40 protein-coding genes and 7 pseudogenes (1 of these 47 running past the window's edge) are annotated in these 57,671 nt (G+C 59.5%); 18 read left to right on the forward strand and 29 right to left on the reverse strand.

Annotated features, from left to right (window positions below):
- The 3 genes from XH96_RS39510 to XH96_RS33115 all read left to right on the forward strand — a co-directional run.
- A protein-coding gene (locus XH96_RS39510) for a DUF4011 domain-containing protein (RefSeq protein ID WP_246789854.1) crosses the window boundary here: on the forward strand, positions 1-1,360 show its 3' portion. The gene continues 920 nt to the left of window position 1, outside the view; the window shows 1,360 of its 2,280 coding nt (coding positions 921-2,280); its start codon lies beyond the left edge, outside the window; the stop codon is at positions 1,358-1,360.
- 1,708 nt (positions 1,361-3,068) lie between these two features.
- Positions 3,069-4,913, forward strand: coding sequence for a DUF3320 domain-containing protein (locus XH96_RS39515; RefSeq protein WP_246790217.1), 1,845 nt, complete (start codon positions 3,069-3,071; stop codon positions 4,911-4,913).
- 531 nt (positions 4,914-5,444) lie between these two features.
- Entirely contained in the window at positions 5,445-6,611 is a 1,167-nt protein-coding gene (locus tag XH96_RS33115; protein ID WP_194389632.1) for a GSU2403 family nucleotidyltransferase fold protein, read from the forward strand.
- 239 nt (positions 6,612-6,850) lie between these two features.
- On the opposite strand, the pseudogene XH96_RS33120 reads toward XH96_RS33115, so the two are convergent.
- Positions 6,851-7,767 (reverse strand): annotated as a pseudogene (locus XH96_RS33120) (IS66 family transposase); the annotation flags it as partial.
- Between the two features lie 289 nt (positions 7,768-8,056).
- Between XH96_RS33120 and XH96_RS33125 the strand changes: the two are divergent.
- Entirely contained in the window at positions 8,057-9,163 is a 1,107-nt protein-coding gene (locus XH96_RS33125; RefSeq protein WP_194389633.1) for an IS110 family transposase, read from the forward strand.
- A gap of 255 nt (positions 9,164-9,418) precedes the next feature.
- Here the strand turns inward: XH96_RS33125 and tnpB are convergent.
- The 4 genes and pseudogenes from tnpB to XH96_RS33145 all read right to left on the reverse strand — a co-directional run bounded on the left by tnpB (position 9,419) and on the right by XH96_RS33145 (position 14,045).
- Positions 9,419-9,675, reverse strand: a pseudogene (gene tnpB, locus XH96_RS39970) (IS66 family insertion sequence element accessory protein TnpB).
- Entirely contained in the window at positions 9,672-10,001 is a 330-nt protein-coding gene (locus tag XH96_RS39975) for a transposase (protein ID WP_371739905.1), read from the reverse strand. Before XH96_RS39975 ends, tnpB begins: the two are co-directional and overlap by 4 nt.
- A 505-nt stretch (positions 10,002-10,506) precedes the next feature.
- Positions 10,507-11,952: an IS1182 family transposase gene (locus XH96_RS33140; RefSeq protein WP_194389634.1), complete on the reverse strand. Its 1,446-nt coding sequence runs from the start codon at positions 11,950-11,952 to the stop codon at positions 10,507-10,509.
- Between the two features lie 305 nt (positions 11,953-12,257).
- Positions 12,258-14,045 carry a caspase family protein gene (locus XH96_RS33145; protein ID WP_194389635.1) on the reverse strand — a complete coding sequence of 596 codons (1,788 nt, stop codon included), beginning with the start codon at positions 14,043-14,045 and terminating at the stop codon, positions 12,258-12,260.
- 326 nt (positions 14,046-14,371) lie between these two features.
- Here XH96_RS33145 and XH96_RS33150 point away from each other — a divergent pair, with 326 nt between their 5' ends.
- Both XH96_RS33150 and XH96_RS33155 read left to right on the forward strand, forming a co-directional pair.
- Complete coding sequence (locus tag XH96_RS33150; RefSeq protein WP_194389636.1) at positions 14,372-14,719, forward strand: hypothetical protein; 348 nt, start codon at positions 14,372-14,374, stop codon at positions 14,717-14,719.
- A 242-nt stretch (positions 14,720-14,961) separates the two neighbouring features.
- Positions 14,962-15,183 (forward strand): hypothetical protein, encoded by a 222-nt coding sequence (locus XH96_RS33155; protein ID WP_194389637.1) that lies wholly within the window; start codon positions 14,962-14,964, stop codon positions 15,181-15,183.
- Positions 15,184-15,409: 226 nt separating this feature from the next.
- Here XH96_RS33155 and XH96_RS33160 read toward each other — a convergent pair whose 3' ends face one another.
- Positions 15,410-15,769 carry a hypothetical protein gene (locus XH96_RS33160; protein WP_194389638.1) on the reverse strand — a complete coding sequence of 120 codons (360 nt, stop codon included), beginning with the start codon at positions 15,767-15,769 and terminating at the stop codon, positions 15,410-15,412.
- 240 nt (positions 15,770-16,009) lie between these two features.
- Between XH96_RS33160 and mauJ the strand changes: the two genes are divergently transcribed.
- Both mauJ and XH96_RS33170 read left to right on the forward strand, forming a co-directional pair.
- Positions 16,010-17,362 (forward strand): methylamine utilization protein MauJ, encoded by a 1,353-nt coding sequence (gene mauJ / locus XH96_RS33165; RefSeq protein WP_194389639.1) that lies wholly within the window; start codon positions 16,010-16,012, stop codon positions 17,360-17,362.
- A gap of 9 nt (positions 17,363-17,371) precedes the next feature.
- Entirely contained in the window at positions 17,372-17,569 is a 198-nt protein-coding gene (locus tag XH96_RS33170) for a hypothetical protein (protein WP_194389640.1), read from the forward strand.
- Positions 17,570-17,995: 426 nt separating this feature from the next.
- On the opposite strand, the gene XH96_RS39525 is transcribed toward XH96_RS33170, so the two are convergent.
- Positions 17,996-18,124: a hypothetical protein gene (locus tag XH96_RS39525; protein WP_246789856.1), complete on the reverse strand. Its 129-nt coding sequence runs from the start codon at positions 18,122-18,124 to the stop codon at positions 17,996-17,998.
- A 276-nt stretch (positions 18,125-18,400) separates the two neighbouring features.
- Here XH96_RS39525 and XH96_RS33175 point away from each other — a divergent pair, with 276 nt between their 5' ends.
- Entirely contained in the window at positions 18,401-18,610 is a 210-nt protein-coding gene (locus XH96_RS33175; RefSeq protein WP_194389641.1) for a hypothetical protein, read from the forward strand.
- Here the strand turns inward: XH96_RS33175 and XH96_RS33180 are convergent.
- From XH96_RS33180 to XH96_RS33195, 4 genes are all read right to left on the reverse strand, one after another.
- Entirely contained in the window at positions 18,607-19,887 is a 1,281-nt protein-coding gene (locus tag XH96_RS33180) for a type II toxin-antitoxin system HipA family toxin (RefSeq protein WP_194389642.1), read from the reverse strand. The genes XH96_RS33175 and XH96_RS33180 overlap by 4 nt on opposite strands.
- Positions 19,887-20,174, reverse strand: a complete 288-nt coding sequence (locus XH96_RS33185; RefSeq protein ID WP_194389643.1) for a type II toxin-antitoxin system Y4mF family antitoxin — start codon at positions 20,172-20,174, stop codon at positions 19,887-19,889. Before XH96_RS33185 ends, XH96_RS33180 begins: the two co-directional genes overlap by 1 nt.
- A 298-nt stretch (positions 20,175-20,472) precedes the next feature.
- Positions 20,473-22,134, reverse strand: coding sequence for a nodulation protein NodU (gene nodU / locus XH96_RS33190; protein ID WP_194389644.1), 1,662 nt, complete (start codon positions 22,132-22,134; stop codon positions 20,473-20,475).
- A 706-nt stretch (positions 22,135-22,840) separates the two neighbouring features.
- Complete coding sequence (locus XH96_RS33195; RefSeq protein ID WP_194389645.1) at positions 22,841-22,993, reverse strand: hypothetical protein; 153 nt, start codon at positions 22,991-22,993, stop codon at positions 22,841-22,843.
- A 465-nt stretch (positions 22,994-23,458) separates the two neighbouring features.
- Between XH96_RS33195 and XH96_RS33200 the strand changes: the two genes are divergently transcribed.
- The 3 genes from XH96_RS33200 to XH96_RS33210 are packed head-to-tail and all read left to right on the forward strand — an operon-like array spanning position 23,459 to position 26,622.
- Positions 23,459-25,039 carry a hypothetical protein gene (locus tag XH96_RS33200; RefSeq protein ID WP_246789857.1) on the forward strand — a complete coding sequence of 527 codons (1,581 nt, stop codon included), beginning with the start codon at positions 23,459-23,461 and terminating at the stop codon, positions 25,037-25,039.
- Positions 25,036-25,716, forward strand: a complete 681-nt coding sequence (locus XH96_RS33205; protein ID WP_194389646.1) for an HAD family hydrolase — start codon at positions 25,036-25,038, stop codon at positions 25,714-25,716. Before XH96_RS33200 ends, XH96_RS33205 begins: the two co-directional genes overlap by 4 nt.
- Before the next feature lie 3 nt (positions 25,717-25,719).
- Positions 25,720-26,622: an NAD(P)-dependent oxidoreductase gene (locus tag XH96_RS33210; RefSeq protein WP_194389647.1), complete on the forward strand. Its 903-nt coding sequence runs from the start codon at positions 25,720-25,722 to the stop codon at positions 26,620-26,622.
- A gap of 702 nt (positions 26,623-27,324) precedes the next feature.
- Here XH96_RS33210 and XH96_RS33215 read toward each other — a convergent pair.
- The 4 genes and pseudogenes from XH96_RS33215 to XH96_RS33230 form a co-directional block, all read right to left on the reverse strand.
- Positions 27,325-28,781 (reverse strand): annotated as a pseudogene (locus tag XH96_RS33215) (NAD-dependent succinate-semialdehyde dehydrogenase).
- A 3-nt stretch (positions 28,782-28,784) separates the two neighbouring features.
- Positions 28,785-29,714: a dihydrodipicolinate synthase family protein gene (locus tag XH96_RS33220; protein ID WP_092219732.1), complete on the reverse strand. Its 930-nt coding sequence runs from the start codon at positions 29,712-29,714 to the stop codon at positions 28,785-28,787.
- A 176-nt stretch (positions 29,715-29,890) separates the two neighbouring features.
- Positions 29,891-31,042, reverse strand: a complete 1,152-nt coding sequence (locus tag XH96_RS33225) for a glycoside hydrolase family 88 protein (protein ID WP_194389648.1) — start codon at positions 31,040-31,042, stop codon at positions 29,891-29,893.
- Between the two features lie 249 nt (positions 31,043-31,291).
- The gene (locus XH96_RS33230) at positions 31,292-32,542 is read right to left on the reverse strand and encodes a CaiB/BaiF CoA-transferase family protein (protein WP_246789858.1); all 1,251 of its coding nucleotides are present in this window, start codon (positions 32,540-32,542) and stop codon (positions 31,292-31,294) included.
- Positions 32,543-32,755: 213 nt separating this feature from the next.
- Here XH96_RS33230 and XH96_RS33235 point away from each other — a divergent pair, with 213 nt between their 5' ends.
- Positions 32,756-33,847 carry a LacI family DNA-binding transcriptional regulator gene (locus tag XH96_RS33235; protein WP_194389649.1) on the forward strand — a complete coding sequence of 364 codons (1,092 nt, stop codon included), beginning with the start codon at positions 32,756-32,758 and terminating at the stop codon, positions 33,845-33,847.
- 154 nt (positions 33,848-34,001) lie between these two features.
- On the opposite strand, the gene XH96_RS33240 is transcribed toward XH96_RS33235, so the two are convergent.
- Both XH96_RS33240 and XH96_RS33245 read right to left on the reverse strand, forming a co-directional pair.
- A complete protein-coding gene (locus XH96_RS33240; protein ID WP_246789859.1) occupies positions 34,002-36,638 on the reverse strand; it encodes a CehA/McbA family metallohydrolase in 2,637 nt (878 codons plus the stop codon).
- 192 nt (positions 36,639-36,830) lie between these two features.
- Positions 36,831-38,156 carry an MFS transporter gene (locus XH96_RS33245; protein WP_194389650.1) on the reverse strand — a complete coding sequence of 442 codons (1,326 nt, stop codon included), beginning with the start codon at positions 38,154-38,156 and terminating at the stop codon, positions 36,831-36,833.
- 710 nt (positions 38,157-38,866) lie between these two features.
- Here XH96_RS33245 and XH96_RS33250 point away from each other — a divergent pair.
- A complete protein-coding gene (locus XH96_RS33250; protein WP_092219746.1) occupies positions 38,867-39,649 on the forward strand; it encodes an enoyl-CoA hydratase-related protein in 783 nt (260 codons plus the stop codon).
- Positions 39,650-39,707: 58 nt separating this feature from the next.
- On the opposite strand, the pseudogene XH96_RS33255 reads toward XH96_RS33250, so the two are convergent.
- The 10 genes and pseudogenes from XH96_RS33255 to XH96_RS33300 all read right to left on the reverse strand — a co-directional run bounded on the left by XH96_RS33255 (position 39,708) and on the right by XH96_RS33300 (position 51,541).
- Positions 39,708-40,925 (reverse strand): annotated as a pseudogene (locus XH96_RS33255) (substrate-binding protein).
- Between the two features lie 152 nt (positions 40,926-41,077).
- A complete protein-coding gene (locus XH96_RS33260) occupies positions 41,078-42,334 on the reverse strand; it encodes an amidohydrolase family protein (RefSeq protein ID WP_194389651.1) in 1,257 nt (418 codons plus the stop codon).
- A 77-nt stretch (positions 42,335-42,411) separates the two neighbouring features.
- Positions 42,412-43,107 (reverse strand): ABC transporter ATP-binding protein, encoded by a 696-nt coding sequence (locus tag XH96_RS33265; RefSeq protein WP_194389652.1) that lies wholly within the window; start codon positions 43,105-43,107, stop codon positions 42,412-42,414.
- The gene (locus tag XH96_RS33270; RefSeq protein WP_092219752.1) at positions 43,100-43,834 is read right to left on the reverse strand and encodes an ABC transporter ATP-binding protein; all 735 of its coding nucleotides are present in this window, start codon (positions 43,832-43,834) and stop codon (positions 43,100-43,102) included. The genes XH96_RS33265 and XH96_RS33270 overlap by 8 nt, the downstream gene beginning before the upstream one ends.
- On the reverse strand, positions 43,821-44,831 hold the full coding sequence (locus tag XH96_RS33275; RefSeq protein ID WP_194394362.1) for a branched-chain amino acid ABC transporter permease: 1,011 nt from the start codon (positions 44,829-44,831) through the stop codon (positions 43,821-43,823). Before XH96_RS33275 ends, XH96_RS33270 begins: the two co-directional genes overlap by 14 nt.
- Positions 44,832-44,896: 65 nt before the next feature.
- The gene (locus XH96_RS33280) at positions 44,897-46,117 is read right to left on the reverse strand and encodes a substrate-binding protein (RefSeq protein ID WP_194389653.1); all 1,221 of its coding nucleotides are present in this window, start codon (positions 46,115-46,117) and stop codon (positions 44,897-44,899) included.
- Positions 46,114-46,977, reverse strand: coding sequence for a branched-chain amino acid ABC transporter permease (locus tag XH96_RS33285; RefSeq protein ID WP_194389655.1), 864 nt, complete (start codon positions 46,975-46,977; stop codon positions 46,114-46,116). The genes XH96_RS33280 and XH96_RS33285 overlap by 4 nt, the downstream gene beginning before the upstream one ends.
- 692 nt (positions 46,978-47,669) lie before the next feature.
- Complete coding sequence (locus XH96_RS33290) at positions 47,670-49,442, reverse strand: FAD-dependent oxidoreductase (RefSeq protein WP_194389656.1); 1,773 nt, start codon at positions 49,440-49,442, stop codon at positions 47,670-47,672.
- Positions 49,435-50,298, reverse strand: coding sequence for a phosphoenolpyruvate hydrolase family protein (locus XH96_RS33295; protein WP_092219763.1), 864 nt, complete (start codon positions 50,296-50,298; stop codon positions 49,435-49,437). The genes XH96_RS33290 and XH96_RS33295 overlap by 8 nt, the downstream gene beginning before the upstream one ends.
- Positions 50,291-51,541 carry a Tm-1-like ATP-binding domain-containing protein gene (locus tag XH96_RS33300; protein WP_246789860.1) on the reverse strand — a complete coding sequence of 417 codons (1,251 nt, stop codon included), beginning with the start codon at positions 51,539-51,541 and terminating at the stop codon, positions 50,291-50,293. The genes XH96_RS33295 and XH96_RS33300 overlap by 8 nt, the downstream gene beginning before the upstream one ends.
- A 107-nt stretch (positions 51,542-51,648) precedes the next feature.
- On the opposite strand from XH96_RS33300, the pseudogene XH96_RS33305 reads away from it, so the two are divergent.
- From XH96_RS33305 to XH96_RS33315, 3 pseudogenes are all read left to right on the forward strand, one after another.
- A pseudogene (locus tag XH96_RS33305) lies at positions 51,649-52,146 on the forward strand (IS5/IS1182 family transposase); the annotation flags it as partial.
- A gap of 37 nt (positions 52,147-52,183) precedes the next feature.
- A pseudogene (locus tag XH96_RS33310) lies at positions 52,184-53,211 on the forward strand (IS110 family transposase).
- Positions 53,212-53,499: 288 nt separating this feature from the next.
- Positions 53,500-53,984: pseudogene (locus tag XH96_RS33315) on the forward strand (transposase); the annotation flags it as partial.
- A 233-nt stretch (positions 53,985-54,217) separates the two neighbouring features.
- Here the strand turns inward: XH96_RS33315 and XH96_RS33320 are convergent.
- Positions 54,218-55,558 carry a type II toxin-antitoxin system HipA family toxin gene (locus XH96_RS33320; protein ID WP_092219807.1) on the reverse strand — a complete coding sequence of 447 codons (1,341 nt, stop codon included), beginning with the start codon at positions 55,556-55,558 and terminating at the stop codon, positions 54,218-54,220.
- On the reverse strand, positions 55,548-55,889 hold the full coding sequence (locus tag XH96_RS33325) for a helix-turn-helix transcriptional regulator (RefSeq protein ID WP_092219765.1): 342 nt from the start codon (positions 55,887-55,889) through the stop codon (positions 55,548-55,550). The genes XH96_RS33320 and XH96_RS33325 overlap by 11 nt, the downstream gene beginning before the upstream one ends.
- 467 nt (positions 55,890-56,356) lie before the next feature.
- On the opposite strand from XH96_RS33325, the gene XH96_RS33330 reads away from it, so the two are divergent.
- Complete coding sequence (locus XH96_RS33330) at positions 56,357-57,670, forward strand: DUF2130 domain-containing protein (RefSeq protein ID WP_092219808.1); 1,314 nt, start codon at positions 56,357-56,359, stop codon at positions 57,668-57,670.
- The last annotated feature ends 1 nt before the right edge of the window (position 57,671 follow it).

Consider the following 57,671-nt stretch of genomic DNA (forward strand, 5'->3'; position numbering starts at 1 on the left):
GACGACGATCCTCACCGGGTCAAATCCAGGGCGTTTCAAACAAGCTGTCGATGCCGGCGCCAAGTTGATCGCCGAGGAGGCAACGTCCGAGTTCGAGCTTGCCATCGACGTCAAGCGTGCACGAAGCGCTAAGATCCGGCCACTCGATCTATCGAGGTCCGGCGAGCCGACCATAACCCCTTCTGGCGCACCGTCTGTCCCGAATGAACTTGGCGAAATTCCAAAATTTGAAGAGAATCTCGACAAACCACGGGAAGACGTTTCAGAACGGAGCCTGGATCGGCTAGAGGTTTGGAAACGCAATCTTCTAGACCTCACGCTGAGGAACCGACTGCTGAACTTCAAGGACTCGAAATCTACCATCGGGATCGAGTGCCCTGATGCGGCGATATTGGAGGACAAGCTCTCAGGTGGAGACCGCTTCAAATTGCTCGGAAGAGCCAGCGTGCTCGATGGCAGCGATGGCCGCGATACTGCGCTGCTCGCGCAGCGACTGCAGGACGACGCCCGCAAAGATTTCATCTCTGACGCCATGGTCCGCGGCGAACTCCACACCGCCGTTCCGGAGACCGAACTCGAAGGTCGGCTAACCGACCTCTACCGGGCCACCCGCCTCGCCTTCGAGGAGGGCGGGGCCAACATACTGTACCTCTGCCTCGGGTTCCTAAAGTGGACGCCCCACGATGGCGCCGGGCCCTACCGCGTTCCGTTGATCCTTGTCCCGGTCCAGCTTGAGCGCAAGAGCGTGCGCTCCGGCTTTCGCCTCGCGCTGCACGAGGATGAGGCTCGGTTCAATCCGACCCTGCTGCAGATGCTGAAGCAGGATTTTGACCTCTCGATTCCCGAACTCGAAGGAGAATTGCCGGAAGACGCAACTGGGGTCGATGTTGCAGGTATTTGGAAGACAATCAGGCGTCATATCAAGAGTATCAAAGGCTGGGAGGTTACCGAGCAGGTCGTGCTCGCGACGCTGTCCTTCACGAAGTACCTGATGTGGAAGGATCTCGTCGACCGCACCGAAATCCTGAAGCGAAATTCGGTGGTCCGGCATCTGATAGACACCCCCACCCACACCTGTGACGGCTCGGGCGCCGCCTTTGTCGCAGAGCACACCATCGACCAAGTCATCGATCCGGCCGAACTCTTCACGCCGCTCTCGGCCGACTCCTCCCAAGTTGCTCGCCGCGCAGCGTGGAGGCGATTTCGTGCTCTTCGGCCCGCCGGGCACGGGCAAGAGCCAGACTATCGCGAATATGATCACGAACTGCCTCGCTCATCAAAAGACGGTTCTTTTCGTGTCGCAAAAGACTGCTGCGCTCGAAGTCGTAAGACAGCGAATGCAGGCGATCGGTCTCGGTAATTACTGTCTCGAGGTTCATTCGACCAAAGCCCAGAAGTCTAATGTGCTGGAGCAGCTGGCCACCGCCTGGCGCGAGCGCAATCTCGTCACCGAGGAACATTGGTCGGCAGCGGCTAGCGAGCTGAAGCGGCGACGCGACCAACTGAACAAGCTTGTTTCCGCGCTACACCGGCGCCGCGCCAATGGAATGACAGCATACGAGGCCTTCGGACGGGTCGTCGCCGATCGCGATCGGTTTTCAGACGTCGGCCTGACATGGCCTATCGGTTCGGTACATACCCCCGAAGATCTCGTTCGCATGCGCGAGATTTGCTCAGATATTCGCACCGCCCTCGAAGCCGTGGGTGATCCTGTCAATCATCCACTCAAAGGCATCGAGCAGACCAAATGGAGTCCTGCGTGGGTACAGTCGCTTCAGCAGCTGGTCGACCGTCTCCATCTCGCCCTCCAGGAAGTTAGGACGGCTGCCGACGATCTGGTGTTGTCGATTGGGCTCGATGGCGCCGCTCGCAACGATGGTCTGTTGCCGCAACTGATCAAGCTCGTCTCGTTGCTGCTGCACGCCGATGCTGCGGACGGATCGCTTTTGCTCTCGACCGACGCACCAGAACGCGTGAACGCGTTGCACGACCTTGCCGACGCCGTAGGCCGGCTAAACGAAAAAAACTCGCAGCTTTCCGTCCAATACGAGCTCAGGGCGGCGCTGCTGGATCTGCCATCGCTCGGGCGTGATTGGACGGATGCATGCGCGTCGAATGTTCTCGTGCGAAGCGGCCGGAAAAAGAAGGTCAGATTGGCTCTGAAGCCATATTGCCCGGACGAGGTGCCTGAGGACATCGGTCGAGACATTGTTGTGCTGCAAGAGCTCGCTGGCTTGCTGCGCGAAATCGAGAATACGAAACCTCGCTTCAGGGGCATGGAGCGCCTTTGGCGCGGGCCGCAGAGCGAGGTGTCTCGTTTCCAAGGGCTGATCGACTGGGCCACAAGCGTACGCGATGCGGTCGATGCATATCCTATCGATGGCATGGAGCCGCATCAGCTGCTCCTGCATATCCAAGATATGCTGCTTCGCGACAACCCTCGCTTCCGGCCGAGCGGACAGGTCCGCCATGCATTCGAGGCTATGTACAGGGCATTTCCGAGTATGCACCGGACGGCCAAAGAGCTGGGTGCATGCATCGGCCTCGATGACCCGGAGGACATCGTCAAGCTCGAGTCTGGCTGGATCGAGGCCCTCCTCCAACGAACCGCGAATTGGAGATCAAACGTCATCAAGGCTCCGCAGTGGGCCACTTGGCGTTGGGCTGCTCGTTCGGCACGCGCAGCGGGACTTTCCCCTCTCGTCGATGCCGTCGAAAACGGAATCGTAGATGGGACGGCCCTCTCGAACGTCTTCGATTACTCTTATGCGCGCTGGATTGCCGAAGCTATCGTCAACGAGGACGAGGTTCTAAGTGGCTTTCTTGCGGAAAAGCACGAAGCCACGATTGAGGCGTTCATCGCCGCTGACAAGCGGGTTGAAGAACTCGCCAGAGACATCGTAAAGGCACGCATTGGGGCGGGGGTGCCAACTCAGACCAATTTCGGCAAGGATCCGGAATGGGGCACGCTCGCGCGCGAGATCAGTAAGAAAGCTCGGCACATGCCGCTTCGGCAGCTGTTTGGCCGCCTCCCGACGGTGCTAACCCAGCTCGCCCCATGCGTTATGATGAGCCCGCTTTCTATTGCGCAGTACCTACCCGCAGACGCCAAACCCTTCGATGTCGTCATTTTCGACGAGGCCTCTCAGATCCCGGTATGGGACGCAATCGGAGCGATTGCGCGCGGCACTCAAGTTGTGATCGTGGGCGACCCGGAGCAGCTGCCCCCTACGAACGTCGGACAGCGTGGCGTCGATGACGAAGATGACGACGGTTCGACCGTCCAGAGCCAACAGAGCATACTTGACAAATGCCTTGCCTCGAACATTCCGAGCATGCGGCTGTCTTGGCACTACCGCAGCCGCCACGAGAGTCTAATCGCTTTCTCCAACGTCAAATATTATCGGGGTGAGCTGACGACTTTCCCCTCGCCCGTGACGCGCGATACCGCGGTCCGCTATATTCACGTAGAGGGCGGCGTCTACGAGCGAGGCGGCGCCAAGATAAACCGCAAGGAGGCCGAAGCCGTGGTGGCCGAGGTCGTCCGGCGCATGAAAACGTCGTCCCATTCAATTGGCGTCGTCACATTTAATGGCGAACAGCAACGGCTGATCGAGAACTTGCTCGATCAAGCCCGCCGCTCTGACCCATCGCTGGAGCCGCACTTCGATCGCAACCAGTCCAGGGAACCGATCCTGGTCAAGAACATCGAGAACGTGCAGGGCGACGAACGGGACGTGATCGTATTCTCGGTGGCGGTCGGACCGGACAAGACTGGACGCGTCACAGCTCAGATCTCGTCGCTGAACAGCGAGGGCGGCCACCGCCGCCTCAACGTCGCGGTCACTCGTGCGCGGCGCGAGTTGTTGGTGTTCGCGACATTGCGGCCCGAGCAGATCGATCTCGGGCGGACCGGCGCCAAAGGTGTAGTCGACTTCAAACACTTCCTCGAATTCGCTGAGAACGGCGCACGGGCTATCGCCGAGGCCTTCTCGCCGACCGGGCGCGACGCGGAATCGCCGTTTGAGGACGCTGTGATGCGGGCCCTCCAAGAGAAGGGTTGGGAGGTTCATCCTCAGGTGGGCGTCTCCTTCTTCCGGATCGATCTCGGCGTCGTTCATCCGGATTTCCCTGGGCGATATCTTGCCGGCGTCGAATGCGACGGCGCCGCCTACCACCGATCGGCCACCGCCCGCGACCGCGACCGTCTGCGCGAAATGGTGCTTACAGATCTTGGTTGGCGAATTCGGCGGATCTGGAGCACGGAATGGTGGATGGATTCATCTACTGCGACGGAAAAGATCCACGCGAGGCTGGTCGCCGATCTCGAAGCCGACCGTGCTTCTCGGCGAGCTCCCGCGATAAGTGAAGAACCAACGCCTCCGCCGGAGAGAATCCCGTCCGTTAATGATACCGGCGAGCCGGCTGGCGCCGAAACGTCGGTCGCAGAGGCGGCCCCCGAGTCTGAGCAAACCGAAGTCTCGCCGGAATCGGTAAACGACGACGGAGCGCCTGTCAGGGAAACGAAGGTCTACGCTCGTGGACCGATGACCGAGGTGCGGGAGCCCGATCGAGGGACGGCCGCGTATGTCAAAGCCGATCCCGCAAATGTGGCGCCCCCTGATCGGGAGCGCTTCTACGACGCGAGCTACCGCGGGACACTCCGTAGTATGGTCGATCATGTTGTCCATACCGAAGCCCCGATCTATTTCGACGTGATTGTAGATCGCATAGCGCGTGCACACGGTTTCATGCGCTCGGGTGAGACGGTGCAAAAGATCGTCGCCTCATCCCTCGGACAAAATCGGTTTCCGATGTCCAAGGACGGCGAGCGGCAGATTGTTTGGCCTCAGGATGCCGCGGCGCAGGACAGGGCTCCTTACAGGGGCGCTGGGGGGACGCGATCACAGTGACATTCCGCTTCCCGAATTGGCGGGTCTCGCTGGGATGCTGCGGACCGCTGGCCTCGAGGAAGATGAGGATATCATCCGCGGCATGCAGGAGCACTTCGGCTTAGGGCGGCTGGCAGCTTCGACCCGCGATCGTTTCGAAGCTGCTGTGGCGGCAGCTAGCTAGCCCTACAGATTGGCTCAAGAGACTGTTCGTGCGCGAAAGGATCTTCCAGCAGCTGCTACCTCAAAGCGCGCGCCCGGCCCGCGGCTGGCGGGGCCTTCCAGAACCGCCGCGTCGGGCGGCTCCGCCCGGGTTCCCAGACGGCGGAGAGGACCTGGGTCCGGCCTCGTGCCCGAGCTCATTCGCAGGGAGGCGAATGAAGCGGAGCCAAGGTTCCAGAATAGTGGACCTGGACTAATTTCGCATAAACCATTGATTTTGCTATTGTTACCATTTTGTCGAAATGGACACAAGGGCTTGCTACCATTTCGGCATAATGGATACAAAAAAAGACCTTTGTTACCACTTCGCCAAAATGGTAACAAAGACCCATGAAGCAGTTTTCAAACATCGACCAAGTCATGTTTTCCGACCTGGTTCAAAAGGCGACTGACGCCGACTTCGATGAGAATTTCCCGGAGAACGGGACCTTTCTCAAACAGAAGCGGGCCAATCGCGAATACTACTATTACAAGGCCTATGAGACCTCCGGCGGCCAGGGACCGACGAAGACGGCCCTCAAATACGTCGGGCCGGCCGACGATCCGGAGATCGCCAAGCGCGCCCAAGCGTTTCAGCGCACGAAGATCGGATATCGCGCGCGTCGAGAGCTGGCTGCGAAGTTGAGGCGGGCGGGCTACCCGGCTCCGCCTCATATGGAAGGTCTCGTTGTCAGCGAACTCGCGCGAGCGGGACTTTTTCGACTTCGCGCCACGCTTGTCGGTTCGATGGCTTATCAAACATACAGCGGCATCCTCGGCGTCAGGCTTCCCGACGAACTCGTCACGACCGAGGATATGGATATCGCCAAGTTCTACGGCATCTCGATCTCGATCGATGAGAGCATGCCGGACATTGAAGACATCCTGAAAAAGGTCGATCCGACGTTCGCGCCCTCGTTCTCCCCCGACGAGACGAAGCTGTTCAGCGGTTTCGCCAACGCCACCGGGTTCAAAGTCGAATTCCTCACGCCGAACCGGGGCGACGAGGACTACTCCTCCAGGCTAACGAAGATGCCGTCGTTGGGGCCGTCGGTGGGCGCACAGGTATTACGGTTCTTGGACTACCTGATCCATGAGCCGATCCGCTCCGTCGTTCTGCACGATGCAGGCGTACCGGTCCTTGTACCGGCGCCGGAGCGCTACGCCATCCACAAGCTCATAGTCGCGACCAAGAGGAACGTCTTCTTTGCGGACAAGGCGAAGAAGGACATCAACCAAGCCGGTGCGCTCATTCAGGCGTTCGATACCGTTAAGCGCGGAAGTGACCTAGGCTTCGCATGGATGGAGGCATGGGAACGCGGAGCGAGATGGCGACGCCGCCTTGGCGTTGGCGCCCTACGTCTTTCCGATGACACTTTCGCCATGCTCTCAAAGGGTGTCGCTGAAGCGGCCAAACTCGACGGGAAGTCGGCAGACGAGTACGGCCTTACGGGTGGCAAGGACGGGCTTCTCGCGCGCCTCTCGATAGCGAAGGCGACAGCAGCGCCTGCGCCGTAACGGTACATTGGCTCGTCGACGGGACATGGCAGCCCTGCAAGGCTCCCCTCGCCTATAGGGCGACACCTTCTTCCCGATCGGCATGCCGATGCTGCTGCTGATTGTCGTCATCGCGGCATGACGTATCGCGCGATACCTGGGGAGGCATACAGTCGCGTGCGACAGCGCGCAACCGTAATCGAATCCTTGGAGCAGGCTCAATGGCGGGCCCGTTCCACGCCAAGGATTCGCTTGCCGCTGCCGGAGAAGCTTTGAAGATGCCGTGTGGGATGCTCCTGCCGCCGGTCGCGCGAGGCGTAATAGAGCGCGCCCGGCGGCGCCCCGCCCGCCAGACGGCCGATCGTCGCGAACGTAGGTCCAGATATGCCCCTTGACCGTCTGGCCCTTGGCCAGGATCGGCACCGTGGTGTCATCACCGTGCAGCCGCTCGGCGGCGAGGACATGGCGCTCAATCAGCCCATAGATCGGCTGCAGGGCCGCCGCGCAGGCGCCGACCTGGTCAGCCAGTGTCGACAGGCTCAGATCGATGCCCTCCCGGGCGTAGCGCTCGCTCTGCCGATTCAAGGGCTGATGCTGGCCGAACTTCTCGAACAGGATCATGGCCAACAGGTTCGGCCCGGCAAAGCCGCGCGGCGTCACGTGGAAGGGGGCCGGCGGCTGGGTGATCGTCTCACAGTCCCGGCATGAGAACTTCTCGCGCACCGTCTGGATCACTTTCCACTGCCGGGGAAATGACCTCCAGCGTCTCGGTGATATCTTCGCCCAGCTTTGATAGCTTCGATGAGCCGCAGCAAGGGCAGCTCTGCGGTGCGGCTACTACGACACGCTTGCGCGGCAAAAGGTCGGGGAACGGTTTGCGCGACGGAGGCTTGCGCTGGAAGGATTGCACCGTCTGCGCCCTGGCTGCCGCCCTCTCAGCCGCCAACTCGTCTTCGGTCGCGGTTGCTTCCAGCTCTTCGAGCTCGAGCTCCATCTGCTCCAAGAGCCGTGCCTTGCGCTCCGAGCGGCTGCCGTAAATCTGGCGACGCAGCTTCTCGATCTCGAGCTTGAGGTAACTGATCAGTGCCTCGGCCGCCTTCGCATTGGCAGCTTCCGCTTTAGCGTTCGCCGCAACCGCCTCCGCTTCCAGGCGCGCGGCGCGCTCCGCGAGGATCATCGCATGCGCAGCGGCAAGATCGGTCGGAAGCGATTCAGATGTGGTCACGATGATGATGGAATCACATCCATCACGATCCGCAAGCTCAAAGCCTCATCCGACCGATGTCGGTCGCCACGTCTCTTGTGGGTGCCGCCAGTCGATCCCGGACAAGAGATAACCGAGCTGCGCCGACGAGATCGTCACCACACCCTCGGCCGGGCTCGGCCAGATGACATGGCCTTTTCCTGCCCGTGATCGCATCTTGGGCGTCGCCCGGATTGGACCCGGCAAAGAAGGAGAAAATGCGATGCAATCGGTTTGTGCCTTCGTTGGTCTCGACGTACACAAGGAGACAATTTCTGTCGCGGTAGCGGACGTTGGGCGAGCGGGTGAGGTTCGGCATGTCGGCACGATCAAGAACGATCCGACGGCAATCGGCAAACTCGCTCGGAGTCTGGCGCGTCGACATGGTGTCGTCGAGTTCGTCTACGAGGCTGGATCATGCGGCTACAACGTTCAACGTCAACTCTCGACAATGGGGATGATCTGCAGAGTGTGCGCGCCCTCGTTGACGCCACGCAAGCCGGGCGAGCGGATCAAGAATGACCGGCGCGACGCCATCATTTTGGCTCGTCTGCATCGGGCCGGTGAGCTCACCTATGTCTGGGTGCCGGACGCGCTTCATGAGGCACTACGCGACCTGGTACGGGCGCGGCACGCAGCTGGTCAGGATGTCCGCCGAGATCGCATTCGCATTCAGGCGTTCATGCTCCGTTGCGACTTACGCTTCGAGGGTAAGGCTTGGAGTCGCCGACACCGGATATGGCTCTGCAACAGGACGTTCGCCCATCCGGCGCAACAGATTGCATTCCAGACCTATCTCAACGCACTTGAGCATGACGAGGCTCGCAAGGCTGGAGTAGAGGAGCAAATCCGCGAACTACTCGCGAGCTCCCCGTGGGCCAAACAGATGCAGGCTCTGCAAGCATTGAAGGGCGTCGGTCCGATCGTCGCCGCTACGATACTCGCCGAGGTCGGAGACTTCTCCCGCTTCGCTCATCCGCGGCAGCTCGTTGCCTACTTCGGCCTCGCCCCAGGCGAGCACAGCAGCGGCGGTACGGTAAGGCCGCGCGGCATCACCAAGGCGGGCAGTTCGATCGCGCGGGCCGTGCTGTGTGAAGCTGCCTGGAGCTATCGTACCACGCCGAAGGTCGGGCAATGGATGAAAGAGCGTTGCCCGCCAGTTTCACAAGATATCGCTGCTCTGGCCTGGAAAGCGCAGCTACGTCTGCACAAGACCTATCGGAAGCTTACCGCGCGCGGAAAACGCTCAGTCGTCGCTACCGCTGCAGTTGCGCGGGAACTGCTCGGCTTTATCTGGTCCATCGGCCAGCGCGTCCCGCTAGGCGCGTAATCGAAGACGTATCCTACGATCCGCATCAGCGAGGACGCCGAGCGCGGTAGAGGGAATCCTCGAGTTCATTTTGGACAGCGGAAACGCCGACGTCCGAGGCCGGAGCGAGGCAGCCCTCCGACGCACCGTCATCATGGGGTAGCCAATCCCCGCATAGGAGTCTGAGCGACCGTCGAGAACACTCGGCGTCCTCACCCATGCGGATCGTATGCATCAAATATCCACGTCCCAAAACGGGCGATCGGGAAGCTGTGTTCAAAACAGTTGACAAAGGCCATAGGAGATGAAGCGGCCGCGCTCAACGCGTTTTGTGAACAGGCAGGCGCCCTGACCGTCATGCCAGATCACCTTCAGCAGGTTGCCGCGGCGACCGCGAAGCAAAACAGGTGGCCGCCCAGCGGGTCGCGATGCAAGATCTCCTGAACCTGTAATGCCAGCGACGGAAAGCGCTTCCGCATGTCGGTATGGCCGGTCGCGAGCCATACCCGCACGCCGGCCGGCAACGGGATCATCGCGGCCGTCCATCAGTCAGCGCCGCCACGACTGCGGTCAGCGTCGCCGCGTCAACCGCACCGGTGATCCGCATCCGAGCCCCGGCCGCGAACTCAATCTCGATCGCACCGCAGCTTCCCGAGGGCGCCGTCAACGGTTGCCGGTCTGGCGCAATGGAGACTGCCGCAAAACCGACCTCGTCATCCTGCCGCTGCATCGGCTCGGGCCCGCAAGCGAGGACACCGGTCCGCGCCTGCCGCCGCCAGGCCGTAACCAGGTTGCGGTGAACGTCGTGTCGCCGAGCAACCTCGACAACACTGGCCCCAGGCGCCAGACTCTCCTCCACGATCCGAAGCGGTACTCTTCCACCGCCGTCGCCGCTCAGGACCGGACAGAACCGTAACCGTCGTCACGTTTGCTCATTTTCTTGCGAATTAATGCGCAAACCATCTCACGCTCGAACCCGATCCGGTAAGGCGGCCTCCACCGGAGGCGTACGCTCATCTTTGCCTCCTTTTGCTGATGCTTTAGCTTTGGCCGAGGTGCTTGGCGCATCAGCGCACTTGGAAAGGCTACCGCTGAGGGATGCCGGCAACTAGTATAAAAGTGGACTGGAGAGACTTGTCGTCAGCCGGCTCAGACCTGATTTGTGAGCGCAGGCGTCTCGTTGGCGTATTTGCTGTGTGCAGCTGGTCGGGTTTGGGTCTTGGTTGTGTGCAAACGGATAGGTCGGACGCGGCGTGGTCGCCAATCATTGCAGGCGGCCGGTGCTGACGCATCGGATCGTCCAATGACCGGCCAAAGTGGGTATCGCGACGGGGTATTGCGGTTTTGGGCGCGGTTTCCGGCCTTCAGGCGGCGCGGATGGCTGCAATCAGGCGCGGTTTGCCGACGATGTTCATCACCCGTGTGAGGTTATAGGCGAGAACATGCAGCGCCATCTCAGCGGCGACATTCCGTAGGCGCTTCATCAGGAAGTGGGTCGCACCCATACGGGCCTTGATCGTGCCGAAGGGATGCTCGACTGTCTCACGTCGCGTCCGCATGGCGTCAGGATTGGAATCGAGCCGTCTCTGGACCTCCTCGACCACATGCTCATGCTCCCAGCGCGTGATCCGGCGCTCCTTGGACGGCGTACATTGGCTCTTGATCGCGCAGCCTTGGCATGCCGCCGTCGACCAGTAACGGCGCAGCGTCATTCCATGCTCGATGTTGGTGAAGTGATAGGGCAGCAGCTGGCCCGATGGGCAGCGGTAGACATCCTCATCAGGCAGGTAGGCGAAGTCCTGTTTGCCGAACCGGCCCTCCGCCTTGGCGTTCGACGTCATGGGCTTGGGCAAGGTGACTGCAACGCCAGCCTCTTCGCAGGCCAATATCTCCTCTCCGTCGAAGTAGCCACGATCGGCGACCGCATCGAGTTTATCCACTGCGAGCACTTCTTTGGCCTGCTTCGACATCCGAGCAAGCTGCCCACGGTCGTTGCCGACGTTTATGACCTCGTGCGTCACAATCAGATGGTGTTCGGTGTCCACCGCGACCTGGACGTTGTAGCCGACGACACCCGATCCGCGTCCGCTGGTGGCCATCGAACGGGCATCCGGATCGGTCAGCGATATCTGTTGATCCGGCGTGTTGCGCATCTGCGCATCAAGCACTTCCAGGCGGCTCATCTCCTGCTTCAGCCGAGCGATCTTTTCCTTGATCCTCGTCGTCTTGATGCTGATCGCTTCCGATGGCTCCTGCCGATCGGCGCTATCGAGTTGACGCAGATATCGACCGACGCTTTCCTCGATCTGCGCCATCCGCCTCGCCATCTTGGCATGCGTGAAGTTGCGGTCGCGGTTGTTCACCGCCTTGAACTTGCTGCCGTCGATTGCGACGCTTGCGGTCTGCAACAGGCCCATTTGCCGGCATAGTGCAACGAACTTCGCGCAAACCTTCCGGATCGCCGCGCCGTTATCCTTCCGGAAATCGGCGATCGTCTTGTGATCGGGAGCCAGGCGCCCAATCAGCCACATTACCTCGACATTGCGGCACGCCTCACGTTCCAGGCGGCGACTGGATTGCAGCCGATTGAGATAACCGTAGATGTAAAGCTTCAGAAGGACTGCCGGACGATAGGAGGGCCGGCCCGTCTCCTTGGCGATCACACGCTCAAACCCCATTCCATGCAGGTCGAGCGCCTCGACGAACACATCGATCACGTGGACCGCGTTGTCCTCGCCTACCCAATCCTCCAGACATTCCGGCAAGAGCGTCAGCTGGGATCTGTCCGCGCCTTCAACGAAGCGTCCCATCCGTATCCCCCATCAGGAAACGGAAGAATCCTAGCCGACTCGTGACTTTTCACACAGCCAGGGTCAAAGCCTGCCCTCGGCGTCTCCACGATGGCTTTCCGCTCAGTCCTCGGAAGCGGACTGTGCGAGGCCAAGCAGGGCAGTCCGCTACGGGGCCAGAAGCGGTCATTTGATCACCTCGTTGGCGCGAGAAGTGCGCCGAGCGATCCACGCAGATACTGTAAAGTTGGGATCGAGCTCAAGCACACGTGTCGCCGCCTCACGCGCCTCGTCCGAGATGGCGAAATGTCCTAATTAAGACGCTGTCACCTTTTGGCATATCCGCATTTTCGCACTTGAAACCCCATCCAGCAGCCGGTTTGGACGCACGACTGGTATCGTTGCTGACAGGCATCGCTAGTACCGCCGGTTTTTAGGCATGCCTGCTTGCCCTGCGAGCAGGCGATTATGCCTTCAACACTTTGGGCCGAAGCGGGCCCAACTTCACGAACCTTGATGCATTCATTTCCATTGAGCCGATAGCCACTCGGGCATGTTGTCCTTAGACAGCTCTCGCCCTCGGCTTTGTAACCGGGATCGCAGACCAGCGGACAAGTCCGTCCAGACTTTCCCTTAACGGCATCGAGCGCTTCGATGGTAGCCGCTTTCGCTTCCAGCCTCAGACCCGAATGCGTGTTAAAGAGATTAAGCGCCTTTTGCGATCTTTCGCCCCAGTTGCCATCAACAGCACCAGGGTTGCAGCCAACTCGGCGCAGTTCAGCCTGCAATGCACGGGGAAGATCGACCGGCGGTTTCTCGAGTTGGTCGACAGGTGCCACGGCCGCGAGCTGCTGACCCTTCTCCTCCCCCGCCTTTTCGGCGGCCAGCTCAGCCTGCTTTGCGGTTGCGGCCTTTTGCGGCTCAATCTGCTTAGTTTTCTCCGCGGCCAACCGGGCTTTCTCTTGCTCGGCCAGGCGTGCCTTCTCGGCGGCTGCCGCCTTCTGCTGCGCGACCTGGTTCGCCTTCTCGGCTGCGATGCGCGCTTCCTCTGCTGCCTTCGCAGCGGCTACAGCCTTGGCCTGCTCCACCTGCCGAGCACCTTCCGCCGCAAGGCGAGCTTTCTCCTGCTCGGCGAGGCGGGCCTTCTCGGCGGCAGCTAACCGCGCATCCTCGGCGGCGATGCGAGCTAACTGTCCTTTTGCCAGGCTCGCATAAAAGCCATCGGGATACTGCGCGAGAAATGCAGTCCACACGTCTCTGGTGCCGATCTGAAGAGCCAGCTCGTAGTCGCGCCGGACGGCGGTCTGCGGGTCGGCCTGTGGCCCGGTCGCGGCAGGCTTAGCGGGCACGAGCGGTAGATCATCACCGCCCAGTGAACCGTACAGGTACGGCTCCTGCTTATTCCCGGTGGACTTCAAGACGTCGTCTCGGACGTAGCCGAAGGCTTTGCGCACATCGAGGCCCGGCTTGGCGACGTGGTTGACAAGCGCCCTTGTGAACGGGCTGTACTTGCCGTCGCCATCCGAGGCGGTCGAACCCGCTTTCGATGCGAACGCAATGAGCGTGTTCGGGCTGGTCGGCTCGACCTTCGCCAGGCCGCGCCCGACAGCGCGGGAAGCCAGAGTGCGCTTCATCGACCTTGTGAACGGATTGTCTCGGCACGCATCCAGGATCACGAGTCGCAGCTTCTTCGCTGGCTCGACGGCTACGAGGACGCGTTCCAACGACAAGGCCTCGTCGTAGACGTCTCTATCGCGATCCAGGACCGCATCGACGGGGATCAGGTAGTTGATGCCATCTATCTCGATACCATGACCGGCGTAGTACACCACCGCGACGTCAGCATCTCCAGCTTTGTCGACGAAGTCGCGAAGCGCCCGGCGCATGTCCTCGATTCTCAGATCGCGCCGAAGATCGATGCTGTCGAACCCGGCCGACTTGAAGGTCTCGGCCACCAGGGCGGCATCGTTGGCGGGGTTGGGAAGCCGGGCAACCTTGTCATAACCGGAGTTGCCGATGATCAGAGCGACGCGCTTGTCGGCGAACGCGGGACCTCCAGCGAAGCACCAGCCCGCCAGCATCATCCCATAGACGATCTTCCGAAGCGTACCCATGCCAGCCACATTGTTCGCATCAAAAGCTACGCTTATTCAAGCCAGTATAGAGGGTAGGCTCTGTGAGGTCCGTCACTTGTTAGCAGTCCGCGACTCAGTAGTTGGCGTCCGCTAATTGGTCAAACTGAGAAACGCTCTGGCAGAGCAGATGCTGTCCGCTGGCCGCCATGAGCCGACCTCAGTCCGCCCGCGGCTTCACTTCGCTTTCGGGCTAGGCTCGAACATAGGTGGCTAAGACAAGTATCGGACATTCAGCTCACACACAGTTCATTTTACGTCTTTAGGCTAACACTTGGGAGAAGGCCGTTGGGGGGAACTAGGTTCGCATGAAGCTTTCGCACTCACCTTCCGCCCAGGCGAGCGCAGATTGCAAAAGCATCGAGGTGAGTGATTGTGAAGGGATGCATTCGAAGCCAATAGGAGCGCTGGTCGACTCGCGCGAGCTTGTCGCAGATTGCAATGACATCAAGGTAGTCTCGTATATCCTTGTTCTTCGTGCGACCGATGATGAAGCCAACCTCGCCCTGATTGGTGGCTCGATCGGCGCAAAGTTATTCAATCTGCTTATTTTTCTTGCTTATCCCGTTTTGCTGCTTGGGGTCCTCGTAACGGCCATCCCCGTCATCGGCTGGTTTACGTTTTTCGTGGCATCGATATTCATACTTCAACGTTGAATATTTTACTGACCCTTGTCCTCCTCCCTTTGTTTCACCTGCTGGGGTGGAAACGAGCCCTAGCAGGCCTCGCTTTGCTCGCACTTGTTTTTGCTCTCCCAATGCTAGCTGACGATCCTGCGTGGTCTTTCATAGGCACCTGCTTCCTATATGCGGCGATAGCAATGCGCTGGGCCGTCGTCCTCGTAACGGCCCTCATATGTTCAATTGCGTTAGCTCGGTCGATCAACGGGAGAGAGTTGGTGTTCGGCGGTGTCAGCTATGAGGTGAATGTTCAAACCGCGCCGGATTCCGAGAACGTCAAGCTCGTGAGCCTAGGGAGCACACAAGAAAGGCGGTCGGCGCTGCGGCACTCAATCTATGAAAATCCCGAATGTGTACCGGCTATTGGAAAATGGATCCCCACCGCCTTCAGCGACATTCAGATTTTGCACAGCAACGGCCGACTAGACGGCGATGGTTAGTACCAACCGGTCTTGCTTGGGCGCCGACTCAAAACGCGCGGCCAGCCATAGCCCATAGATGCCAACCAGGGAGCCGTCCCCACACATGCCCTGGCGGTCATCTTCGATGGCCGTGATGTCTGCTTTCAGAAGCAAAACAGAGTCGTGCTGGAAGTATCAGTACAGGCCGGCCCTGAAGACAGCCGATCGACACCGTGGGACTAACCCGCCAATTGGCGGTGATCCGTCAGGCGGCTAGGCCCCCCTCTCTGGAGCCGGCACGTATCCCCAACCCGGGCCAGCCAAGCGCCACTGAGAGGCGCTCGAACAAAAGCGTGCAGATTGCCGCTCGGAGCTGTACGGCCTGCCGGTTGGGCTGCACTTGGCGCATAAGGCCTAGCAGGTCGACTTCGTCGAAAGCTTCAATCCATCGGAGCCCGAGTTCGGCCCAGGCCGGCTGCGCGGCGATCAGATCCGAGACGGCCCAGATGATTGGCGCCTTGAGGGCGCGCTCGTTGCCCGACGACTCGGTGATAGTACGGAGGACCAGGGTCAGGTGCCCCGCGCCGTACTCGTCAAAGATCGCCGCAAATGGTTGCGCCGGCACACGTCTGACGCTCGCCGGAACGGACGGTCGTCGGCACGATCTCAATGCCCATGTCCTGGCAGATGCTGTCCGCTGAAACTGGCATGGGCCATCAGTAGCCCCGATGGCAGAAAAACTCCAGAAGGGCCGGCAACTCTGAAACCGTCGCGCGCTGGCCGAGACAGAAAACAATGTGGGGATACAAACCACCCAAGCCCGGCGGAACTCGACGGGTTGCGATTGCCAAATTACGCTGAGCGAATGAGAACACCCTACATCCCCCATACGTTCGGCGACGAGGTGCATCGCAAGCTCCGAAGCCGTAGCGGATGGCTGACAGCTGGTGTCGCGTCCTCCATCTCGTGGCCATCACTCGACGTGTGTGTGCAATACGCGGGGGATGAATATTTTCTGCTGGGTACGGAGCGCGAAGGCAAGGAGTCCGCACCAGGCATCATTATAGCGTGCAACGAGTCCTCCGGCGGGGCCGATGAGGCGATAGCAAAGGTCTACAGGTTCACCTCGATCCTCAGCTGGTTCCAAGGCGGCTACGTTGACGTGTCGGGCTACATGTGGGGCAGCCACCCAGCGATCTACGGCGGTCGGACGGTCTACTCTTCTGTCGGAAGTGCCGGCGCCAAATCCTTCAACTGCAATCACATGCCCATTATTGAGGACGACAACGTTCGCAAAGCACTTGCGTTTTGGCGCGAAGGAAAACGCCTTGATGAGGTCCACGACGGTTACGCCTTCTTGAGCTTTTACAAAGTCATCGAACCGCAATTCAAAGATGGGCGGATCCGAGGCAAATGGATTGCTGCCAACATCGACAAGCTAACTGATAGGGCCGCAAAGCGCGTCGCAGAATTGCGTGCTGACGGCGTCGACGTGGCCAACCACCTGTACGGAAGCGGCCGTTGTGCCGTGGCTCACGCCTCGCTCGAAGGCGAGATCGTTGATCCTGACATTCCTGCGGACCGAACGCGCTTGTCAAAAGACCTCGTCATCATCGAAGAACTCGCTCGCATTTATATTCGCGACGAGCTCGGCGTCCCTGACGCTCGCTCTCTGCATCGAACGCGCGATCGGCTGACGCCATGGGATCCGCTCTTGCCGGCGGCAAGCCTTGATTTTCTTAGAAGCGGACAGAGTGCCGACGTTTCTCGGCTCGATAGTCAATCAGTTTCGGTCGGGCTGTGGCCCGATGGGCCGATACCTGGTTTAGAGCGAATGACGATGCACGTTGATGCCGTCGATGGAGGCGTTGTGAGAACCGTCCTCATCAATGAGCGTAAGACGATCCTGCTGGTATTTTTCTTGGACTTTAAAAGTGGGCGCATCCACACCAACCTTGAAGATGGCGGCCTCTTTTCTGGGGAGCAGGAGCCCGACGAAACCGATGTACGAGCCTACGCCACTTTCTTCTACAAGGTGTTCGGAAATGGCGTCGCCGAACTGAGATGCGGCGACCTCGAGCCCGTCGACTGTGAAATAGTGATCCCGGTGAACATGATGATGACGAAATCTCCGGATGAAGCCATTGCAGACTCATTGGAAGCTTTCCGACTCCGACGTGGCTGCCCAATACAAGGCCAAGGCAGCCGCGATCGGTGATCGCCATAATTGCGTTTGAGCGTCAGGCAACGACCTCAAGATGGCCTCGACGATCGCGGTACCTATGGCGACGTCTCGATCGATACCGGCCACGTCCGCGGGGCCTCGCTTCGGCTGTGTCTGCTAAAGTCGGCCTGGAAGCACGTCTACAGCGGTCTCAATATCGATCGCATTGCCAGCGCCGAGGACAAGAGCGTTGGCGTATGACCAGTACCGTTCACGCTCGACAACATTCGACGCTACATCTAGGACCCCCGGGGCAACATCCTGCGTGGCCTTGCTGAGGTGTTCTCCGATTTCGACCAGGCCTACAAGAGCCACGATAGGTCAAGATCGGCGTGAAGGGACTGCCGAAGCGAGGAGCGTCGGCTATTCGGATTCCTATGGCAGGCAGAAGCTGCGCGACATTCTAAATGCGCTGGCCCCGTACCGCGGCGAGCCGTTGACTGAATACAAGGACCTTCGGAGCGGCCAGCCCCATCGAGCTTAGTATTGGGTCAAGAGGGACGGGCGTTCGAGCAACATGGTCACGCATCGCCGAGGAGCGGCGCGAACGTAGGGGACGCAATTCCCTGACTCTCTAGCGCAAGTACCTGGCTTAAGTGTGCACGATTAGGCTCAGCGCGATAGACCTCACGCCCCGATGCCCATCGCGAGCGTCGGTTGCTGCGTCATCGGCCCCGACGCAAGGCCGCTCATCCTTGCCAGCCCCAGCAGCGCGGGGTGCCGATGGGTGATGAGGAAGGTGGGGATCTCCCGCAAGTATGGCTCGAACCTCCCTTTTAGGAGGTGGTGCGTATAGTTGCTGCGCCCGAATTGCAATGATCTTCCGAAAGCGACCTCATGTCGTGTCATGTCGCGTCCAGATCGCTCCCAGAGTTTCCCAAGCCTCCCGAACATCGCTTTTGTCCTGGGTTCGGCCTATTTGGATGTTCGGAAAGCGGGTCCCTAATAGCGAGACTCAGCCCGTTCTTGAGTATCTCAAGTGCGGGCCGTATCAGCCTCCCCAGAGCTATCAGGCCAATACGGAGGCATGTCATGGCTGGCGCCGGCTTGGTGTCGCTGCCGCTGCTGCTGCTGCTGATCATCGGCGCGCCGATGATCGCGGTCCGGCAATTCCGGCGCCGGTGCCACCGACGCCATCATGGGCGCGATGATCGCGCTGTCGACATCGATGCCGAGGCCGACGATCAACATGCCGCGGCTGGTGCTGCCCGTGCGGATCGATCTGCTAGCCCCCAAAATTAGGTTCCCTTCAGAACGCGTTCGCAGTCCTGAGCTCGTTTGGTCAAAGCCGCTGCCAATCGCTCGATGACGGCGTTCTCCAATCCGTCCTTTTGCGCGCGCGCGCGGGTGTCGTTAACGAGGTCGGGAATCTGCCCAGCCATGGAGATAAGAGTAGCAGTGACCACATCCGCATCAGCCCGCGTTTCGCGCGAGAACTTCTGCCATTGACGCAAGCCAATTTGGTCGAGCTTGTACTCGCCCCCGACTTTCATGGCGAGCTTAACCTTCCGCGGGTCGACGTGATCGTAAGGAAGAATGCTAGCTATGTCGTAGAGCGGCGCAAGCCGTACGTGCGGGCCGCTAGCCAAAAGCAAGGAATAGTTCTTGGCGTGAGCGTCGGAACCACCAATGAGCCAGTTGAAGCCCAAAGCGCTGACGAACGTCTCAAGGTCAGCGTCGCGGTCCGTCGAGTATGTCCGTAAGAGCTCGATCACGTCGGCAGACGTTGGTCCTCCCTCGTTCTGGTATTTCTTGGTCGGCAGGATGCCCATGGCCTGGCAAATATCTTCCTGGTGAACTCGAATGATGTCGTTCCCACTAACTTGCCGGTCGTAGCGTTCAACGACAATTGCGATTTCCTTTTCGAAGCGCATCACCTTGGTTTCAGCGGCCGGCAGCCCGAGTTCTCGCGCGAGCCGCAGGCAGATATGCTCGTTCTCGGCGTGACCATCGAAGTGGCCTGTCGGCGGTTTCAAAATGTGGGTGGTCGGTATGCGGCCGGACGGAATGCCCCATTTGCCGTCTTTGAGGACAAGAGCAGTTTTAGGCTGGGCGCCCGCAAGGCTGAATTGACCCGTATCGCCGGGCAGACGCCAGGCAGCATGATCCTCGCGTAAGGCTTGAAGCCGGTTTGCTGTTTCCGGCTCGTCAAGCCATTCGATCTTGTCATCTCGGCCCGTTTTCAGGGCCTCCAGTCGATCGGGCGTGACAAACTGAACGGCGCCTGCGCAATCCTGACCGACGTTCGAGATGAGAGCAAACACGTTGCGCGCTGATACCTGAAATTTCTTGGCCCAACGCTCGAGCACCTGCTCATTGTCGGGAAGCAGCCCCCACAGGAAGGCCTGAATGGCGGCTGGACCATGCTCCTCAGCGGCAAGCGGCATCGAAAGCGAGAGAGGATAGGCTCCCTCAGCGTTGCGCCATGCATTGTCATAAACAAAGGTCAGCCGGCCGCGTGCATCACTTCGGACACGGCCGACTTCGTTGCCGTCCAAGAGTGCAATGAGCTCGGCCATTAAGGCTTGCCTTTTTTGGCTTTCGCCACGATGGCGTCCAGATCGACGGCGGCTTTCGGGACGCCGCGGCCCGCGGAGGGATTGCTGTCTGCATCGAGCTTAATGCCGAGAGCATCGAGGACGCGGAGGATTAGCCCGAGTTCTGCGCGCGGATGTCCATGCTCGACTTCAATGAGCCATTGGCGACTGACACCAACCTTTTTGGCCAGCGTCGACTGATCGAGCTTGAGGCGTTTGCGCCGGTCGCGGATGACGGCGCCAAGATCGGCTGCGGTACGTGTAAGCATGGGGAAACCCGAATGTCAGCGTTCGCTTACATTATCATATGTCGCCATTCGCTGACAATCAAAAATGTCACCTTTCGCCGACATCGTCGGACGTCGCCGATCGACGACATCTATCGGCTCAGACGTCCAACATTCGCCGCGGTCCTGTTCACGGTCATCGGGGTCCTCGGAAAGAGAGGGTATACCTGGGGATGTCTGCGTGGGCTGGATGAGAACTATCCGCCGCCAAATTGGCTCTGAACGGTCGGCGTTCCGTTTTCAAATCTCACGTCCACAGAAAGATGCCGTTGACCAGCGCTCAGTCGCAGCCCTCGCGTCTCGTCCACAGCATGCCATCGCACCACACGTGGTCAACACGGCTCCACTGGCAGGCAGATGCCGCATTCGGGAAAAAACCGCGTCCATTGTGATTGGCGCTGGTGTTACATAGTAGCGGAATGCCTGTGAGGCCTTCGTATTCGACGAGAAGTTCGGCGATCTTGTGCCGAGAGGTCCTGCAAATGGTCTGCAATCGCGCAGATCCGTCCAGATGCACAACAGCGGGGATCTTATCCCGCCATTCTGCTCGTGTTAGGTGCTCGAAAAGCATGTAAGGGTCTGGCGTTCCGGGACTAAAAATATCCGGCGCCCGATCCTCCAGGCATATTGGCGCTACAGGCCGGAAGTGCTCGCGAAGTTTGATGTCGTTGAGACGGTCCTTCATTTGCGGCGATGTCGCCGCAGCCAGTATGCTTCTGCTACCGAGAGCCCGAGGTCCAAGCTCCGCGCGGCCGGCAAGAAAAATCACGGGTTTGTTGCTGGCGAGGATGGTTGCAAGTTCACGCATGCTGCATGGTGAGCCGCCCCATCCGGGCGGCATGTCGCCTCGTTCCACGGCTGGACCACTATAGACGGACCATTCCAATGGTACAAAACCTTGGTCCGCCGCCAATGCGGAGCAAGCAGCACCTATTGCCGAGCCACTGTCATTCGGAAAGGGTGGCACCCAGATAGCATCGAACAAGCCGGCAGCTCGTAGTGCACTATTCCATTTTATGTTGAGACCGCAGCCACCGACTATGCACAGATTGCGCGCGGGAAACCTCGAATGTCTCTGTACAGCACTCGCCAGTTTGCTAACGAGCAGACGCTCTTGGAAGCAATGAAAGGATGCAAGCACATCTGCGGGGGCTTTGGCCTTTAACCGTAACACGCAGGCATCGAAGAACGCATGGACAGGCTCAAGCGCGGCGTCCTCGCTGCAACGACCGACTGGCTCCGTGAACATGCTAAAGTGCTTTTCATAGAGCTCCTGAAACACCTCGACGATGCTTTCATCGACCGAACCGAGCGCAATGTAGGCCATCAACTTGCCCGCAACACCGAGGTCCCACTTGATCCGGTTAGCCTGCTTGTATGGTCCGAAGTGATAGCCTGCGGCAGCATAAGCATGCCCGATCAGCGGAAAGAGGCACTCGACGAACCTGACTGCGTGGCGTTCTACATTGTAGAGCCGTGGAAAGGAGGCGCCGTCCCAAACCAGACAGAACGCGGGTTGCCCGGCCTTGGCGAAAGGACTGGTACAATAAGCGGAAGCCACATGACCTGTGACATGCGGATAGCTTTTATAAGGGAAGGCGCTTCCCTTGAGGATCAGCCCAGCGCCGTCGTGCGCTATGAGGAGGCCGTCGGCATCGCCCTCAACATACGGCGCCCCTTTAAGGGTAATGGATGCAGTCCCGCTGAGAACCTGAAATTGTGACTCACTCTCGCCCCACCATCCATCGATGACGAACCGGTCAACGTCCCGCGGATCCAAACCGTGTTCTGCCAAGGCGACAACAACCGCATCGAGATTGTGGAGTTTTTGATATCGCGGATTATTGTCCCGCTTTTCCTGCTCCACACAAAAGACCAGCCTTCCGTCCTCGACAAGGGCGACTGCTCCGTCATGAGTCAGTTTGATACCGCAGATTCGCATACAGTCTCCGAACCTAATGTCAGATACACTCGATTTGAACGCTCCCCCCAACTGCCGTCATGTTGCGAGACTCAGATGGGCTCCCATCTTTCACGATGCACGCTCTGGGCCAGTTCCAATCAGAGGAATCGCCGGCAATTGTCTGATTAAAGTCGAGATTGGAGGCTGCTTGACCGGTTCGTGACACCGAACGCGTTCGGTTTCGGACCAGGCACTCGGGCCTACAGCAACGATTTCCATGCGCACGACCGGCGGCCCCTTATGCCTTCTGCGAGGTCGAGCGAACAAGTTCAGCGAAATTCTCTGCCGGTAGACGAGATCATGGCCGCGCTGCCAGAAATGGCTCACCGTGCAACGAACGCGCTTCGTAATTCAGTTAGCGCCTAGGCATTCGCGCTAGCACGACATTATGAATCGTGGCGACTGCGCGTATCATAGGTGCCATGCGCCGTGTCGGCAACACCGATGCGCTAGTCTGCACCGCTTTGGGATTGACGGCACTTTGAGAAAACAAACAGATGCTCCTTCCTTAAGTGGTGTCTCGTTCAAGGTCGCGAACAGCCCCTGATCGTTGCACCGTCCTCTGTGTTGGGTGAAGACACAGGGACGAGGATGCCCTCGATGGCTAAGACTCGGCAGTACAGGATCCGGGATCATGGCGGCTTGGTATATCCGCCTACCCACCTGTTATTTCAGCCCCGCCGATCTAGCCGCGCTTTGCCGCCAAGCACGTGGATACCTGAGTCACCTCGGGCTTCGAAGGATTTTCGGACACAAGTAATTTGGCCGCGCGCGCCGCGACAGAGCCGCCGAAGGTGACATATTGCAGCTTCTGACCAAACTGAAGGTGCATCGTCATGCGTTGGTCCGCGTAAGCGACACGATTCGTTCTGGCCAAGATTCATGGTCCTGATCAATCACCACTGTTAGTAGTTGATCAGGCCAGCGTCGAACGCCACTCTCTGGCCTCTCTGAGCTCCTTTTCTTAGGCTGGTTGTCTTTAAAGACCCCGTTTGGTGGCTGGACGCAAAAATGAAAGACATGAGTGGAAGATCAGAAGCCTTTCGTCGACCTTAAGCCCCCCTTCCTGCTCGCTCCGGTGTGGAGCGTTTCGCACATGGTTGTAGCATCCTGAACATCGCGTGGGTGCTTAAACGACGCACAATACCACTCGATGGCTAGAATGGCCTGTCTTCCAACCCTACTCGCTCCGGAAATGCCAGCTAGCATATGCAAAGCGCTGGTACGACGCTTGCTTAAGGATGAAGCGACGTGCCATCGAGGCGCCCCCGCCAGAGCGACTCCTTAACAAGTGGGTAACTATATGTCCGGTGTCGCCGGTGCATTTTTCTGCGCTTCAAGCGAACCATCGCCCCGTGTCGTTGATCAGCTGAACAAAATGATTCCGACACTTGCACTCCGTGGACAAGCGGGCGTCATCGTCTCTGCTTTTATGCAAGAGCGTGGACTCCGGTATGGAAGGGCCTTTCAATCGAACGATGGTTCGGTGCGCATTGACTGCATCGAACAGGACCCGTGCTTTCGGCCTCATGTTGCAATCGCGCAGATCCGTAGCGGATCCTGTGGAGCTAGGGATGGCGACGACGTGCAGTCAATTCCTAGCCGCCATTTTGCCATTGCTCTGGACGGCGCCTTGGTGAACGCTCATGAACTCAGGAGCGAAGTACTCGCTCGAGGCCAACTTACAGATACGAATACAGACGCCGAGCTCTTGCTGAGGTGGATTGAACACTCTTGCGAACGAGAATATTGGCGTCACGGCCGGCCCGCAAACTACGAAGCTATCTTTCGCGAGCTTGATAATCGTATCGATGGTGCCCTTAGTGCGCTTTTGCTAGATAAGGACGGAGATCTTGTTGCATACCGCAGTCGAAGCGGTTTGCGACCATTGGAGACTATGCGAGCAAGTAATGGCTTGTTGCTCTTTGCTTCTGAAAATTGTGCCTTCGCAGGCTTGGAAGGTGAGATCAGCCAGCTCTTGCCTGGGAGCATACAGCGCGTGGATGCTAAGACCGGCGCCAACGTTGACCATGCCCTGAACTGCCGAGGACATAAGGCCAAGCTCTGCGCGTACGAAGCTCTCTATTTGGGAAGTCCAAACACCTCGGTCGAGGGCCATTCGCATCGCCAAACCCGTTACGACATCGGGCTCTCTTTGGGAAAAATCGTTGCGGAGCGACTTCAAGCAGAGCCACTCTTGATGCCGCCAATCGTGTCCTCAATGCCAAATACTGGGGGCCCGTACGCCGATGGTCTATTTGACTCTCTCGCCGAACAGGGCGTGCTTGCCGAGCGTAGTGACGTAGTGGCAACGCAATTTCATGAGCGAACGCTCCTCGGCAGAACCAGCGCCCGGAAATCTCGCGTTGCCCGGAAGTATCGAGTGTCGGAACCCGCCGTAGCTGAACGGACTGTAATAGTTGTCGACGAAGCCCTCATTCGAGGCGATACCAGCCAAGCCGTTACAACGATCCTCCTTGCCGCTGGAGCCAAAGACGTACATTGGGCGATAGGTTCTCCCCCTATAGTTGCGCCAAACTACTACGGCATGGGTATTGATACGCTAGATGAGCTCGCATTCTGGCAGGCATTGAAGCGGCTGCCGTCCGAACTGCGCGCCCAATGCCTTCGCTTCCACAGGATGGAGCCGCCAGCGCTCAGAATCGTTGAGAGCAACATTGCGACGGCGATCCAAGCGGCATCGATAACTTATCTGCCTTTCCGCGCCCTTGTATCCGTTTTGGCCAACAGGCTAGAGGGCATCGATCTGTCACCGTTCACGTTCGAGATGCCGACCCCCGCTGGACGGCAGCGCGCGCGTAGGCACTTGGAAGCGTTGCTGGCCGCTCTTCCTGTCAATACCCGCCTGAGGTCAGGATCATGAAACCCGCTCTCGTATTTGACTGGAACGGAACACTGCTCGATGACACCTATGCGCTGCTCGAAACGACCAATGTCATTTTGGACCGCTTTGGTCGTCCGAGCATCGATATAAAGACCTTTCGGGATCGTTGTGATGTTCCCCTCTCTCGTCTCTACCTTAGCCTTGGAATGTCGCGCGAAGAGATTGAGGCAGTGGAGCGTGACGATGGCGCACTGTTTCACGACTTATACGAGCCTCTTGCGGACAAGGCCGATCTACGTGACGGGGCGCGCAGAGTGCTCGAGATGGCGCGACGACAATCCGCTCTACTCATCATCCTCAGCAACCACATAGTCGCGCCTTTACAGTCCCAGCTGAGGAGGCTTGGAGTAGATCACTACGTCACCGATGTGCTCGCTTTTGAAAGCCGCGCCACGCAATACAAATCGATGAGCAAAGGAGAGCGGCTTCGGCTTTATATGCGACGGCACGACCTGAAGCCCGCATCAACCTTCATCATCGGCGATATGCCCGTAGAGACTGATATTGCACGTAATCTCGGCCTGACAAGCATATCCATTACCGGAGGATTTGTTTCGACCTCGCGCCTGCAAGCCGCGTGTCCAGATTACACGATCAACAACCATCACGAGCTGCTGCCCATCCTGCAAAGCCGTGGCTACTTTTCGGAATGCTAAGTCATGAGCAAGGGACCATCAGCGAGCGCGACTCCCAGACTGATCAAGCAGAGCGTAGGGCTTATCGGAGCGGGGCGCATGGGAACGGGTATAGGCATCAGCCTGCTGCGTCAGCAACGCGAGCTCCACATCAAAGTCAACAAAAAGCGGTTCGGTGCCGATCGCCTGATAAGTGCAGGGGCCCGCGAACATACGTCGATCGCTGAGTTGGCGCAGCATGTAAGTGTGGTGGTGTTGTCCTTACCGTCCAGCCGCGAAGTTGAGATGGTGTGCCTTGATGACGATGGACTATTTGTCCACATGTCACGAGGAGGCTTGATAATTGATTGTACAACCTCGTATCCCGCCTCGACTATTGCATTGGCGAAAACGGCGCAAAGACGAGATCTAAGCTTTATTGATGCTCCCGTAACACGAAGCCCCGAGCAAGCGGAGCTCGGCCTTCTCAATGCGATGGTTGGATCGGATACAACACTCTTTCCCGTTGCTGAACGCATTCTTGCCGCGTTTTGCGAGACCGTGACGCATGTTGGAGATGTCGGACACGGCCACAAGCTCAAGCTTGTTTACAACAGCATGACTATGGGCATAGCTGCGGTCGCCGCTGAGGTCTGCCAATTCGCGGATAGTCTTCAGATAGATCTTGTAACACTACGGTCTTTGGTCAGTCGGGGCTCTACGAACAGTGGAATATTCCAAGCCTTCGCCGCTTTTTTGTTGGGAGAGAAACCGGATGCACTGGCAATCTCGATTGCAAATGCTGCAAAGGACATCGAGTGTGCTGTGCGCCTAGCGCGCGAGAGTGCCGTTTCCGTGCGGGTCCTGGATGCTGCCGCACAGGAACTCAACCTCTCAGTTGTCGCAGGCAAAGGTGAACTGACCCTACCACATTTGGCCCTATCGTAAACGCTTGGTATGGCTCCAAGCGGGCCATTTTTCCACGAGTCCGTGGTGCCCCTCGACTCCCTCGTCATCGAGAACAATGATTAGGACGAGACGGTCCGCATCTTCAAAGAAGTCAGCGGCGTTTCACATAACGATGGGCGGAGTTCGATCCAAACAGCCTCAAGGTCAATCGCATTCGCGAGGAAACCGAGTATGGCGGACTGCGTATCACCGCCGACGCATTGTTCCGCCAAGGCCCGTATCGTTATCGATATGGCCTTTGATGATGCGGTCGAACCGGGTCTACTGGAAATGGACTTGTCGGTTCTCCACGATCTTCCTGCGCCGCATCTGCGCGCTTATCCGCGTGAGATGGTCATCCCGATAAATTCCAGGCGATGGTTATGCTGGGCCGCGCCAATATTCGTAGTACTCGCGGGCTATCATTGGCGCGGAGGTTTGAGGGCTTTGGACGCAGCTGTTATCCGTCCGCGCCGATTTTCCGGTCAAAGTATCTTACTTCTGCTCCTGCCTGAATGAACAATAAGCTGTCATTCCAGCAAAGAAAAAGAACCGCTGCCGGATTTCTCCGACAGCGGCTCAAGTCTGGGGAGAAGGCAGACGTACCGGTCTGCCAGCGGAGAAGGGGAAAAGCGCTTGAGGCGATCCGGCGGCACTGTCGAACAATCGTTCTGCTCCGGTTTGGCACCTGGTATTCCGGTTCTAGCTCGCCTGGCTCACAAATTTGGTGTCGAGATAGCTCTCGATTGCCTCGAGGCCACCTTCCGAGCCGAAGCCGGACTCCTTCGTTCCTCCGAAGGGCACTTCGGGAAGTCCAAGCCCATGATGATTGATCGATACCATCCCGCATTGGAGATCGGCCCCGATCGCGGCCATGGTTGCGGCGGATCGCGTGTAGGCATAGGCGGCGAGCCCGTAAGGCAGTCGATTGGCCTCCGTGACAACGTCGTCATAGGTTTTAAACCGCGCAATCGGGGCGACAGGGCCGAACGGCTCTTCATTCATGATGCGCGCTCGAGGTGGAACATCGGTCAGGACCGTGGGCGCGAAGAAGCACCCCGCATTGCCGATACGCTTGCCGCCGACGCGCAACTGGGCGCCGCAATCGAGAGCGTCCGCGACAAAGCTCTCCATTGCGTCGACCCGCCGCGAATTGGCGAGCGGTCCCATGCGGCTATCTCTCTCAAGGCCATTGCCAACCTTGATCGCGCTGGCCTCGGCAACAAACCTCTTGACGAAATCTTCATAGACACTCTCATGCACCAGAAACCGCGTCGGCGAGACGCAGACTTGGCCGGCATTGCGGAACTTGTTCGCCGACAAGATTCTTGCGGCTTTCTCGACGTCGGCATCTGGGAAAACGATGGCAGGCGCGTGCCCGCCGAGCTCCATGGTGGCGCGCTTCATGTGGGCGCCGGCAAGGGCTGCGAGATGCTTTCCGACTACGGTCGAACCGGTGAAGGAGACTTTACGGACGATAGGATGGCGTATGAGATGATCTGAAACTTCGGATGGCACGCCGAAGACGAGATTGATCACACCCGCCGGCAAGCCCGCATCCGCGAAACTACGCACCAACTCCATGCAGCTCGCTGGCGTCTCTTCAGGTCCCTTGACGATGATGGAGCAGCCCTCGCCGAAATCTTCCGCACGGCCTGGTTGATCGGAAAATTCCAAGGCGTAAATGCCGCAACAGGCCCGACCGGCTCCTTGGTCACGAGCTGGGCGACATTGCCAAAGCGCGCCGGCACGATCCGCCCATAAGCGCGCCGCCCTTCTTCGGCGAGCCAGTCGATGATATCGGCAGCGAGGAGCGTTTCGGCACTCGACTCGCTCAGCGGCTTACCCTGTTCGAGGGTCATGATTGCAGCGATGCCCACTGCGCGCGAGCGTATGAGCTCGGCGGCCTTGCGCATGGTCCTGTACCGGTCGAAGGCTGAAACCTTTCGCCAGATCTCGAAGCCGTCCGCGGCGGCCGCGAGAGCACGATCAAGATCACCGCGGGACGCATAAGGCGTTTCGCCAATGGGCTGTCCGGTCGCGGGGTTGAGGATCTCTTCCGAGCGCTCTGCCTCCCCTTCCGTCCATTCCCCGGCAATGAACATCTTGATCTGGGGGTACACAGGTTGTGTCTGCACCGCTTGTTCCGGATTGCTCATGCCTCAATGTCCCCAGCGAAGAGCTAGCGGGTTGAGCTCGTGCGCAAGCTCGATCAATCCAGCTCTCGTCGCCGGATGGAGGCCATCGAGCGGATGCCGCACCGCTTCGCATTTGATCACACCACCTTCAGCCATGACGCTCTTGGCAGCGCGCAGGCCGCACTGGCGGTTCTCGAAATTGATGAGCGGGAGCACCTTTGCATAGGCAAGAGCGGCTTCCTGCCTGCGTCCCGCTTTGTGGTGATCGAGCACCGGGCGAAGCAGATCGGGCAGCAGCGCACTCGACATCGTTCCGGTCGCACCGGCGTCGAGGTCTGCCATCATGGTGATGGCCTCCTCCCCGTCAAAAGGACCAATGATGGCCTCCCCGCCGAGCTCGATCAGACTGCGCAACTTGGCAGCAGCAAACGGGACCTCGATCTTGAAATATCTGGCGAGCGGCACCTCACAAGCGAGGCGGACGAGAAACGGGACCGTCAATGTAACGCCGGAGAGCGGCGCGTCCTGGACCATGATTGGAATCCCTGCCGCGTCCGCGACCCGGCCGAAATGCCCAATCATGGCCCCGTCATCCGCCTTGAGGCTTGCACCATGATAAGGCGGCATCAGCATGAGGAGGCTTGCGCCACGTTCGGCCGCATAGCGGGCGCGTTGCACCGCAATCTGAGTGCTGAAATGGCTGCAGGTCACCATGACTGGCTTGCGGCCCGCGACATGCGAAAGACAGAGCTCGACTAGAATGTTGCGTTCTTGATCAGACAGCAGGAACTGCTCGGAATAGTTGGCTAGAATGCAGATTCCGTCCACGCCTTGATCGATCATGCAATCCAGCACGCGCCGCTGCCCTTGGAGATCGAGATCTCCAGCCTCCGTGAACGGCGTTGGAGCGACCGGGAACAAGCCGCGATAGATGGGAGTTTTCGCATTTCTCATGTAGAGGATTCCAGACAGGTGGCGGTCACTTGCTGTCGAACGGGGGTCAGCCATCGCCAACATCTAAGGAGTGGCGCCGATACCGGCGCACTTTTTTGACAGATTGACTGGCGTGGCGTCACAAACGAGGTTGGTTTGAGGCTTTGCTCGCGTTGGACGCCGTTCGTGCCTCCTCATTAAATCCAGCCAGGCGGCACCAGGTCGGTGAGGATGGCAAGACATTCAAACAGGAAGTAGCTTCCGAAGATCAGCTCGACGTTCTGGGCCGCATCGATATCGCGCACAATCGCCTTTCGGGTGAAGCAGCCGCCGGTGAGCATTCCAGGCGGGCGCGGGTCATCGGGAGTAGTCGGCGTCAGGTATTTCGAGATCAGCTGATTAACTGTGCGCTCCGCAAATATTCTATATTTGGCGCCCTGCTCAGGCCCAAGCGCGGATGCGAGGCGCAGCGCCGCGGCAGCAGCGATAGCAGTGGCCGCAGTATCCCTGCTGGTGTTGGGGATCGCCGGATCGTCGAAATCCCAGAAGGCAATGAGATCCGCAGGCACATGATCGATCCACCAGTCAAGAAGGCGCACGGCGTAGTCGCGCCATAGCGGTTCGTCCGGGCGGACCATGGTGGCGTGAGCCGTGTAGAGCATCGCCCATCCCTGCGCCCGGCCCCAGGTGCTGATATCGCTATATCCCTTATGCGTGTGCGTTCTGAGCACCTTGCCGGTGTGTGGATCAAGGGTGGAAGACTGGATAACTGAATTGTCCTGCCGTACGTGGATCTCGAGGACACGCCGCATATGTGCATTGGCGACCTCCTCCATCCGAGCATCGGAAAGCTCTTCCGCGGCCCAATAGAGCAGGCCTGTCGCCTGAAGGGAGTCGATGCTGCTCTCGGAGGCTCCGACTGCGCTCGCCTCCTCGGCATCCCTGCCCAACGGTATCAGTCCGAGGTGTGGATCGAACATATCACGAAGCGACCTTGCAGCTGTCAGAGCCACCTCGCGCGCGTTTTCGTCCTCGAACAGGATGCTGCCGAGGGCGCCAGCATGATAGAAGCCGAAACCCTTGAAGGCCGTAAGCCGCTCGGCACGCGGCAACATTCGGCTTAGCGCAGCACGCGCGTCTTCGATTGGGAACTGCCTGGGATCAGCGAGATGCGCGAGCCAAAGCTCGCCGACAAAGGCCCCGCCGGTCCAATCACCATCGGGCGTATACGTCCATGTTCCATCGGCAACACTCGCCCAGTGTGGCAAGCCCGAGCGTGCAGTGTCCCTGGTCTTGGCAATGCGCTTCAGCATGCGCTCGCGCGCGAGCAGATATTGGCGTTCCGTCATGGCTTCTGGTCCAACATAAAACTCGCCGCGCGGCTTTGGCCTGGCGGCAACTGAAAGCTCTTTACCAACAGGTCCTGGCCCGGCGTGAACGGTTAATGTTCACCAGACTTCCAAGCGTGCGCTAGGTTGCATCGCTGCCGAGGAGCACGCCTCGTCAGCAACACCGCAGGGAAAGCCGCGCGCAAGTTGATGCCGATCACCATGCCTCCTGACGTAAGCGCGCCACTTTCGAGAAGTCACTTTGGTCGTTCAGTGATGCGAGTCCGCAGCGCCGATGGCGCCCGTATCGTAAAGATGCTTCAATTTCCTGGCGTCATAGCCCAGCTCTTTCAGAATCTCTTCCGTTTGCGCACCGAGCTTTTGCGGGGGTAAACGCACGTCCGGCTGCTCGCCGTCGTAGCGCACGGGATGGCTGACGAGGGTGATGGGAGTTCCAGTCGCGCCGGTCACGACCTGGAAATTTCTGTTGTGCGCAATCTGCGGATCCGCAACGACGTCGGCATAATCGTTCACCGCAGCGTGCCAAATTCCGCGCGCCTCGAACAAGGCGATGCATTCGGTGGTTGTGCGTTTGGCGACACTGGGCGCAATCATGGCTGAGGCCTCGTCCCGCCGGCGATAAGCCTCCTCGTCAGGAATTCGCTGGTCGACCGGAAGGCCAAGCGCGTCTGAGAGCGCCTCCAGCGATCCCAAAGAGATCGCAATGTGTCCATCGCGTGTCGCATAGATGCCGTAGGGCGCGCCGTAGTACCAGCCCGCCACCGGACCCGGCTGACGGACGTCGTCAGGCCTTTGGCCGTTCAAGTAGCAGGTAAAAGATTCCATCTGTAGGTCGAGCGCAGCCGACAGTAGGCTTACATCGACGCGGCAGCCCCGCCCCGTGCGCGCCTTCCTCACCAGGGCAGCCAGGATGCCCGCCGCAAACAAGGCGGCGCCGTGATGATCAATGGCAGAAACGCCCACAGCCCGCGGCCCCTGCTCGCGACTTCCGGTGATCATCGCAAGTCCTGATAGGGCCTGGATCAAGAGATCCTGGCCTGGGCGGTTGACGTAGGGCCCATCAGGACCGTAGCCGGAGGCAGCCGCATAGATGATCTGCGGATTGATCTTTTTTGCATCTTCGTAGCCGAGACCAAGCTTGTCGAGCACACCCGGGCGGAAGTTCTCTGCGATCACATCCGATTTCGCGATCAGTTGCCTGGCGATGACGACGGCTTCGGGTTTTTTCAGATCGAGCGTGAGGCTGCGCTTGTTGCGGTTGCCCGTGAGAAGCAACATTGACTGGCCATCAACCCGCTTGTCCGCCCCGCCCCACTTCCTCTGAAAGGCCCCTCCGGGCGGCTCCACGGCGATCACGTCCGCACCGAGGTCGGCGAGAAACTGCACGCCGACCGGACCCATCAGAAAGTGATTGAGGCTGAGGACACGAATGCCCTTCAAAAGATCGACCATACGTCCTTGCTTTCGGTTTTGCCTGAAATCGAGCTGCTTGGCGCTCAATTTCTGAAATCGATTTCAGAGTTAGGCCGCGCAAGAACCGGAGTCAAGCGAATAACCAACTTTTGAATGAGATTCGCTTCCCCCGCTCGATGCGCATGAGAGGGCCAGAAATAGCGCCGACGGCCCGTATACAGGGCTTGAGAAGGTGGCGCTCGTGATGGTTTAACCCTTTTGAGGGGGTGACCCTCTCCTTCTCTTGGTTGACCAACGCAAATGGACAAGAAACCTGTAATCGCGCCAAAAGGCCGCCAGCAGCCGCGCGTGAAGATCGAGGACGTTGCTCGGAAGGCAAATGTGTCGCCGGCGACGGTATCGCGGGTGCTCAATCACCCCGATATCGTACGGCCGGAGCTTCGCGACAGGGTCATGCGGCATATCAATGACCTCGCCTACACGCGCGATAGCGCAGCCAGAGCATTAAAATCGGGACGCATGCGGACCGTCGGCGTCATCGTTCCGACGCTGGCGCTCGGTATCTTTGCAGAAGGGGTCGAAGCGCTCCAGAACCGCCTCAGCGAAAGCGGCTACACGCTTTTCATTGCGAATTCGCAATATGACCAGCGGCGTGAACTTCAGGAACTTCAAAGTCTCATTGAACGTGGCATCGATGGAATCGTGCTGGTCGGAGCTTCCCACGGACGGGAGCTGAGGAGCCTGATCGAACAGGCAGGCGTTCCCGTCATCACCACCTATGTTGCCAAGGCCGGCGGCGGCATCCCCGCGATCGGAATCGACAACGAAAGCGCCACCCGCGAGATGACAGAGTATCTGCTAAGGCTTGGACACGTCCGTTTCGGCGCAATTGCCAACGTTGTTGCTGCGTCAAACGACAGATCCCGCGCCAGGCTCGAGGGAATTCAGCGCGCGCTCTCGGACGCCGGCCTCGCGCTCAAGCCAACCCAGATCGTCAAGGCCGATTATTCGCTTGCCCAAGGCCGTAGTGCCCTTCGTCAACTCCTCACCGATCATCCGGACACGACAGCAGTCATCTGCACCACCGACACGCTTGCCATCGGTGCAATGGCAGAGGCTCGCAAGATGGGTCTGGCCGTACCGGCCACGCTTTCCATCACAGGATTTGACGATGTGGAGCTGGCGGCGCAAATGGACCCGCCGCTCACAACGGTCAGTGTTCCGGCAGCAGAAATCGGCCGGGGAGCCGCCGATTATCTCATCAATGCCATCGCTGGAAGTCCTGTCCCGAGAAGTGTCGTGTTGCCTTATCGGCTGGTCATGCGCTCATCGAGCGCGCCGCCGCGGTCCGGCGTCCGTCCCGCCCGGCGCGGGCGCAGGCGAGATCATTGATCGGGCTCCGGTTCTTGAAATCCGTTTCAGAACGGTGGGCTATCCTTCGCGCCGAGGGACCCGGTGAGGCATTCCATTTCACCAATCGCCCGTCAGCAACTTTGCTGAGCATGCGACGCGCGCCTGCACGACCATCAACCGAACTAGAGGCTTCTCAATGCTCGCGTTCAACGTGAACGGAATGAACGGGCGCGTGATGGTGGCTGGCGCCGAGTTCGTGCAGTCTATGATGCAAGCGATGATGCGCAAGCTCCAGGGCAGCTCGCAGTCGCGCGTGTCGCGCTTCATCGGACTTGGGAGCAAGCGTGTCCATATAGGCGATCGATCCCTCGATTTGTGCAAGGACCGAGACTGCATCCGCGGTGGCAAAGATGGGCATCTCGCCTACTTTGACATATACCGCACTGGTGTGCGCCGCAATGTCGGCCTCGCGTCCGGCGACACTGCCCCGAGCGCGCAGTGCGATCCAACATGAATCGCTAATGGGCACGGAGAGCTGCCCCTTGCACGATAAGCCCCCGCATCGAATCTCCTCGAGGACCGTGCCGTTACATATGAGCTCCACTCGTGCCGGCGGAACGCTGACTGATTCAATCCGCCAGTTGATCGTGAGGGTGCCGCCTGAACGGGGAAGGACCACCGTGCCTCCAGGGCGGCGTCCTTCAACGATCATCTCAACCAGAGGCCCGACCGTGATGAACGTGTCCCCGCTGCGCACGGCATCCATCCAGTTGCGATACGTGAAGTCGCGTTGGCCCAGCCGCACATAGGTCCGCGAGCCCCCGAGGAGTGCGGCCGCGTCCATCTTGTCGGAGCCGGCCACCAGCGGCAGATGGCACCCGATATTGAGGTAGCGATACCAGTCGGCAAGACCAAATGCGCTGATCTGCGCGGTCCGCGGGTTGAACGACATCATTTCGATGGCGTCAACAAGGCCGAGCACAATATCGGCCGCACGTTCCGCCTGCGGGTTCGGCGCATGCGGCATCACGACCAGGCCCCCTTGCTGACGGCAGCGCTCCGCCCAGTCGGCCATGGTCGCTTCCAGAACATGGCCGATCGCAGCTTCGTTGGACCCGCCGCAGGAGAGCGGATTGATCATCTCACCTTCGTAGCCGAGCAGCGATATGTGCCCCAGAACCTGCATCCGGTTCTCCGTGCCGACCCGAACCAGGAATTCCCCGTCCCCGCCGAAATCCTTTGCCCCGATCGTCGTGCGCCCGTCGAAATCGGCGACGTTGGTGAATAGCTCGCCCCACTGTGCGGCGAGCAGGTTGACGACGTTGACATCCTCCGCCTTGCCCTCAAGCAGCGCCGTCTGCGGGCTCAGGAAATGAACGTGCGTATCAGAGCTGACCCATCCCTCTTCGCGCCAGCGCAGCACACGGTCGAGCTCAAAGGTGAGATTGTCCGTCGTTGCGGTGATTTCGACGATGGTGCGCAGCGGGCGCACCTCAAAACCCCTGCTGATCTCTACGAACACGGGCCCGAGCGGCAGGTCCGCCTCGCAGCTGCCGTCCACGTAGGCGTACTGGTTCAGCCCATTGGCAAATTCGCCCGAAAAGTCCTCGAACCTGCCAGTATTGACCTTGCGGTGATGTCCCTTGGGTGGCAGATACTCTCCGTGCGCACCATGGACATGCAGCCGCGCGGCAACACGCACCCCGCTGCCCTTCTCCACGATGCGGATCTTGACCGGCCTTGTGGCCGGTTCGACTGCGGCCACATTAAGCGAGGCGCCGCCTTCGTTACCGCCGCCTTCCAACGATCGAAGCTCGAACATATGCAAGCGGCCATCGTCGGAGCGCAGATAGAGCCTTGCGTCGGGATGCGCGGAGTACTCAACGATGACTTCGTTGGCGGAGCGCACGGGTTGCACATCAACTTTGGCGCCCAGCCAATCCGCTCTGGAGTACTCGAGCACTGCCCGGGCCGAGATGACTGTGCCGAGGTCCATGCCGATCTGCTCGCCTCGATCGTCGACATCGAGCTCGCCAAGCTTATTGAGATGAGCCCCGGGCGGCAGCCTTACCTTCAGCTTGCGACGGCCCTGGAGGCGCAACGGGTGCTGGGTGAGCGTGGTCGTGGTCACCGCAAAGACAAGCGAGATTTCCTGTTCCGCGTGCAAGCTTAGCGCCGAAAGCTCCTTGTCCGGATAGGGGTTCGGGAGCGCGTAAAGCCACAGGTTCTCACCTTGTCGATCCATGCGTCCCGATTGGGTGCGGGCCTCGCCCTGGAAGAAGCACGCCCCCGGCCCTCTGCCGAGTATAAAGTCCTCGCCCGTGCTTGCATGCACGATGGGGCCGCGTAGCGGCAGGGCGGCGAACGCACTCGCACTCCAGGAGATGTGGTTCTGCTGGATCGCGAAGCGGCGCAGCACCGGCACGTCGGTCTCGCTGCCGTCGGCATAGCGGAGCCCGTATGTCGCCACCCGGTCGCCGAGTGGATTACCTTCAACAGGCAGCGTAGCAGGGCCGATCTCTCCGAAACCCTCGGGACTTGTACTGGGGCGGTCTGCGACCACTTGCACGAACAGCACATAGCTCGCCGTTGCCCGCGGCAACGCAATTACGGCAGGAGAGGCCCCGGGGCGCAGTTCCAGCACATCCGGCCCTGTTTCGGTGCCGAACAGAAAGGGCATGCCGCGATGAGTCTGGAGCCCACGAAGCGAATCGATCCAGCCCGTATCACCCGGGCGGGCCGCGAACCCTTCACCCGTATTTGCGCGCCTGGCGTTGAAATATCGCTTCAGGTCCACAGGCGTGAAGTGCGGCGATGAAGGTGTTTTCATGCTTCGAACTCGAGCTTCAGGAACTCTGGTGCCGCGCAAGCAGTCTTTGTCTTGTGAATGACTGCTCGCGCAAGGACGCTTGCGCCAATCCCATGCTCATGCCCAGCATGAAGGGATACGCGCGAACCCTTATGTTTTGCACCTGATGCGAACACTTTGCGTCTGTCGCGGCGAAGCGCAGGGGCAGAGTGCTCATTCACCGATGTAGAGGCGGCCGCGCTTCTTGGCGATCTGGTAGACCAGCACGCTCAGGAGCGCGATCAACGATCCGTAGACGGGAAACATCCAGGCGATGTGCTCGCGTTGCAACCAGACCAGCAGATAGGGTGACGTCCCGCCAAACAGAGAGACGCCGAGCGCATAGCCGAGAGCCACTCCGGTGGTCCGCACGGCGCGCGGCATCAGCGTTGTCGCGATGAAGTTATAGAGGGCCATGTTGAAGCCCACGATCGCGCCACCGAACACCGTGACAAAGAAGAACGTGACGATGCCCTTTTCCGAATAGAGCAGTGTCAGGAAGAAGCATGGGATGAGCAACAGGCGCAGCAGCGTGAACGCGCGCGAGGGTCGTACCTTGTCTGCGAAAGCGCCGACAAGAGGCGCCGTTGACATCCAGATCAGGACCATCAGCGTCATAATCCCGTACACATACGTGCTGTTCTCCTTGAAGACCGTGTTGGCCATGTTGGGCAGACCGGTGTTCCACGCATAGTTGGCGATCTGCACCGAGCCGATCACCAGGATGACGGCGAGCAGCGAAAGGCGGACGCTCCATAGCGTTTTCCACACACCGCCAGTCGTTTCCTGAATGCGCGAAGACTCGTCTTGCCGATGCATGGCTCGGTTGATCAAGGTTTCCGGCACCGTCGTGCGGAGATAGATGATCAAAAGGCCCAGCAGGCCACCGACCGCAAAGGGTATGCGCCAGGCCCACTCGCGCATGGCTTCAGGTGCGACCGAGGCGCTCACCAGGAAGGCAACGAGGCTCGATCCAAGATTTCCTAACTGGATGAATGTGCCACCAATCAGACCGAGGTAGTGTCCCTCCTTTCCAGGTGGCGCCAATTCAATTGCAATGGCGTTGGCGACACCAGCCTCAGCGCCAGTGGCAAGCCCCTGAATGAGCCGCATGATCAGCAGCGCTATCGCCGCCGTGACGCCGAGGTCCTTGTAGGTGGGCAGCAAGGATATCAAAAGCGAGCAAACCGCCATGGCCGTAACCGAAATCAACATCACGCGCTTGTGGCTGATGCGATCTGCGACCGGCCCCAGCAAAGCCGCGCCCAGCGGTCGAGCGCAAAAACCCGCCCCGTACACGGCCAGCCCCGCTAGCAGCGAGGTGGTGGGATCATCGGAAGGGAAGAAGTGCGGCGAGAGAAACGCTGCCATTACGCCGTAGACATTCCAGTCGTACCACTCCAGCGCCACCCCTCCTCCAAGGCCAGCGGTCATCCGCTTGTTGGCAGTTTGCTTGTCAAGCTGGATGGATACAGCGCTGGGCTGAGCAATGATGTTCATGGGTCCTCGGACTCTATTGATGCGTTAATAATGTTGCGGGTCGCGCGAGAACGAGCAGCCGCTCGTCGGCTCAACTGCGCCCGTAGCGGCGGGGTCTACGAGAGCGGTGGCCTGGAGCAGGCCGGACCGAGGGAGCGCAGGCGCAAAAGGTGCCGGGGATGCCGGCGGAAAGCCCGCCTCGCTTCACGTATTTGCGAGTCCCGCCTCAGGATCGGCCATTGCACGACCCTAATGCCGCAGGACGCCTCCATCATTGCCTCCGACTTGCGCGGCGGCTCGCGTAAAGCGCGCGCGACATTCCGTGCCATTCCCATGGCTTACCCTCCTCCTGTTGCTCTACGCGCGCTTCTGAAGAAGCTGATGTTCTCGTTGGACAGCGCGGCGCCAAATACCGCCGCAGCGTCGATGAGATCCTTCAGATGCGCCCCACTCTCGCCGGCCGCACGCTTCCGGTTTCCCGCATTTATCCGGCATTCAAACATCTGCATCTGAAATCGATTTCAGAACCAATAAGAATTCGGATCTGGGGAGTCAAGCCGCTTTTTAAGGCTGAGGCCCGCCTCACGGGACACCGTCAGCCCGCCTCGAGCGAGTGGCGCCAGCGACGCGGAGGCTGATTCAGCCAAAACGGCTCCCAAAGAAGCGTCGTTGCTAAGAAATCGATTTCAGTTTATGCGCTGATTCTCATATTCCTTCAGGAGAACCGCTCCATGACCAAGACGTCCGATCTCATCCTGTCCACATCTGTCGCGCCCCACGTACGCCTTTTGACGCTGAATAGGACATCGAAACGAAACGCCTTGAGCAACGAACTGATTGTGGATCTAGGCGCGACCTTGCGCGATGCCGCAATTGACGAAGATGTCCGCTGTGTCGTGATATGTGGCAGCGATGCGTTCTTCTCTGCCGGCGCTGACATTAAGGAGATGCGAGAGCGCGGCTTTGAGGCAATCGACAATTGCGCGCGCCGTTCTGCCTGGCGGGATGTCGCCAATTTCCCCAAGCCTCTCATTGCCGCAGTCGAGGGCATTTGCTTCGGCGGCGGCCACGAATTGGCACTGCTCGCGGACATCGTGATAGCAGGCGAAGGGGCTGTATTTGGACAGCCTGAGATTAACATCGGGATATTGCCGGGCGACGGCGCGACGCAAAGGCTGACACGCGTGGCTGGCAAATCGCTGGCCATGCTGATGATCCTGAGCGGCCAATCCATCACGGCGCGGATCGCGATGCAGGCCGGCCTTGTGGCGGAAGTTGTCGAAAGCGGCAGGGCGCAGATTCGTGCGGTCCAACTAGCCGATCTGATTGCGCAAAAGCCTCCCCGTTCGGCTGAACTTGCCAAAGCTGCAGTTCTCGCCGCGTTTCAGACCACGCTGGACGCCGGGCTCGAGTTTGAACGCCAAGCCATCCGCTTTGCGTTCAGCACAGCTGACCAGCAGGAAGGCATGAACGCCTTCTTTGAGAAGAGGCCGCCGAACTATCTCGGAAACTAGCCACCGCGATCTGCTCGCATGCGGCGCCAGCGAAGCTGGACCGCGTAATATGGGGCTTTCAACACTCCTTCGGGTCGACCAGGCCGGCGCCACGGGCGACGATTTCGTATTGGCCGGCCCTTGCCACACCAACGTACATGTTCATCCTACAGTGGCGCTTGCCCGGCACCATCTCCGCCGGCCCGCCAGGCCCTTCCACAAGCTTTGCGTGGTCGAGCGCGGCGGCGACCGCCTCGCGGTCAATTGTACCGGCTTCCTTGACTGCCGCTTCGCACAGCTTCAATCCACGATAAGTGCCGGTCGCGGCGCTGCCTGCTGAGAACCGGAACTTGCCAGGAAACTGCTTTTCGTAGGCCGACTGAATTTTAGCGCTCACCGGATCTTCGACCGCCAGTGCCTTGTAATAGTCGAGGCTGCTGGCGAGGCCCTCGATCTCGTGAGCCTGATTCATTTCGAGCGTGTTCTCGTCATAGTAGACGCAGCCCAGCTGCCCCCCATTCCTGGAAAAACCTGCTTCATAAAGCTGTTTGAAAAAAGAGCCGACGCCCGGGGGGATCACACTGTTGAAGACCACGTCTACTTTGTTGGACGTGATGCGGCTTACGGTCGAGGAAAAATCAATTTGGTCGAGGGGGTAGTACTCCTCGAACACCACCTCCCCGCCGCTGCTCTCAATCACCTTGCGCGCATAGGCGTTGATTGTTTGTGGCCAGACGTAATTGGAGCCAGGGAGCGCGAAGCGTCTGCCCCCGCTCTTGATCAGCCAGGGGATGAACCGGTCGCAATTCTGCGCCGGAACCGGGCCGGTACAGAACAGATAGGGCGTGCACTCCTTGCCTTCGTAGGCTTGCGGATAGATGTAGAGCGTCTTGCCACGAGAGATGATGATGTCCTTGATGGCGTTGCGCATCGAGCTCGCAATGCCACCGAGCACCAGGTCGACCTAGTCTCGCTGAATCAGCTTGCGGACATTGCCAACAGCGACAGACTCGTTAGACGCAGTGTCCTCGATCAGGAGCTCGATGGGCCGCCCCAGTAGACCACCAGTCTCGTTGATGTCGTTGACCACCATGCGAGCGACATTGGCGTCGGTATTCCCGGCAAAGCCGAGTGCCCCCGTAAGGTCGGTGGCAATACCTATCCTGATCGGGCCTTCGGCAGCGTTGGCCCAGTCAGGACGGATCACCCAGCTGCCCGGGCCGGCCGCCATTGCCGCCGACGCGAAGGCGAAATCGCAGAGAAAGCGGCGGCGGCTGAGTTGTCGGCGATCATTCAACATCGAACTGACCTCCCCTTGGCTCATAGCCTTACATCCACGCGCCCTGCTCTTTCCAGGGACCCGGCAGCCTAAAGGCTATCCGTCATTTTAGGATTCAAGCAGCCTCTTCCGCTCGCGTTTGGGTAAAATCGCGTAACAAAGGGCAGCATTCAGGACAGTCTGAAAAACTCCTTCGCGTTCTCGCCAAGGATTCCGATCGCCAAGCGCTCTGCGTCTCGCGACCGAAAGTAACCGTTCGCGACTTTTTCGTTCAGAACCTCACCGATCAACCGGCGAGCGCCCCGTATCGCGGCAAATGTCTCCTCAACGTGAAGACAATCTCCTCCAATCATCATTCGCGATTCATCTGGCAGGACTTCAATGGCTTCGTGGAGGGCGAGCTTGAAATGTGACGGGCTCAACAGAAACGACCAGCACAAATCAAGCCAGACATTTCGGTATACAAAGGCCATTCCCAACAGATCCCGGCTCCAGGGATAGGCCAAATGCATCAGCAGAAAGCGGGTTCGAGGATGACGCTCAATCAATCCGGTCATGCGTAGGGGGTGGGAGCCGCTTATGATTGCCGTTCCAAGATGAGTTTGGACTGGCAGGTCGGCCTCGCCTGCGAGTTGACAAAACAAGTCGACGACAAAGTCGCAGAACGCCTTGCGCGCCGCAGGGGATGGAAATCTCTGTCCCCACGCCTGCCGAGCCAGTTCCTCGTTCGGTTCGTCAAAGCTAATATCCCGGTCATAGGCAAGTGCGTTCTTGAGCGCGATGTGATTGCGCCGTGAGCAGCCGGCAACGAGCTCGCGGATTGCGTCGCAATAATCATCGAAGGTTTTCACCTCTAGGCCAAGGCGCCGCAGCAACGTATGCCCGCAATTTTCATTATGATCGCGAGATTCCGGGTGCCAGCCGAGGGCGAATGCGTTAATCCGCAGGACCGCGTCGTAACTTTGCCCTAGGACCGGCCGCGGATCCATCAACGGATCGAGAAAAGGGTCCGTTACGATCCTTCGGATGGCGGCCCGCCCGATCACCTCACTTGGCCATGTCGCCTCCTTGTGGCGCAAGCGCACCGAAGCATCTACCGCCTCCCAGTTGTCGCGAGTGATTCCAGTGTCGGCGACACCGTAAAGCTCGGCGACTCCGCGGACGAGGTTACGGACGAATGCGTTCGATCCGCTCCTCTCGAGGAACGGCGCAAGCGCCTCCCAGGTGGTCGGCTCGGGAGGGATAGATACCATTTCGATCGTTGCCTTAGGCTCGGATGGCAGCACGTGGCTCGTCCAAGCCGCATAGCTCTGTTGGAACAGTTTCAACAGATTTACGTCCGCGCTATGTGCGACCTCGGCCATGTGATGTTCATGGACATCGACGACTTGGCACGCATTGACAAAATCGCTCATGGTTTCGGACATCGCCCCTCTCCGTTCAGCCATCGCAAAAAAATCAAATGCGCCACCTTCGACCTGGAGATAGCCACCGGCGAACGCCTCTACGGCGCTAGATACGTCAACAGCCGCGGGTCGTTGCGCAGCTGCTGCGACGGGCCCGAAAGCGCGACACGGCCGCGATCGAGCACATAGGCCTGCTCCGCTACGCGCATTGCGAGGTCGAGATGTTGCTCGACGATGATGATGGCGATCTCTCTAGCTAGCTCGACCAGGCGCTCACTGATCTCCTCGATGACGCCGATCCAGACACCCTCGGTCGGCTCGTCCAGCAGGAGGAGTTTCGGGTTTCCGAGGATCGCGCGCCCGATTGCGAGCATCTTGCGCTCGCCACCGGAGAGCGTTCCGGCCGGCTGATCGAGACGCTGGCCGAGCTTTGGAAACATCTTCATCACCCGCTCCGCCGCCGATCCATCGGGGTCCAAAAGCGATCCGACGGCGAGATTGTCACGCACGGAGAGGCGCGCGAACACTGAATGCTCTTGCGGCACATATCCAATGCCGGCCCGCACCCGCACTTCCGTCCGCCGGCGATCGATGTCTTGGCCGTTGAAATGCAGGCAGCCCTTCCATGCCGGTAGTTCGCCCACGATAGCTTTCATGAGCGTGCTCTTTCCGGCGCCGTTGCGGCCGAGGACGGCGACCCCGCCACGCGGCGGGATGGCCATATTGACGTTGTACAAGACCTGACTGCGTCCATAGCCGGCGTCGAGATGCTTGATATTGAGGATTTCAGGCACGGCGCAGATAAATCTCCTGGACGCTTCTGTTGGCCTGGATCTCGGCAACCGTTCCTGACGCCAGCACCTTGCCCTGATCAAGCACAGTCAAGCGGTCGCAGATGTCGCGGATGAAATCCAGGTCGTGCTCCACGATGACGAGCGAGCAATGCTGCTTGATGGGCTGCAGCAACTCGCCCGTGACGCGGCGCTCCTCTAGGCTCATGCCGCCGGTCGGCTCGTCCAACAGCAGCAGGCGCGGCCGGCATGCGAGCGCCATCGCGATCTCCAGCCATTGCTGCTGCCCGTGAGACAGGGTCGCCGCAGCGTCAAAGGCCCGATCGGCGAGCCGGAACTGGACGAGCATCTTCATGACCTCCTCGTGCAGCCGTCCCCGACTGCGCGAGAACGCAAGATCCAGCAGTGAGGACCGGGCCTGCAGCGCGAGCAGGATGTTGTCGTAAAGCGTGAGGGCAGGTAACACGGCGGTGATCTGGAATTTCAGGCTCATGCCTGCTCGCGCGCGCTCTGGCGGCGTCAACGAGGTGACGTCAGTATTGATGAACGTCACCTTGCCTTGCGTCGGCACTAGCGCACCTGCAAGACACTTCATCAGAGTGCTCTTGCCCGAGCCGTTCGGCCCGATCAGGCCATGAAACTCTCGCTCGCCGACCGTGAGCGCCGCTCCGTCTAGCGCGGTGAGCTTGCCAAAGACCTTGGAGACGCCGGCGGCTTCAAGGAGCGGCATTGCGCTTCTCCTTCAGGCTCGGGCCGAAATGACCGACACGTTCTCGCTCGCCTAGCACGAGGCTGATCAAGCCGAGGGGCCGGAACAGAATGACGAGCAACAGCAGAACGCCGAGAATGATCGGCCAGATATCGCGATAGTTGTCGGAGAGCCAGAAGCTGATCCCCTCGACAATCGCGGTGCCGACGACCGCACCGATCAATGTCCCGGAGCCGCCGAACAAGACGTAGAGAACGACCTGGGTCGACATGACCACGCCCAGCATGTTTGGCCAGACGAACCCCTCGTGAAACGCATAAAGGCTACCGGAAGTACCTGCAATCGCGCCGCTGATTGCGAATATGATCGCCTTCAAATGTTGCACTTTGTACCCGAAGAAGGCGATCCGCTGTTCGTTCTCTCGCAATCCCGCGAGCGCCAGGCCGAACTGGGATCGCGACAAGAAGCGCGACAGAAGATAGATCAGAACTAGAATGGCGAGCACCAGGTAGTAGAAACCTGGTCCCTCGCTCAATTCGTGCGAGCCGATGGTCATCGGTTGGATCGAAGGGATGCCGTTCTGGCCGCCAAGATAATGTGACCCTCTCGCCAGGCGGTCAGCTGCGTAAGCTCCGGTCATCGTACCAAGGGAAACGAAGACCACACTGGAGGGATGACGGCCGAGCAGCAGGAAGCCTGCCAACAGCAATGCCGCCACAAAGCCTATCAGGGCTCCGGCCGGAAGAACGGCAAAAATCGATCCGACCCCGAAGTCGCGTGAAAGCAGCGCCACACCGTAGCCGGCCATGCCGAAGAACAACGACTGGCCCAAGCTCAATATCCCGGCATAGCCCCACACCAGGTCGAACGACAACGCGAAGAGGCACAGGATTAGCACTCGCGTCGCATAAACAGTGATGTAATCCCGCAGGACGAGCGGTGCGATCGAAGCGGCAATCAGCAATGCCAATTCGAGGATCGGAAGCACCTTCTTTCGCCCTGCGAAGGCAGATGCCATGACGGGCGAACGAGCAGCTTGAATGACGCGTGGCGGCGGCTGTATGCGAGTGCCGGTCGATGACATCAGCACTCCTTCGGATCGACAAGGCCGGCGCTACGCGCGACAATCTCGTACTGGCCGCCCTTCGCCACTCCGATGTACATATTCATCCTGCAGTGGCGCTTGCCGGGTGCCATTTCGGCAGGCCCGCCCGGCCCTTCTGCAATCTTGGCGTGGTCGAGGGCGGCGGCTACCGAGTCGCGGTCAATTGTACCAGCCTCCTTCACCGCGGCCTCCCATAGCTTCAGTCCGCGATAGGTGCCGGTAGCGGCGCTGCCTGCCGAGAACCGGAACTTGGCAGGGAATTGTTTGTCGTAAGCCGATTGAATCCTGGCGCTCACTGGATCCGCCTCCGCGAGCACCTTGTAGTAGTCGAGGCTGCTCGCAAGCCCTTCAATCTCCTGGGCCTGGTTCATTTCCAGGAAGTTTTCGTCGTAATAGACGCAACCCAGCCGCCCGCCGTTTTTGGAGAAGCCGGCTTGGTAGAGCTGTTTGAAGAACGGGCTAACGCCTGGCGGGACAATTGCGTTGAAAACCACGTCTACTTTATTGGATATGATGCGGCTAACCGTAGAGGAAAAGTCGATCTGGTCGAGCGGGTAGTATTCTTCAAAGACGACTTCGCCACCGCTGCTCTCGATCACCTTGCGCGCATAGGCATTAATTGTTTGCGGCCAAACATAATTGGAGCCAGGCAGGGCAAAGCGTTTGCCACCATTTTTGATCAACCAGGGAATGAACTGGTCGCAATTCTGCGCCGGTACCGGCCCGGTGCAGAACAGAGAGGGCGTGCACTCTTTGCCTTCGTAACCTTCCGGATAGATATAGAGCGTCTTGCCGCGAGAGATAATGACGTCCTTGATCGCATTGCGCATCGAACTCGAGATACCCCCGATCACCAAGTCGACCTTATCTCGCTGAATCAGCTTGCGCACATTTCCCACGGCGACGGATTCGTCGGAGGCAGTATCCTCAATCAGGAGCTCGATCGGGCGTCCCAATAGGCCGCCGGAGTCGTTGATCTCCTTGACTAGCATGCGAGCGACATTGGCGTCGGTGTTGCCGGCAAAGCCGAGTGACCCCGTAAGATCGGTAGCAATGCCGAGCCTGATCGGGCCTTCCGCAGCATTTGCCCAGTCCGGGCGGATCACCCAGCTGCCTGGGCCCGCCGCGATGGCAGCCGAAGCGAAACCAAAATTGCCGAGAAAGCGGCGGCGGCTCAGTTCACGGCTGGCGTTGATCATCGGTTGACCCCTCTCCCCGAAATTAGGCCTTGCGGCCGGAACTTGATAAAAATGATGGCGAGCACGAACACCAGAACGTCGGCGATGACCGGTGACATCAGCCAAGGCAGCGAGGCACTGAACGTGCCGATGACGCTGGCGCCAGCGACCGGGCCCGCAAAGGACCCGACGCCGCCGACCATCACGGCAACAAAACCCTGGATAAGAAAGCGGATGCCGAGATCGGCGAACAGTGAAAAGACTGGCACGATCAGCGCGCCCGCGAGGCCCGCGAGCGCCGCACCAAACGCAAAGGTGAGGCTGTAGATCATGCCCGTGGAGATGCCCGAGGCACGCGCCAGCGACGGGTTCTCCAGCGAGGCGCGGACTCGCAGCCCGAACGAGGTGTAGGCAAGCAGTACATGGCTCGCGGCCATCACCAGCAAAGTGATGATGACGATGACGCCGCGCCAGGTGGCGAAGTGTAGACTTCCGATCGTGATGGAGCCACCGATTGGCTCCGGCACCGAGAGATAGAGTCCGCCGATCAGGCCGCGCACGACTTCGCGAATGATCAGCCCGAGCGCATAGGTGCCAAGCATCGCGACGATTGGAGCGGCATAGAACCGTCGCACCACGAGCTTTTCCAGGATGAAACCAAGCGCGCCGACGACGACTGGCGCGGCAAGCATCCCGAGCGGGACCGGCAAACCGACGCTGTGCACGAGATAAGTGACGTAGGCGCCAAGCAGGACGAACTCGCCCTGGGCGAAGTTGAAGATACCCATCATGCTGGCAATGATTCCGAGGCCGAGCACGACCAGCACAACGATCGCGCCGAAGCTCAAGATTTCGAAGATGGCGATAGGTAGCGTGTCCATGCTGCTGCGTCACATTCCCGGCGATTGCGAGCACATCCTCTTCACGCCGATCGCTTGATGGCGTGGGCTACTCGTTGGAATGCGAAGGGCTTCTGCCACGAGAGCGCTCCTAGAAGGTCATCCCGGCAATGGGAGTTGCAGGCGAACGTGAGCTACTTGGGCGGCTCGCCTGTCGACACTTCATTCACGACACCCAGCGCGAGATTTCCTAGAGAAACGTAGGGGAGATCTGAGTAATGTTGAGTAATGTTCGCTGGGCAACCGACATTGCACCCGCGGCCGAACACCTGCCTTGCCAATCAGCGGAAATGTAGATTCAATTCCCTTGCACACGTGTTTTACAAGGTTTGAAGCAACTCGTCGGACGCCGGAGGCGTGTCATTATACTCTTCTAGCCGCCTGATGACGGCGCATGACAACCCGCTTCGGTCGGCGAACTCCTTCACCGACCAGTTCAGCATCACCGGGGGCTCGCAACTGCCTCCCGGTGAGCTTTGATGCGGGCCGACGGTTGCGACGATCTTGGCGTTGCGTGAGCGGCGCATCGTGCCCCTCCAAATCATGAGATCATAGTTGCATGAAACCCGGCAGGGCTGTTCATAAGATGTTCAAAGCGGTGCTGGTTGGACCATCCACACCCTTGACTTTACCCCCGGTCCGTCGTCGCAGGGGAACAGGAGAGAACATTCGGCTTACGCTCCCGATGCCGCCGCGAGCTGCTCCTGTCGCGCCGACCGCACGATGCTGTCGACTGCGCGGTAGGCGAACACAATCGCCGGGCCGATCGTAATGCCTGCCCCTGGGTAGATTCCACGCATCGGCGAGGTCATGTCATTGCCGCAGGCATAAAGACCTGCGATCGGCGCGCCATTTCCATTCAGGACCTGTCCCTCTGCATCGGTTGAGAGGCCGGTGGCCGTTCCAAGGGTTGCCGGGACAATTGGGAGTGCGATGAATGGGCCGGTTTTGATAGCCCCAAGGTTCGGGTTTTTCTTTCCGACCGCCGGATCTCCCAGCGTACGGTTGAAAGCCGATTCACCGCGGTTGAAGAGCGGATCGCGTCCTTCAGCTGCGTGGGCATTGTGTTCTTCAACGGTTTTTTCGAGCTCTGTCGGGTCGAGGCCCAATTCCGTCGCAAGCTCCGCAATAGTCCGGCCAATCTCGATGTAGCCCAACCGAGCATACTTCTTGATGCTCAATGTCCATGGCCAGGGGAGCAGGTATCCCATGCCCCTGAGGCGGACGAATTCCTTGTCGCAGATGAAATAGAACCGCTTGTCCGCCGGATAACCGTTGTTGAACATGGCAAGGCAGATATCATGATACGAATTGGATTCATTGACGAAGCGCTTGGCATTTGGCCCCACCGCGATGACGCCTGGACGGCCACGATCAAGCCAGCCGTACGGGACCACTTGCAAGGAGCGGCCGCTCCTGAGGATCGAGACGGGCGTCCAGAAGCCGCTCGATGCCACGTCATTATCAATTGCCGCTCCGAGCTTGCCTGCGAGCTCAATACCATCACCAGTGACATCGCTGTGGGCGAGCGTATCATTGTGCTGGTGGGCTCCGCTGAGCTGGGCTCGCAATTTTCCGTTCCGCGCAAAGCCACCGGTTGCCAGGATCACTCCGTGCGAGGCGCGGACCCGGAGATCGGCGCCACCTCGCCTGACGATTGCGCCAGTAACTCTCCCGCCTTCCCTCGTGAGTTCGATCGCCGGGCAGCGTGGCCAGATTTCAACGCCATATCTACGAACGCTTACCAATAACCGCGCGATCAGCGCATTGCCGCCACTGAGTTCAGTGCCCCTCCTGTAGCGCAGCCGGTCGCCTGCGTAGCGGCTCACCCGGCCGAGGACGTGTTTGAACGAGGCAACCGACTGGAAGGGGTTGAGGAAGCTTCTGACCTCGCCGGACGAAATCATCATACCGCCGAGCACGACGCGAATCGGATCACCTATCAGGTCGAAATCCTTGCCAAGAAGCCGCCCGTCGTAAGGTACTGGGCTCAGCGCCCGGCCCTTGTCGACCCCGCCGATTTGGCTCGAATGATAATCCGGAGCGGAGGCCAGTGTGAACTTGACTTCACTCCCATTCTCCAAGCTGGCGAGCGCCGTTGGGCCGTCTTCAAGATAGGCGTTCACGAACTCCGGGCGATAGTAGTTGCCAAGTTCGTGTTGCAGATAGGTCTTCGCTTTCGTAATCGAATCATCGATTTTCGCGGCTCGGGCCTGCATTGAGCATGGAACCCAGATCATGCCGTTCGAGAGCGCGGTCGTGCCGCCAAGCCGGTTAGACTTCTCGCAGACCGTGACGCGAAGTCCGGCCTTTGCCGCATAGAGCGCTGCGGACAGTCCGGCGGCGCCGCTGCCGATCACGAGCACGTCCGTCTGCGAATCGTGCGTTGGCTTGCTCGCTTTGGAGAAGGAAGCTGCATTGTTCAATTCGGTGATCGGGCTATTCATTCGTGCCTCGGTGTGGAGTCTGCAGTGAATGCTGACGCTCTCGCGGGAGCGGAACGGCTTTGAATTCTTCGGCTGCAGCCTTCACCGCCCGCTCGATCGGGATCCGTTCGATGGAGGAGGCGCCAACGAAGCCGACACATCCGGTCGATCGGTAGACTTCCGAGGTATCCTGGGGCTCAGCGACTGCGCCGCCGTGGCAGAGAAGGGTGACGTCCGGGCGGACGGCCTGAGCTGCAGCATTGATGTCGTTGATGCGCCTGATGGCCTCTTCAATCGACTGTCCCTCCTCATGCCCCACAAGCCCGCCGCGGGTTGCGCCGACATGTGGGACGATGCAGTCGGCTCCCGCCGTTACCATCGCTTTGGCGTCGTGCGGGCTTGCGACATAGGCGAGCGAGAAGATGTTCTTCTTGCGGGCCGCCGCGATCATCTCAACTTCACGCTCAAAGCCGAGCCCGACGCGGTTTCGACGCTCACGCCATTTCTCACCCATTGTTGAAATGGTCGGGTAGTTGATCACGCCGGAGAAGCCGGCAGCCCAGAACTTGTCCAGAAGGTCATCGAGGTCGAGCCGGAGGGGATCCCAGGCCTCGACACCGCCTATAACAGGAACGGAGGAGACGACATTGCGGATCTCCGCCGCTAGCTCAAGCGTCCGCGCATTGGAATCGCCGATCCGGCTCGTCGGCAGCCCCATCAACCGCGATAACCCAGTACTGTAGACCACGAGCATATCAGCCCCGCCGAGAGCTGCGCATTTTGCGACGAGCCCGCAACTGCTCGCCGCGGCAAGCACTGCCTTTCCCGCCGCAACTTGAACCGTGATCTTTGCGAGTATTTCGGCCCGATCAAACATCCGCACGCGAGGACCCTCCTGGTGTCAATCGTTCGACGATCCACGATGCGGCCGCGTCTGCAAATTCCGGATCGTTGATGTGACAATCCAGCTCGCGGGCGATAATCGAGGGCGGTAGGTTTTGCCTGACAGCGTCGAACCAGGCTCTATCGGCTTCAGGGTTTCGAAAGATTCCACCGTCTCGGTCATAGTCAGACACCCCCTTGGCCGGCCACAACACGAGGGCAGGCGCCTTTGCTTGCGAAAGGCGCTCTGCTGTGAGCCTGCCTATGCGCTCGTTCTCCGAGACGGTCGTGCGCATGAGCGTCGTGAAGGGAGTATGCGAATAGAATTGGCGTCCCTTGAACTCGGCAGGCACGCTCGAGGGAGGGCCAAAATTCACCATGTCGACAGCTCCCGGCGCGATAAGCTGAGGTATCAACCGGTGAGAAGCTGCTTTGAGCCGATCGGGACCTGCACTGGCGGTGCCGCCGACGAGCTCGTCAGCGAGCTCGGTTGTGGTCAAATCGATCACCGCATCGAACTCACCGGCGGACACGAGCTGCTCCATCTTGCGGCCCCCGGCGCCATTGGCCGGAAAGACAATCGCGTCGACGCCTGCCTCTGCCAGCCGCGCTACACAGCGATTTGCCGCCGGGGTCGTCACGCCAAAGGCCGTGATCGCTACAGTCTTTGTCTTCCGCCGCTCTCGAGCAGGCACATAGTGCATCGCCGCAATGGCCCGCCCTGCGTTGTCGAGAACGCGCTCGGTGAACGCGTTGATTCCGAAGAGATCGACCAGGGTCGGATAGAGGATGATGTCATTGTGGAGGGCGAGTTCGGCCAGGAGGGCTGGCCTCGCGCTGCTCACCAGCAGCTTTGGGAATCCATATGGCAAATCCGATACAACTTCACCGAAGACTGCGCTGCCTTTGCCGCCCGCCACTCCGACGACTGCGTCGATCGCACCTGATCGCAGGAGCTCCTTGACTTCTTCACGCGCGCTTGCAGCTATTTCCCGTAAGAGCTCGGCGGGTGCAGCCACCCGTGCATCGCTGCTATCCGCCTCGCTTCTGCACCTTCTGTTTGATGTGCCTACATCGATCGTAAGAGTCTTGCGGCCCCACTGTTCGATGACGCGCGCGAGATAAGTGCTTTCGCGGCCCTTTGTGTCCAAGGTTGCGATAATCGCGACCTTGCCCGCAAGATCGGAGGCGTGACCATCCCGGACCGACTTCTGGTCGCCCACGCAATGGTGAGACACGATCTTCCTCCTAGACGTTTCTGGACATTTGGAGGTCTAGATCGAAGTAAAATGGCTCATAAGGCCGGATACGAGCGCGACTGGGTAAAATTGGGTAGGTGCCAACCGGCGCGTTGCGGACGCGCGATCTCAAGCGGGTGACGGTGGACACTACCGTGCAGCCCAAGGCCATCACCTTCCCGACCGATGCCAAGCTGGTCCATGCGGCGATCAGGGTGCTCAACCGGCTGGCCCGCGCGCATGGCCTTGAGCTGCGGCAATCCTATCGGCGCATCGCCAAGCAGGCGGCGATGATGGCGGGTCGTTATGCCCATGCCAAACAGTTCAAGCGCCATCGTCGGCAATTGCGCCTGCTGCGGTCGCGGCTCGGCCGCCCGATCCGAGACATCCGCCGCAAGATCGCCGGCCAGCCAGAACTCGAAGCTGCGTTCGAGCAACCGCTTTCGCGCGCAGGCCAGATCCGCTCCCAGGAGCAGCGGCAGCGCGGATACAAGCTTTACTCCTTCCACGCACCCGAGGTCGAATGCATCGGTAAGGGCAAGGCCTCAGCGCCGTATGAGTTAATGGCATGGATCACGCCCGCTCTCAACGGCAAGGTAGAGCCCCGGCAAGAGAAGGAGCGCAAACCATGTCCATACGAACATTGTCACGATCGGCATTGATCTAGGCAAGAACACATTCCATGTGGTGGGGTTCGATGCAACGGGTGCAATCATCCTACGCAAGAAGCGATCGAGAAATCAGCTTGAGCAGTCGCTGGCCAATGTTCCGCCCTGCCTGATCGGAATGGAAGCCTGTGCAGGAGCACACCACCTGGGTCTCAAGCTCGAGAAATTAGGCCATCAAGTACGGCTCTTGCCAGCGCAGTATGTGAAGCCATACCTCAAGGGCCACAAAAATGACTTCCGTGATGCCGAAGCCATCGCAGAGGCGGCGCAACGCCCGACCATGCGCTTTGTCCCGTTGAAATCGGCCGAGCAACTCGACTTGCAGGCGCTGCACAGAGTTCGCAGTCGATTGGTGACACAGAGAACCGCGGTCATCAATCAAATCCGAGTTTTTTGCTTGAGCGAGGGCTGCCAGTTCGGCAGGGAGCGGCAGCACTCCGATTGGCACTTCCACAGATTCTCTCGATGCTCTCGGATAACTTGTCGCCTCGAGTGGTTCGGCTCATTCAGGACCTGGCCGAAGACTGGCGCTTTCTCAAGCGGCGGGTCGCATCGATCACGAAGGAAATCGACGAACTCGCTGATCAAGACGCACACTGTCGCCGCCTGACGAGTGCGCCGGGTGTCGGACCAATCATCTCAAGTGCGATGATCGCCGCGATCGGAACTGGTGATGCCTTCCATAAGGGCCGCGACTTTGCAGCATGGCTCGGCCTCGTACCGAAACAAATTTCGACCGGCGATCGAACCATTCTCGGCCGCATATCGAGGCGTGGCAATCGGTACCTCCGAACGCTGTTCATTCAAGGGGCCAGAGCCGCACTTCTAAGGCGTCAGAGTTGGCCCAGGCATGGCTTCGGAGCCTGGTTGGAAGCAGCATCCAAGCGGCTCCACTCGAATGTACTGGTTGTCGCCCTGGCCGCAAAACTCGCGCGCCTAGCCTGGAGCATGCTCGCAAAGGGCCGTGATTACGACGCCAACTTCGTGGGCCACGCCGCGTAAGACACGGCCGGGAAGGAGAAGATCCACGGTCCAACTGGAAAGGCACAACATCCCGCCGAGGTTTGCGAGACGGAAAGGACGATGGAGCAACGGTTGCACCGACACTTCTGAAGCCTGGTTCGACGCCATGGCCCTTCTTGAGGCCGGCGAGTTATTGAGGACAGAAGTGGGCGGATATCCATAATGGCTCGAGGCGAGAGCCTCAAATCGAAGCCGGATAGATTGGCGCAGACCGCTACATCCGTTTGTCGATTCCTCTTGCAACGCGGGCGTGGTCCATAGATCGGCGTCAAGGCTTCGATCGTCACCACCAATGCCCGCGCCCGGGCGGCCAGTTCGTGCTGCACGCCAAGGCGCTGCCGGGTAACCCCTATCACAGGCACACGCTCCGTGAGGTCATCAACAGCACCGAGACGCTCACTGGCTGCGGAATCGAGCGCGCCTATGTAGACAAGGGCTATCGCGGTCACGAAACGGAAAACCCGCGCCGCGTCTTCATCTCCTGCCAGAAGCGTGGCGTCTTCGGGGTGATCAAACGCGAACTCAGGCGCCGCTCCGCCATCGAGCCCGTGATCGGTCATATGAAGACCGACGGACACCTCGGCCGCTGCCATCTCAAGGGCCGCGACGGCGATGCGGCCAATGTCGTCCTGACCGCCGTCGGCCACAATCTTCGCCTCGTCCTCGCCTGGCTGAAGCTTCTGCTGCACCTAATCTTGAACGCTTTGATGCAGCTGCTCCCTCTTACACCTGCGCTCAAACCAGATTCTTAACGGACGACTATGAGGCGTTTCGAACAGCCAGAAGCAAGCTACCGATCCTGGCGCAGTTAGTCCGACGCGTCGAAAAAGCTGGCCGCTATTCAGATATTATCGGGCATCTGCGGCGTTCCTCCGGCCACGCTCAGGACTAGCGACCTAGATGTCTTGGCCACCGTCGGTTGGCGCCTTGTGGCGGCCGCCTGTGAGCGCGCGATCATCGCGCTTCGGCAGATTTCCCGTTCGTTTTAACGCGGACGGGTCGTTGGCAGCTCTTCGGCGTCGTCGGTTGCGATCGTCGGATCCGCCAAATCGTAACCGAAGCCTTCGTAAACGAACGCGCTACGGATCAATTCGCAGTCACGCTCGCTGACGCCGACCTGTCGGCAGACCCTATACCAGGACTCCCCAATGGTCGCTTTCATGCCGTCTACGATTGCCGTTGCCTCTTCTTTTGATAAGAGGAAACGTTCGCTCTGCGAGAGCAAATTGAGCCGGTTGGCGTAACGCCCCCAGTTGCCAAACGCCATCGCCAGGTCCCGGCGCTCCAAGGCAATCATCGGGTTCGGGGTGAGGTCGTATGCCGGTGATAGAGACCACGCTTGGTCCTTTGCCAAGATGGCGTGGTTACGTGGATGATCGTCGGTATTGGAGATGAGAGCGTTAAAGCACACCCGCCGAAACAGCTCTGGCAGATCTTTCGACTGAGTTCCGGATGCGGCTCGCCGAATTTCGTCAGCCAGCAGGAGATATGACCATCTTCGACGCTTATCGACAGTATCAGGCGTGTCATCGGCATCGAGCAGCGTCAAGGCGCTCACCATCCTGCTGCGGTGGTAACCCTTCTCCGCCTTATTCCGATCGAACCGTTTAATCAGGACGACATCTTTATCGCCGATCGTGGTCATCTGACTCTCTGCGCACGAGATCCCGCACCCGCGAGCAAGGGTCAGCATGGCGTGCTCGACCCGAGGGTTATTCCATCGATCGTCGCGGTGGGGGAATTTCGCGAGCCAAAGCGCACCCTCGTCCTCGACAGTAGCCTTCGGCCGCGCACCCCCCATCGAAGTGCCCGCGCGCATCAACGCCTCTGCCTGTTCAGCGTCAGCACCTGCTGGTGCTGCTGCTGGATCCTTCTCGGCGGCAACGATCTGGTCGGCTACTTCGATTAAACGCGCCAAGTCCAGCGTCTTGTTGAACGTACGAACAGGTGCCGGCGGTTGCACGTTGAGACCAAAACTCAAAGCGCCGGCGCGATCGTCGGGTGAATTGAGCAGATATTGAATTTCGCTCGGCGACGGATTGCCCAGACGAGTTTCGATCAGCTTGCGTCCCCAGGCGTCCGGAGAGCTGTCGCGCAACGCGCCAAAATTGCCCCGCAGCTTCGTTGTCCGGAATGGCGGAACTTGAATCTTGAGCTCGACCGGATCGAACTCGACGCGATCCTTTCGCTCGAGGTAGCTGCGGCCATAGACGAATTGTCCAACGGCGGCACCTTGGCGTGTCGTGTCGAGCTGATACCGCCCGGCCGTAACCGGTTCTGTCTGGCCTGGCAGCGTGATATAGACGAAACATTCCTCAGAAGGCATTGCTTGGTCCCCCCCCCCGTCGCGCACGCTCGCGCTCATCGAGGCCGCTTAGAGCGAGCCCCTCCTCATCGTTCTTCGGGTTGGCAACGTCGGCAAGAGACGGGAGAAGATTCATTGCCCACAGCATGCCGAGATACACGCCGGCACTGGTGCTCAATTTCCCGTTCTCAGCATCGGCGATGACGTGCCGATCTACGCCCAGCTTAGTTGCCAGCTCTGTATGGCTCAGGTTGCGGCGCAGGCGCGCGGTCCGGAGATTGTTGCCCAAGCGCTTGATCGCTTCCTGAACGGCAGAGGGTGGTGCGCTGATAAACTGACTGCGAGGAGGCATGGCGTCTTAAGGCTCCATTAAAATGCTTTTTTGGCGCCTTATGGCACCAAGGAATATAACACTCCTCTTCGGCTATGTCAACTTCTTGGCGCCTTAAGCTACCGCAAAGTCGTATATTGGCGCCTTAACACGCCAAAACTTCCCTAAAAGGCTGAGAATTGCCCGTGTGCACCTTGCGCCTCAACATTGGGCCCGCTCATCCGATCCCGACATGCATCAGATGGGAAACCAATTGACGGCGGCCTCGCGAGTACATAACAGGAACATCGAAGACTGCCCTTTCAACCTCGCTCAATGCGGCAAAGCCAGTTCTTTGCCAAAGAGCGGGCGATTTCTGCCCGGCTCAAAAGTGCGGATTGCGTGGAAAAGGGCGGCGACCGGCAAACAGCATGTAGACATCGCCGCCGCAGACGGCCCAATCGCACTTGGATGATTTTCAATCGGGACCGGTCGGAATGGGGAAGTTCATGAACTTTAAAGCAATCGCAGCCGGCGCTTCAACTGAACCGACCTTGCAATGCCCCAACTGCAATCACGAGATCCACCTGACGGAATCATTGGCTGCTCCGCTGCTCGCGGAAACGCGTCAGCGCTTTCAGGAACAGCTGGCGAGCAAGGACGCCGAGTTGGCTCGAAAAGTCGAGGCGCTGCGGCTGGAACGCGAGCAACTTACGAGGGAACGCGAGCAGCTTGAAGACCGGGTCGCACAACGATTGGCGATAGAGAGGGCGCAACTTGCCTCTAGCGAGGGAAGGAAGGCGCGCGAGGCGGCTGCCGCTGAGCTACAAGCGAAGGAAGCGGAGGCTGCAGAGCTAAGGGCCAGCTTGGCCAACAACAACCTCAAGCTGGCCGAGGCCCAGAAGCAACAAGCCGAGTTGATGCGACAACAACGAGCGCTCGAACAGGAAAAGCGGGAGCTCGACTTAACCATAGAAAAACGCGTGCACGCATCCATCGGGGAAATCCAGACTAAGGCAAGGCAGGATGCCGACGAAGCCGCGCGCTTGCGGGTTGCGGAAAAGGACCAAACAATCGAATCCATGGCCCGCACGATCGAAGAGTTGAAGCGCAAGGCCGAGCAAGGTTCGCAACAGTCGCAAGGTGAGGTTCTCGAACTTGAGCTGGAGGAGTTGCTCCGGGGAAGGTTTCCCACAGATCTGATTGAGCCTGTCGGCAAGGGTGAGCTCGGTGCCGACGTGATGCAGCAGGTGAACGGCTCGATCAGTCAACCCGCCGGCATCATCCTATGGGAGTCGAAGCGGACTAAGGCATGGAGCGACGGCTGGCTTGCAAAACTTCGCGATGATCAACGCCGCTGTGGCGCGGACGTGGCGCTTATCGTCTCACTGGCTCTACCAAAGCATGTAGAGCATTTCGATCTCATCGACGGCATCTGGGTTGCTCATCCGCGATGTGCGCTCCCGGTTGCAGTGGCTCTCCGCCAGGGACTTATCGACGTCAACAGTTCGCGCATGGTTCAACAGGGACAGCAGACCAAGATGGAGCAGGTCTACCAATACCTGACCGGCACAAAATTCCGCCAACGGGTGGATGCCGTGGTCGAGAAGTTTAACGAAATGCGCGAGGATTTGGATAAGGAGCGCAAATTCTTGGGAAGGCAGTGGGCCAAGCGCGAAACGCAAATATTGGCCGTGATCGAATCGACCGTCGGCATGGTTGGTGACCTGCAAGCGATTGCCGGCAAGGCGATGCCGGAGATTCCCAGTCTAGAGGTCCCAATGTTGGAAGCCGCAGGCGAACGTGACTGGAAAGTAGGATAAG

Source organism: Bradyrhizobium sp. CCBAU 51765 (genome assembly GCF_015291725.1).
In the GTDB taxonomy this organism is placed as follows: Bacteria; Pseudomonadota; Alphaproteobacteria; order Rhizobiales; family Xanthobacteraceae; genus Bradyrhizobium; species Bradyrhizobium liaoningense.

Excerpts from the sequence above, each read along its gene's own strand:
- XH96_RS39515 (WP_246790217.1), top strand. The coding sequence starts at position 3,069 with ATGAGCCCGCTTTCTATTGCGCAGTACCTACCCGCAGACGCCAAACCC.
- XH96_RS33115 (WP_194389632.1), top strand. The coding sequence starts at position 5,445 with ATGAAGCAGTTTTCAAACATCGACCAAGTCATGTTTTCCGACCTGGTT.
- XH96_RS33125 (WP_194389633.1), top strand. The coding sequence starts at position 8,057 with ATGCAATCGGTTTGTGCCTTCGTTGGTCTCGACGTACACAAGGAGACA.
- XH96_RS33140 (WP_194389634.1), bottom strand. The coding sequence starts at position 11,952 with ATGGGACGCTTCGTTGAAGGCGCGGACAGATCCCAGCTGACGCTCTTG.
- XH96_RS33145 (WP_194389635.1), bottom strand. The coding sequence starts at position 14,045 with ATGGGTACGCTTCGGAAGATCGTCTATGGGATGATGCTGGCGGGCTGG.
- XH96_RS33150 (WP_194389636.1), top strand. The coding sequence starts at position 14,372 with ATGAAGCTTTCGCACTCACCTTCCGCCCAGGCGAGCGCAGATTGCAAA.
- mauJ (WP_194389639.1), top strand. The coding sequence starts at position 16,010 with ATGAGAACACCCTACATCCCCCATACGTTCGGCGACGAGGTGCATCGC.
- XH96_RS33175 (WP_194389641.1), top strand. The coding sequence starts at position 18,401 with ATGGCTGGCGCCGGCTTGGTGTCGCTGCCGCTGCTGCTGCTGCTGATC.
- XH96_RS33180 (WP_194389642.1), bottom strand. The coding sequence starts at position 19,887 with ATGGCCGAGCTCATTGCACTCTTGGACGGCAACGAAGTCGGCCGTGTC.
- XH96_RS33185 (WP_194389643.1), bottom strand. The coding sequence starts at position 20,174 with ATGCTTACACGTACCGCAGCCGATCTTGGCGCCGTCATCCGCGACCGG.
- nodU (WP_194389644.1), bottom strand. The coding sequence starts at position 22,134 with ATGCGAATCTGCGGTATCAAACTGACTCATGACGGAGCAGTCGCCCTT.
- XH96_RS33195 (WP_194389645.1), bottom strand. The coding sequence starts at position 22,993 with ATGACGATGCACCTTCAGTTTGGTCAGAAGCTGCAATATGTCACCTTC.
- XH96_RS33200 (WP_246789857.1), top strand. The coding sequence starts at position 23,459 with ATGTCCGGTGTCGCCGGTGCATTTTTCTGCGCTTCAAGCGAACCATCG.
- XH96_RS33205 (WP_194389646.1), top strand. The coding sequence starts at position 25,036 with ATGAAACCCGCTCTCGTATTTGACTGGAACGGAACACTGCTCGATGAC.
- XH96_RS33210 (WP_194389647.1), top strand. The coding sequence starts at position 25,720 with ATGAGCAAGGGACCATCAGCGAGCGCGACTCCCAGACTGATCAAGCAG.
- XH96_RS33220 (WP_092219732.1), bottom strand. The coding sequence starts at position 29,714 with ATGAGAAATGCGAAAACTCCCATCTATCGCGGCTTGTTCCCGGTCGCT.
- XH96_RS33225 (WP_194389648.1), bottom strand. The coding sequence starts at position 31,042 with ATGACGGAACGCCAATATCTGCTCGCGCGCGAGCGCATGCTGAAGCGC.
- XH96_RS33235 (WP_194389649.1), top strand. The coding sequence starts at position 32,756 with ATGGACAAGAAACCTGTAATCGCGCCAAAAGGCCGCCAGCAGCCGCGC.
- XH96_RS33240 (WP_246789859.1), bottom strand. The coding sequence starts at position 36,638 with ATGAAAACACCTTCATCGCCGCACTTCACGCCTGTGGACCTGAAGCGA.
- XH96_RS33245 (WP_194389650.1), bottom strand. The coding sequence starts at position 38,156 with ATGAACATCATTGCTCAGCCCAGCGCTGTATCCATCCAGCTTGACAAG.
- XH96_RS33250 (WP_092219746.1), top strand. The coding sequence starts at position 38,867 with ATGACCAAGACGTCCGATCTCATCCTGTCCACATCTGTCGCGCCCCAC.
- XH96_RS33260 (WP_194389651.1), bottom strand. The coding sequence starts at position 42,334 with ATGTCCGAAACCATGAGCGATTTTGTCAATGCGTGCCAAGTCGTCGAT.
- XH96_RS33270 (WP_092219752.1), bottom strand. The coding sequence starts at position 43,834 with ATGCCGCTCCTTGAAGCCGCCGGCGTCTCCAAGGTCTTTGGCAAGCTC.
- XH96_RS33275 (WP_194394362.1), bottom strand. The coding sequence starts at position 44,831 with ATGGCATCTGCCTTCGCAGGGCGAAAGAAGGTGCTTCCGATCCTCGAA.
- XH96_RS33280 (WP_194389653.1), bottom strand. The coding sequence starts at position 46,117 with ATGATCAACGCCAGCCGTGAACTGAGCCGCCGCCGCTTTCTCGGCAAT.
- XH96_RS33285 (WP_194389655.1), bottom strand. The coding sequence starts at position 46,977 with ATGGACACGCTACCTATCGCCATCTTCGAAATCTTGAGCTTCGGCGCG.
- XH96_RS33290 (WP_194389656.1), bottom strand. The coding sequence starts at position 49,442 with ATGAATAGCCCGATCACCGAATTGAACAATGCAGCTTCCTTCTCCAAA.
- XH96_RS33295 (WP_092219763.1), bottom strand. The coding sequence starts at position 50,298 with ATGTTTGATCGGGCCGAAATACTCGCAAAGATCACGGTTCAAGTTGCG.
- XH96_RS33320 (WP_092219807.1), bottom strand. The coding sequence starts at position 55,558 with ATGCCTTCTGAGGAATGTTTCGTCTATATCACGCTGCCAGGCCAGACA.
- XH96_RS33325 (WP_092219765.1), bottom strand. The coding sequence starts at position 55,889 with ATGCCTCCTCGCAGTCAGTTTATCAGCGCACCACCCTCTGCCGTTCAG.
- XH96_RS33330 (WP_092219808.1), top strand. The coding sequence starts at position 56,357 with ATGAACTTTAAAGCAATCGCAGCCGGCGCTTCAACTGAACCGACCTTG.